Below are 56524 nucleotides of genomic sequence, written 5' to 3' on the forward strand. Positions count from 1 at the left end.
GCGGCCATAAGCCAGGTTGTTTGGCGCAGCGCCGCCGGTCAGCAGACCATTCTGGCCATTGGTACGATCCTGAGAGCTGTAAGCTGCAACGATGCCAACGCCGATTGGCGAGGTGTAGCTGGTAGAAACACCGTAACCGTCACCGTTAGAGCGGGTCTGGTCGGTACGGTCGTTTTTACCCTGGTACTGAGCAGCGAAGTCCCAGCCGTCAACCAGGCCGAAGAAGTTGGTATTACGGTAAGTGGCAACGCCACCGGTACGGCTGGTCATAGTATCAGACTGACCGAAGTCGCCGCCGAATTCTGGCAGCATATCGGTCCATGCCAGCGCATCATAAGCAATACCATAGTTACGACCGTAGTCGATTGAACCGGCATCGCCAAATTTCAGACCAGCAAAGCCCAGACGGGTTTTATTGCCTTTCTGAGCGTCGTCGCCTTCAGAGTTATTTGCCTGAACGTTATATTCCCACTGGCCGTAACCGGTCAGCTGGTCGTTAATCTGGGTTTCACCTTTGAAACCAAAGCGCACATAGGATTTGTCGCCGTCGCCTGCGTAACCATCGTCATCTGAGAAGTAGTGCAGACCAACAGCCTTACCATAGAGGTCCAGCTTGTTGCCGTCTTTATTATAAATTTCTGCTGCATTGGCTGCACCAGCTGCTAACAGTGCTGGGATTACCAGTGCCAGAATGTTGCGCTTCATCATTATTTATTACCCTCATTGGAGTTATTTGGACACCTGCCACTGCCGTCAACAATTCTTTACAGAACCCTGAAGAGAGTTTGGTGTCTTCCTGTGTCTGCACGCATCTTTCCATTGGTAGCGCCGTTAATCTACTCCGAAAATGCTACTAATCTCTTATTCTGGTTACAAGAGGAAAATATGTATTACAAAATGTAAATATTACGGAACTTTGTGAAGTACCTCATAATTTACAAAAATAAAAAAAGGCCAGCGAGGCTGACCTTTATTATCTATATGAATTTCTTATATTTAATCAATATAATCAGAAGCTGGCGTTGCGTGGCGTCCTTGGGAAGGCGATAACATCCCGCACATTCTGTACACCGGTCACGTAAGCAATTAACCTTTCAAATCCTAAGCCAAAGCCGGAATGCGGCACGGTGCCGTAGCGACGAAGATCGCGATACCACCAGTAATCTTCTTTATTCAGACCCATCTCAGCCAGGCGGGCATCCAGCACATCCAGGCGCTCTTCACGCTGCGATCCGCCAATAATTTCGCCAATACCCGGCGCGAGCACGTCCATCGCGGCAACGGTTTTCCCATCATCGTTCAGACGCATATAGAATGCTTTGATATCTTTTGGGTAATTTTTCACCACAACCGGCGCCTTGAAGTGCTTCTCCGCCAGGTAACGCTCATGTTCTGAAGAGAGATCGATACCCCAGGAAACGGCATTCTCAAACTTCTCGCCGCAGGAAGTCAGGATCTCAATGGCATCGGTATAGTCAACCTGCGCAAAATCCGTGGTGACAAATCGTTCAAGGCGCGAGACGGCATCTTTGTCAACCCGTTCGGCGAAGAAGGCCATATCGTCAGCGCGCTCTTCCAGCACTGCTTTAAAAACATACTTCAGCATCGCTTCTGCCAGTGCGGCGTTATCTTCCAGATCGGCGAAGGCGACTTCCGGCTCCAGCATCCAGAATTCTGCCAGATGACGGCTGGTGTGGGAGTTTTCTGCACGGAAAGTGGGGCCAAAGGTATAGATTTTGGAAATGGCGCTGGCGTAAGTTTCACCGTTCAGCTGACCGGAAACGGTAAGGAATGCCTCTTTACCAAAAAAGTCTTCATCAAAATTGATTTTACCTTCCGGCGTCCGCGGCAGGTTTTCCAGATCCAGCGTTGAGACACGGAACATCTCGCCCGCGCCTTCAGTATCAGACGCGGTAATCAGCGGCGTGGAAACCCAGAAGAAACCCTGTTCGTCAAAGAAACGGTGCAATGCCTGAGCCAGCGTATGACGAACGCGGGCCACCGCACCGATCAGGTTAGTGCGTGGACGCAGGTGGGCCACTTCACGCAGGTATTCGATGCTGTGGCGCTTAGCCGCCATCGGATAGGTATCAGGATCGTCAACCCAGCCAACCACCTCTACGGCAGTGGCCTGAATTTCGAAGCTCTGGCCTTCACCCGGCGATTCGACAACCTTACCAGTGATGATCACCGAACAGCCGGTGGTCAGGCGCAGCACTTCATCCTGATAATTATTCAGAGAATTATTGACGACAGCCTGGACGGGATTAAAGCAGGAGCCGTCATACACGGCGATGAAAGAAATACCGGCTTTTGAATCTCTTCGGGTACGAACCCAACCGCGTACGGTAACTTCACTGTCAACCGCGACGCGGCCGTGCAGTACATCCGCTACAGGCACAACGCTCATAAAAGTCTCTCACTATTAATCAGAATGGGAAATGTCACCCCGGATTCGGGGTAGTGCTATGTTACTTGCCGACAGGCGAGACACAAGAAGAATTCATTGTTTTGCGGGAGATTTATTCGGGATTTGCAGGAAAGAAAAAGAGAAGAGGGAAGAGGACTCTTCTCTTTTTTAGTGAACTAACTGGCTTTTTTAACCAGCGGCAGATCGAAGGCTTTACGCAGCGCGCGCACAAAGGCTTTGTCCTGGCAGATGGTTTTGCCCGGGCTGTCGGAAAGTTTTGCTACCGGCTTGCCGTTACATTCCACCAGCTTAATGACAATATTCAGCGGTTTAACCTCGGGAATATCACAGGTCAGGCGAGTGCCAATACCAAAAATCACATTGGCCCGTTGACCAAAGTGCCGGTAAAGATCCAAGGCTTTATCCAAATTCAGATTGTCAGAAAATACCAGCGTTTTGGTTTGCGGATCGATGCCCAGCGCCTGGTAATGGGCAATGGCTTTTTCACCCCATTCAACCGGATCGCCGGAGTCATGCCGCAGTCCCTGGTAGCTGCTGGCAAAATGCTGGCCAAAATCGCGCAGGAAAGCATCCATGGTAATGCAGTCGGTCAGCGCAATGCCCAGACTGTCGGGATACTCCTCCAGCCAGGCCTGCAGGGCTGCCCGCTGGCTGTTTGCCAGCACCGGACTGATCTGCTGGTGGGCCTGGAACCATTCATGAGCCTGAGTACCGACAGGCGTGATGTTCAGACGACGGGCAACATCATAATTACTCGATCCGACAAGCCAGGGGAAATCCTGCTTAAGCGTGGTCACGATGGCGTTCTGAACGTCCCGTGAAAAGCGCCGGCGGGTACCGAAGTCCATCAGCTTGAAGCGCGACATATCGAGGCCCAAGGTCAGAGTACGAAAGCTTTCCAGCTTGCTTTGCAGCCGCTCAACGGCCATTTCAGCCGTCACCTGAGGTGAACGATGCCGGTGAACCACTTCGCTGATCAACGCAAGCAGCGGCACTTCCCACATAATGACTTCACGCCAGGGGCCACTGATGCGGATATCGAGTTTGCCCTGATGATTACGGACTTCAACCTGGGCAGGATCGTAACGAAACGCCCGCAGGAAAGAGAGATAATCCGCCTTAAAGAACGGCAGGGTGCCAAGATAGTCCGCTTCGCTGTCCGTCAGCGCCAGCGACTGCATCATGGCGATCTGTTCTGTAATCTCATCGGCATAGATGCCCAGAAGGTCGTCGCCCCGGCAGCGAAACTCGGCTACGACATTGACTTTCTGGTAGCGATGAAACACCGCCTGTTGCATATGGAGCTTGTAGGCGTCGGTGTCCAGCATCGTGGTCAGTATCGGGGTAGCATGTCGTGTCATGGTGCGTTTCAGCATCCTCTGGCGAAGAGCGTTATCCCTGGTTAGATAAAAGAAAAAGACGCAGGAGTATAACTTGAATAAAGAGTGATTGTACTTGATCTCAGCATATATCAGCGAGCCAGGTCGAGGACAATCTGTGCGCTTGTTAATGCAATGTAGCTTTTTAGCCTTTTCCCGGCCCGCTGCACGATTCGACGTGGCAACATCACGCTAACAGGAATAGACTTGAAACGGTTAACTAATTACTGACGTGAGAAGGACTTATGACGCAACTGCCACAAGCCAAAAATCGCCACGATTACCGTGCTCCGGATTACACCATTACCGATATCGATCTGATGTTTAATCTGGATGCCAGCACCACGCAGGTGACCGCCGTCAGCCGCGTTAAACGTCTGGCCCAGGCAGATGCCGCACTGCATCTGGACGGCGGCGATCTGACGCTTATTTCTCTGGACGTCGACGACCAGCCCTGGCAGCACTACCGGCTGGAAAAAGATCGGCTGATTATCGAGCAGTTGCCTGAGACCTTCACGCTTAAGATCGTCAACGAAATTCATCCGGATAAAAACACCGCGCTGGAAGGACTGTATAAGTCCGGGGAAGCGCTGTGTACTCAGTGTGAAGCGGAAGGCTTCCGTCATATCACCTGGTATCTCGATCGGCCTGATGTTCTGGCGCGCTTCACAACCACGCTTATCGCCGAACAGACGCGTTATCCCTATTTGCTTTCCAACGGCAATCGCGTAGACGGTGGTCAGATGGAAGATGGCCGCCACTGGATGAAATGGGAAGATCCCTTCCCAAAACCCTGCTACCTCTTTGCGCTGGTCGCTGGTGATTTTGATGTGCTGCGCGACAGTTTTACCACCCGCTCCGGCCGCGACGTGGCGCTGGAAATTTTTGTTGACCGCGGCAACCTCGATCGTGCTGACTGGGCAATGACCTCGTTGAAAAACAGCATGAAGTGGGATGAAGAGCGGTTTGGTCTGGAATATGACCTTGATATCTTTATGATTGTGGCCGTCGACTTCTTCAACATGGGCGCGATGGAAAATAAAGGCCTGAACGTTTTCAATTCCAAATACGTTTTAGCCCGCGCAGAAACCGCGACCGATAAAGACTATCTCGGCATTGAAGCCGTGATTGGCCATGAATACTTTCATAACTGGACCGGTAACCGCGTCACCTGCCGGGACTGGTTCCAGCTGAGCCTGAAAGAGGGGCTGACCGTCTTCCGCGATCAGGAGTTCAGCTCCGATCTCGGCTCCCGTGCGGTGAACCGCATTGATAATGTCCGCGTTATGCGCGGCGCGCAGTTTGCGGAAGATGCCAGCCCGATGGCGCACCCTATCCGTCCTGAACAGGTCATTGAGATGAACAACTTCTACACCCTGACGGTGTATGAGAAAGGTTCCGAAGTGATCCGCATGCTGCATACGCTGCTGGGTGAAGAGAATTTTCAGAAGGGCATGCAGCTTTACTTTGAACGTCATGACGGTAGCGCGGCAACCTGCGATGATTTCGTTCAGGCGATGGAAGATGCTTCGAATGTTGATCTTTCACAGTTCCGCCGCTGGTACAGCCAGTCAGGCACGCCGGTGCTCTCTGTTCGTGATGACTATAATCCTGAACTTGAACAGTACACGCTTCATGTCACGCAGATGACGCCGCCAACGGCCGACCAGAAAGAGAAGCTCCCGCTGCATATCCCGCTGGATATTGAGCTTTATGATGGGGAAGGTAAGGTCATTCCTTTACAGCATAACGGACATCCCGTACACAATGTGCTGAACGTGACGGAAGAATTCCAGAGCTTCGTTTTCGATAACGTTTACTTCCAGCCAGTTCCTTCTCTGTTGCGTGAATTCTCTGCGCCGGTAAAGCTGGATTACAACTGGAGTGATGCGCAGCTGACCTTTCTGATGCGTCACGCGCGTAACGATTTCTCCCGCTGGGATGCGGCGCAAAGCCTGCTTGCGACCTACATCAAGCTGAATATTGCCCGTTATCAGCAGGGACAACCGCTTTCTGTGCCGCTGCATGTCGCCGATGCTTTCCGCGCCGTTCTGTTGGAAGAAAATAGCGATCCGGCGCTGATGGCGCTGATCCTCTCTCTGCCAGGCGAAAACGAAATTGCTGAACTGTTTGAGATTATCGATCCCCAGGCCATTACTGAGGTGCGGCAGGCGCTGATCGGTTTGCTGGCAACCGAGCTGGCTGACGAATGGCTGGCGGTTTACCACGCGAACCAGTGCAGCGAGTACCGTATTGAACATGCGGATATTGGCAAACGCGCACTGAAAAATGTCTGCCTGGGCTATCTGGCGTTTGGTGATGTGACGCTGGCCGACAAGCTGGTTAAAGCGCAGTTTGCTAAAGCGGATAATATGACGGATTCACTGGCGGCTATGTCCGCAGCAGTGGCAGCGCAACTGCCGTGCAGTGAAATGCTGTTAGCGGAATTTGATGAACGCTGGCATCAGGATGGCCTGGTGATGGACAAATGGTTTGCGCTTCAGGCCACCAGTCCGGCGGCTGATGTGTTAAGCCGGATCCGCGGGCTGATGAATCATCGCTCATTTACCCTCGGTAACCCTAACCGCGTTCGCTCGCTGATTGGTGCTTTCGCCTCCGCTAACCCGTCCGCATTCCATGCGGAAGATGGCAGCGGTTATCGCTTCCTCGTGGAGATCCTGACCGATCTTAATACCCGTAACCCGCAGGTGGCAGCAAGGCTGATTGAACCGTTAATCCGTCTGAAACGTTACGATTCAGGCCGTCAGGCGCTGATGCGTGATGCGCTGGAACAGCTGAAAGGTCTTGATAATCTCTCGGGCGATCTTTACGAAAAAATCACTAAGGCGTTGAATGCCTGATGGGAAAGCCGCAGTAGCTTAACGACACACCAAACCGGAAGTGGGCGCACCAGCCCACTTTTTTTATGCCTGATAGTAATAGCCATCGCGTTTTAAGGGATAGCGCAATTTCTGCATTCAGCAGCGCTTTCTTTCAGTAAAGCCCGCCGTAATGCGCAGGGGAAAAAGGGTTTCTCTTAGGCTCGCCTGCTCTTCAGGAAACCCGGGAAAGAAGGATCGAAGTCAATGAAGCGGTATAATTGGCGTCATTCCTTTTACTTTTCCGCAAAAGGACTTTACCTTTCTGTCCAGGTTATTTCCGATCCCTTCAGGCATTCAGGAGCCTTCATGTACTACCCCCTTGTCCGAAAGGCGCTTTTCCAGCTCGATGCGGAGCGCGCACATGAGCTGACGCTACAGCAACTTCATCGTATTTCCGGCACGCCGCTTATGCATTTACTTCGTCAGAGGCTGCCGTTCAGGCCGGTTAACTGCATGGGGCTGACTTTTAAAAATCCGCTCGGTCTGGCGGCAGGGCTGGATAAAAATGGGGAATGTATTGATGCATTTGGCGCAATGGGCTTTGGATCTGTCGAGATTGGTACCGTAACGCCGCGTCCCCAGCCGGGTAATGATAAACCCAGGATGTTCCGCGTACTGGAAGCTGAAGGCATAATTAACCGAATGGGTTTTAATAACCTTGGCGTGGATAATTTGGTGGAAAACGTCAAGCGCGCCCATTTTGACGGCATATTGGGCATTAATATTGGCAAAAATAAAGATACGCCGGTTGAGCAGGGCAAAGAAGATTATTTAACCTGCATGGATAAAATTTATGCTTATGCGGGTTATATTGCGGTTAATATTTCATCGCCTAATACGCCAGGCCTGCGCTCATTACAATATGGCGAAGCGCTTGACGATCTTCTTACGGCAATAAAGCATAAACAACAGGCGCTCGAAAAACGCCATCATAAATATGTTCCGGTGGCGGTAAAAATTGCACCTGACCTTTCTGAAGAAGAGCTGGTACAGGTCGCCGACAGCCTGGTCCGTCATAAAATCGATGGGGTAATTGCCACCAATACCACGTTGGATCGCTCACTGATCTCTGGCCTTAGGCATGCCGGAGAAGAGGGGGGATTAAGCGGACGCCCACTACAGTTACGCAGTACAGAAATCGTGCGGCGGCTTGCTGATGAACTTCAGGGCAGGCTACCTATCGTCGGCGTGGGCGGCATCGATTCGCTCGTTGCAGCGCGGGAGAAAATCGCGGCGGGTGCATCCCTGTTACAAATATATTCCGGTTTTATTTTTAAAGGTCCGCCGCTGATAAAAGAAATTGTGACCCACCTCTAAGTCAGCCGGGACATAAATATGCCAGGGGCTTTATTTTCGCCTCTGGCTAGTTTATATTTTGTCCTGTTTAGCGACTATTCTGAACAGTTTTATTTACCGGGAAACGCCGCACATTTTTGCCTGAATGGTGGAAAAGTGAGCGCAACGTCTTTCAGATAACGGGACAGATCATGAGGATTAAACCTGACGACAGCTGGCGCTGGCTTTATGACGCCGAATATGACCGCATGATGCTGGATCTGGCTGACGGGATGCTGTTTCGTTCGCGCTTCTCACGCAAAATGCTGACGCCGGACGCTTTCGCTGTGACGGACTTTTGTGTGGATGACGCCGCACTCTTTTTCACTTTTGAAGAGAGTTGCCGCCGTTGCGAACTGAATGCGGATCAGCGGGCTGAGCTGGTGCTGAATGCACTGGTCGCAAGCCGTTTTCTTAAGCCGCTGATGCCGAAAAGCTGGCATTTCGAAACGCATGCGCCAGGCCATCCTCCTGTGGAAGGCGAGCTGGTCAGCGTTACGCTGTGTGAAACGGGTGAAACAGCCTGCCTGCTGGTGGTGGAAAAGGGCGAAAACGCCGCGCTTTGCCTGCTGGCGCAACCGCATCTTTGCCTCGCCGGACGCAGCATGGTATTGGGCGATGCCATCAAAATTATGCACGATCGTCTTCAGCCCTTCGCCGGAGAAGCACGTTTTTCTTACGCGGCGGCTGTCTGATCGCTATTTTGTTGTCAGAACGATATCGCCAGCCGGGATACAGCTACAGCTGAGGATCGTACCGTCACCGCTTACCGCCCCCTTTTTCATGGGCTGCACGTCCCCGGATATCAGCGTTACCTTACAGCTCCCGCAAATGCCTGCGCGGCAGGAGTAGGGGATTTTGTATCCCTGCATCTCCAGCTGCTCAAGCAGCACCTGCTGATTATTACCGTTGAAGGCTTCTCCCTGCCAGGTAATTAACACGCTTTGCTGAGCGTCGTGCCGCACATCAAGCGTTTCGGTAACGGCACCTGGGCCGTAGCGGCGGGGGCTTTTGGTTTCGAGGACTTCGAGTTCATCACCGACGCGAAGAATTCCGCTGCTTCTGGCAATCAAATTCAGACCAAAATCGATATCACCGCTGCCATCGGTTGCGGTGCGGAATTTTTGTAGAGTCGCTAAAGGTTCGCCGGAGGGATGTTTGCGGCCATACTGCGGGCTGACGGTGGTCAGTACGCAGCGGCTACAGGGTTTCGGTACATCAAAGACAATATCGCCGATACGTACGCTGGACCAGCCATCCTCTGCCCAGGCCGCTGCGCCGTCGATCACCAGGTTTGGGCGAAACTGTTCGAGTTTTGTGCCTGCCGGACAACGCTGCCGTAAATCCTGAAGTGAAGCTTCATTGATAAGTAAAAAGGGATAACCGTCAGCAAACCCTAGCGGTACCTCATCGAAGCGTTTCACGCGCCGGGTCATTTCAGGCCCTACCCAGCGCAGCTGAACCGATCGGGGAAAAAAGCCGCTCAGCCATTCGTTAACCGGCGCCGGTGCGATCTGCGAGGTAAAAACATTCCCCCAGACTTCCGTTGGCGAGGCCTCCTGGTGGAAGTCAGCGAAGCGAATAGTGGCGCTGCTACCGTCCGGTGCGGCAAGAAACAGACCCTCTGGGATCAGTGCCGGCGTAAACAGCACCATTTCAGGGTACTGGCGTGCGGTAATAAACGTCCCTTCTGTGTCGGTAAGCATAAAAACGCGATCGAAGGCGAGCCCGCTTTCGAGCACCTGCGCATGCGAGACCTGCGTTCCGCGCATCGATTTCACCGGGTGAATAAACAGACGAGACAGGCCGATCATGAGGCTCTCCAGCAGAAAAGGGTCAGTAACGAAAAAAAGCGCGGTTGTGGCGATCGAAAAGAAGCTAACTTTATGACATAGGCCCGCGATTAGCTATAATGCGCAGCAATTTTCTGAAGACGATAAGTGACGCTATGAATTCTCTGTTTGCCAGTACGGCGCGTGGGCTCGAAGAGCTGTTGAAAAATGAACTGGAAGCGATGGGCGCGCAAGAGTGCCACATTGTCCAGGGCGGCGTGCATTATCAGGGCGACGATCGTCTGATGTACCAGAGCCTGATGTGGAGCCGGCTGGCTTCCCGCATCCTCCTGCCGCTGACCGAATGCGGCGTCTACAGCGACCTGGATCTCTACCTCGGCGTGCAGGCTATTGACTGGCCGGCGATGTTTGGCAGCGATAAAACCTTCGCCGTTCATTTCAGCGGCCTGAATGAGGTTATTCGCAACAGCCAGTATGGCGCGCTGAAGGTGAAAGATGCCATTGTCGACAGCTTTACACGCAAAAACCTGCCACGTCCGGACGTGGATCGCGAGCAGCCGGATATTTGTGTGAATGTCTGGCTGAATAAAGAGACCGCCAGTATCGCGCTCGATCTGAGTGGAGAAGGGCTGCACCAGCGTGGCTACCGTCAGCAGACGGGGCAGGCGCCGCTGAAAGAAAATCTCGCCGCCGCAATCGTGATGCGTTCCGGCTGGGAGGCTGGCACACCGCTGGTCGATCCCATGTGCGGTTCAGGAACGCTGCTGATCGAAGCGGCGATGATCGCCAGCGATCGCGCGCCTGGTTTGCATCGTACCCGCTGGGGGTTCACCGGCTGGAGCAAATTTGACAGCGAACTCTGGAAGGAAGTGACCAGCGAAGCGCAGGTACGTGCGCGCCGTGGTTTGCAGGAGAACAGCGCGCGTTTTTACGGCTACGATAACGATGCACGAGTCATTGAACGCGCTCGCGCGAATACGCGCAATGCGGGACTCAGTGATATCATCAGCTATACCGTTCAGGATGTCCTGAAACTGACTAATCCGCTGCCGGAAGGACCAACTGGCACTGTACTGAGCAACCCGCCTTACGGCGAACGCCTGGAGAGCGAACCGGCGCTCATTGCGCTACATAGCCAGCTTGGCCGCCTGATGAAAAGCCATTTTGGCGGCTGGAACCTTTCATTGTTCAGCGCCTCACCTGAGCTGCTCAGCTGTCTGCAACTGCGCGCCGATCGTCAGTTCAAAGCGAAAAATGGCCCGCTGGATTGCGTACAGAAAAATTATCAGCTGGCCGCTAACGCTGCGGCAAACGTGGGACAGATCGCTGAGGATTACGCCAATCGTCTGCGGAAAAACCTCAAGAAGCTGGAGAAGTGGGCTCGTCAGGAAGGCATTGAATGTTATCGCCTGTACGATGCCGATCTGCCTGATTACAACGTAGCGGTGGATCGCTACGGCGACTGGGTGGTGGTACAGGAGTACGCACCACCGAAAACCATTGAGCCGGCTAAAGCCCGCCAGAGACTCTTTGACGTTATTTCTGCGACGCTGAGCGTGCTGGATCTCCCGGCAAACCGTCTGGTCCTGAAAACGCGTGAGCGCCAGAAGGGCAAAAGTCAGTATCAGAAGCTGGGCGAGAAGGGCGATTTCTTTGAGGTTTCTGAATTCAACGCCCGGCTGTGGGTGAACCTGACGGATTATCTCGATACCGGCCTGTTCCTCGATCACCGTATCGCGCGTAAAATGCTCGGACAGATGAGCCGCGGTAAGGATTTTCTCAATCTGTTTGCCTATACCGGTACAGCGAGCGTTCACGCGGGCCTTGGCGGCGCGCGCAGTACCACCACGGTGGATATGTCACGGACATATCTGGAGTGGGCTGAACGAAACCTGCGTCTGAATGGTCTTACCGGACGCCAGCATCGCCTGATGCAGGCAGACTGCCTGAGCTGGCTGCGTGAGTCCGATGAACAGTTCGATCTGATCTTTATCGATCCGCCGACGTTCTCCAATTCAAAACGTATGGAGGAGAGCTTTGACGTGCAGCGCGATCATCTGTTGCTGATGAAAGATCTCAAGCGGCTACTGCGTAAGGGCGGTACCGTGATGTTCTCCAATAACAAGCGCGGTTTTAAAATGGATCTTGAAGGCCTTTCCGCCCTGAACCTGGTCGCGCAGGAAATTACCGCCAAAACTCAGTCGCAGGACTTTGCCCGTAACCGTCATATTCACAACTGCTGGCTGATTACTCACGCTGGTAAGGAATAAGTTTTTATGTCATTGATCAGTATTCATGGTGCTTACCTCTCATTCAGCGATGCGCCGCTGTTGGATAACACTGAGCTTCATATTGAAGAAAACGAACGCGTCTGTCTGGTAGGCCGTAATGGTGCTGGCAAATCAACGCTGATGAAAATCATCAACCGTGAACAGCCGCTTGATGATGGACGTATTATCTATGAGCAGGATCTGGTGATTGCACGCCTGCAACAGGATCCGCCACGAAACGTGAAGGGATCGGTTTATGACTTTGTCGCTGAAGGCGTAAACGAGCAGGCAGAATACCTGAAGGCTTATCACGCGATCTCGCATCTGGTGATGACAGATCCCAGTGAAAAAAATCTCGACGAGATGGGCCGACTGCAGAGCATTCTCGATCACCAGAACCTCTGGCAGCTGGAAACGCGTATTCAGGACGTGCTCAAGCAGATCGGTCTGGACGGCGATGCGCCGCTCTCTTCGCTCTCCGGCGGCTGGCTGCGTAAAGCCGCGCTGGGGCGTGCGCTGGTCAGTAATCCACGGGTCCTGATGCTGGATGAGCCAACGAACCACCTGGATATTGAAACGATCGACTGGCTGGAAACCTTCCTGAAAACGTTTCAGGGCAGCATTATCTTTATCTCGCATGACCGCTCTTTCATTCGCAATATGGCGACCCGCATCGTCGATCTCGATCGCGGTAAGCTGGTCTCCTGGCCGGGCGATTACGATCTGTTTTTAGTGGGTAAAGAGGAAGCGTTGCGCGTCGAAGAGATGCAGAACGCCGAATTCGATCGCAAACTGGCGCAGGAAGAGGTCTGGATCCGTCAGGGCATCAAAGCCCGCCGCACCCGTAATGAGGGCCGGGTCCGCGCCCTGAAAGCCTTACGGAATGAGCGTTCCGAACGCCGTGAAGTCATGGGCAAAGCCAATATGCAGGTGGGCGAAGCGAGCCGCTCCGGCAAAATCGTTTTCGAACTGGAAAATGTCAGCTATCGCGTCGGCGAAAAACAGCTGGTCAGGGATTTCTCCGCTCAGGTGCAGCGTGGAGACAAAATTGCCCTTATTGGCCCGAACGGCTGTGGCAAAACAACCTTGCTCAAGCTGATGCTCGATCAGCTGAAGGCGGACAGTGGCCGGGTCCACATCGGCACCAAACTGGAAGTGGCCTATTTCGATCAGCATCGCGCCGAACTGGACCCCGATCGTACCGTGATGGATAACCTGGCGGAGGGTAAGCAGGAAGTGCTGGTTAACGGCAAGCCCCGGCATGTACTGGGCTACCTTCAGGACTTCCTGTTCCACCCTAAACGCGCCATGACCCCGGTACGCGCGCTTTCTGGCGGAGAGCGTAACCGTCTGCTGCTGGCACGTCTGTTCCTGAAGCCCAGCAATCTGCTGATCCTCGATGAGCCTACCAACGACCTGGATGTGGAAACGCTGGAGCTGCTGGAGGAGCTGGTCGATGGCTATCAGGGCACGGTGCTGCTGGTCAGCCACGATCGTCAGTTTGTGGACAACACGGTGACCGAATGCTGGATTTTCGAAGGCAACGGAGAGATCGGTACCTTTGTCGGCGGCTATCATGACGCCCAGCGTCAGCGGGCGGCATGGAAGCAGACGCGCGTTACAGCTAAACCGGCCAGCTCGCCGCGTCAGGAGAGCGTTAAAGCCGAACCGGTTAAGCGGACTGCCAGCAAGCTGAGCTATAATTTGCAGCGCGAGCTTGAACAACTGCCGCAGAAGATGGAGCAACTGGAAAGCCAGCTTGGTGCGCTACAGGCAAAAGTGGCTGACGGCGACTTCTTCAGCCAGCCTCATGATGTGACCCAGCCGGTGCTGGATGCCCTTTCTCAGGCGGAGCAGGCGCTGGAAGCGGCCTTTGAGCGTTGGGAATATCTGGAATCGTTGAAAAACGATTAATGAGTCAGAGGTGACCTATGTGTTCGTCGCACCACGCTGAAAAATGGATGCTTTGCCCGCAGTGTGATCTGATGACACAGTTGCCGGAACTGAAGCCGGGCAGCAAAGCCAGCTGCCCGCGCTGTGACACCACGCTTGAGTCGCGCTGGGATGAGCCGCGTAAGCGGCCTACCGGCTATGCACTCGCGTCACTTTTTATGCTGCTTCTGGCGAACCTCTATCCGTTCGTCTCTATGCACGTATCGGGTCTGAGAAGTGAAATCAGCCTCTGGCACATTCCGGAGGTAATGGTTTCCGAAGACTACAGCAGCCTCGCCACGCTGTTCATTCTTTTTGTACAGGCCGTACCCACTTTCTGTATGGTGGCACTTCTGCTGTTGCTGAATAATGCCCCGCTGTCGCACGGCTTGAAACGTGGCCTGGCCCGTCTGCTTTTTCAGGCCAAAAACTGGGGAATGGCTGAGATTTTTTTGGCCGGCGTGCTGGTCAGCTTCGTAAAATTAATGGCCTACGGCGACATCGGCACGGGCACCAGTTTTATCCCATGGTGTCTGTTCTGCCTTCTGCACCTGCGTGCTTTACAGTGCGTTGACCGACGCTGGCTTTGGCAGCATATTGCTCCAACGCCACAGCTGCCGGTCACGCCTGTGCCAGGCGTCAGCGGGCTGAAACAGGGGTTACGCTCCTGTCGCTGCTGTACGGCGATACTTGCGGCCGATCAATTCATCTGTCCCCGTTGTGGCACAGGTGGACATGCCCGGCGGCGCAACAGCCTGCAGTGGACAATGGCGCTGCTGGTGACCTCTCTTATTCTTTATATTCCTGCGAATCTGATGCCAATAATGGTGACGGAGTCGCTGGGAGACAAGATGCAGTCAACGATTATGTCCGGCGTTATTCTGCTCTGGAGCGATGGCTCTTACCCGGTTGCGCTGATCATATTTATCGCCAGTATCATGGTGCCCTCGCTCAAAATGCTGGCGATTGGCTGGCTTTGCTGGGATGCAAACGGTGGCGGTCGTCACGACAGTGAAAAAATGCATAAAATTTATGAGGTGGTTGAATTTGTGGGCCGCTGGTCAATGATCGATGTTTTTGTCATCGCCGTGCTCTCTGCGCTGGTGCGCATGGGCCAACTGATGAGTATTTATCCCGCAGCAGGCGCATTGCTGTTTGCGATAGTGGTCATTCTTACCATGTTCGCTGCCATGACATTCGACCCCCGTCTGATATGGGATCGTGAATCCGAAAAAAGTTTTAAGGAGCCAAGCATTGAAGGAAAATAATCACGATGTGGCCAGGGTTGATAACATCAGGCGCTGGTCAACGGTCTGGATCATCCCTGTCGTTACCGTACTTATCGGCGCATGGATCCTGTTTTATCATTTCAGCCATCAGGGACCCCAGGTAACACTTATCACCACAAATGCGGAAGGCATTGAAGGCGGTAAAACGGCGATTAAAAGTCGCAGCGTGGATGTCGGCATTGTCGAAAGTGCGGTGCTGACTGACGATCTGCATCACGTTGAGATCACCGCGCGACTGAATTCCGGCATGGAAAAATTGCTTAAAGGCGACAGCGCTTTTTGGGTGGTGAAACCTGCTATTGGTCGCGAAGGGGTGACTGGGCTGGGAACGCTCTTATCCGGCCCCTATATTGAACTTCAGCCCGGAACGAAAGGTGAAGAGAAGGAGCAGTATGATCTGCTGGATTCGCCGCCGCTGGCGCCACCGGACGCAAAAGGGATCCGCATTACCCTTGATAGTGACAAAGCAGGCCAGCTCAACCCGGGGGACCCTGTACTGTTTCGCGGTTATCAGGTTGGGTCCGTGGAGACCAGTAACTTTGACGCCGACAAGCGAATGATGACCTATCAGCTGTTTGTCCGGGCGCCCTACGATCGACTGGTGACAACCAACGTACGATTCTGGAAAGACAGCGGTATTGCCGTTGATATGTCTGCTTCAGGTATGCGCGTGGAGATGGGCTCGCTGACCACGCTGTTTAGCGGTGGCGTCAGCTTTGACGTGCCGGACGGCTGGGAACTGGGTCAGGTTGCGAAGAATAAATCGGAATATAAACTGTTTGACGATCAGCGCAGCATTCAGGATTCGCTTTATACGGTACATAAAGACTTCCTGATGTTCTTCGACGACTCTATCCGTGGCCTGCAGCCGGGGGCGCCGGTTGAATTCCGCGGCATCCGCCTGGGCACCGTAGCGGAAGTGCCGTTCAAGGCCAGAGACATTACTCAGCGTCTTAATACTGACTACCGTATTCCCGTCCTGATCCGTATTGAGCCGGACCGCTTCCAGAGTATGCTTGGAAAGGATTTTGATTTCGAACAGCATCTTAAAGATGGCATTAAAGCGGGGCTGCGAGCGTCACTGAAATCAGCAAACCTGCTGACCGGATCGCTCTATATCGATCTTGATTTCAACAGCAGCGCGAAAGCCTATACCGGACCATCGTCCTATGCAGGCTATGAGCTGATTCCCACCATGAGCGGTGGACTGGCGCAGATCCAGCAGAAGCTGATGGATGCTCTGGACAAAATTAACAATCTGCCGCTGAACCCGATGCTGAATCAGGCGACGGGCACGCTGAAAGAAAGCCAGCGTACCCTGCGGGAACTGCAAAAAACGCTGGATAATATCAATCAGATTACCGGCAGCCAGTCGATGAAAGATCTGCCGCAGGATATGCAGCAAACGCTTCGCGAACTGAATCGCAGCATGAAAGGGTTCCAGCCGGGTTCGCCAGCCTATACCAAACTGGTGGGTGATATGCAGCGCCTTGATCAGGTTATGCGGGAACTTCAGCCGGTCCTGAAGACGCTGAACAGTAAAAGTAACGCGCTGATATTTGAAGCAGAACCCGGTAAGGACCCACAGCCGAAGAGGGCGAAACAATGATGAAATGGATTCCCGTGGCGCTGGCACTAATCGTCAGTGGATGTAGCAGTACGATCGACACACATTATTATCAACTTCCGTCCGCCAGCACTGCAACGACGGCATCCAGCGGCGGTTTTGACGCCAGCCGGCCAGCTGTATGGGTGGAGCATGTGTCGGTGCCTGATTACCTCGCGGGCAATGGCGTGGTTTATCAAAGCAGCGATGTACAGTATGTGATAGCGGCGAATAATCTTTGGGCCAGCCCGCTCGATCAACAGCTTCAGCAGACGCTGGTAGCTAATCTGAGTGAGGCGCTGCCGGGGTGGCTGGTATCCGGCATGCCACTGGGCGACCAACAGCAAAAATTAAATGTCAATGTGACCCAGTTCCATGGCCGGTACGACGGGCAGGTCGTCATCGCGGGGGACTGGGTACTGGAACACGACGGAAAAATCATTAAGCGTCCATTCTCACTGACGCTACCTCAGAATGAAGATGGTTATGGTGCACTGGTGAGAACGCTGGCAAAGGGATGGCAGCAGGAAGCCGGTAATATGGCGCAGATTATCCGCACTAATAATTAATTTTATTTAAGTTTTATTAAGGCCTCTGCCTGCTGCAGGTTTGCAACTGCATGCAGGCAGAGGTTTTTTTTATTCTATAACAGCCGGTTAACAGCGATTTCTTCGGTGATCTGCCCTTAAGAAGCCTCTCATAATGAAGCAGAAATATGACGTTGGCGTGAATTTTGCGCGTTGATTTTTAAATCAGATAGCGCTAAATATGAAGGGTGGCTGCGTATTATGTGACCACTGATTTCTTTCCACCAGATTCCACCTGACCTGAAGAGGGGATTACAGGCATGATGAAGAGACAGAAACGAGATCGGCTCGAAAGGGCACATTCAAGAGGTTATCAAGCCGGAATTACCGGGCGCTCTAAAGAGATGTGTCCCTATCAAATGATAGATGCTAAGTCTCACTGGTTGGGAGGTTGGCGACAAGCCATGGAGGACAGGACGGTTACTACCTAATCTGACTGTTTCATCTGCAGGGGAAACCTCCGCCAGCGCGGAGGTTTTTCTTTTGCGCTTAGAAAGCGGTGGTGTCCTTAAACAGGCCCACTTTCAGATCGGTGGCGGTATAGATAACATGGCCATCGACCAGAACTTCACCATCAGCCACGCCCATGACCAGCTTGCGGTTAATCACGCGCTTGAAATGAATCCGGTAAGAGACTTTTTTCGCGGTTGGCAGAACCTGGCCGGTAAATTTCACTTCACCCACGCCCAGCGCGCGGCCTTTGCCCTCGGCACCTAACCAGCCGAGATAAAAGCCGACCAGCTGCCACATGGCATCCAGTCCCAGACAGCCTGGCATCACCGGATCGCCGATAAAATGACAGTCAAAAAACCACAGATCCGGTTTGATATCCAGTTCGGCTTCGACGAAGCCTTTACCATAGTTACCGCCATCTTCGGTCATTTTGACCACGCGGTCCATCATCAGCATATTACCGGAAGGTAACGGCGGACCTTCTGCGCCGAACAGTTCTCCACGGCCCGAGGCGATGAGGTCTTCTTTAGTATAGGATTCGCGTTTATCTACCATGTTGTTAATAAGCCTTATTTTAGTGAATCACGAAGGTTAGCGAACAGGTGTAAGCTGAACAAGTCCGATCAGCTCTGGTTAAACCAGTTCAGCCAGCGCAGCGGCCACGGACGGTGACGTGCATCCTGCTGAGTGATTTGCGCAATGCGCTCCTGTATTAACTTTAGCAAACAAGGACCGGTTTCCCGATCCCACTCCGCCCCGGTTAAGAGAGGCAAAGCTTCTTCGACGCTGCTAACCGCCCATATGTGGAACTTTCCTTCACGCACGGCGTCCACCACTTCCTGCTGAAGTGACAGATGGCGTACGTTGGCTGCCGGCATAATGATGCCCTGACTGCCGTTCAGACTGCGTTGCTGACAAATATGGAAAAAGCCTTCAATTTTTTCATTCAGGCCGCCGACTGGCTGGACCCGTCCAAACTGATCGACCGAGCCCGTTACAGCAATCTGCTGCGTCAGCGGCTGGCCGGAGAGTGCGCTAATCAGCGCACAAAGCTCGGCTAAAGAGGCACTGTCGCCATCCACTTCTGAATAGGATTGCTCAAAAACTATTGAGGCTGAGAAAGGCAGCTGCTGATCGAGCTCGAGTTCGGAGATGAGCCAGGCCTGCATAATCATCATGCCTTTTGCATGGATATTGCCACCCAGTTCAGCTTTGCGTTCGACATCAGTGAACTCACCATCACCGATATGCACCACGCAACTGATGCGCGATGGTTCTCCAAACGCACGAGGGTGACCGGGAAACTCAATAACGGAAAGCGCGTTTATCTGACCAACCATTTCGCCTTCCGTTTCGATCAGGATCTGATCAAGCAGAATTTCATCGCGTATGCGTTCAGCCAGAAAGCCTTCACGCCATTCCCGGGTTTCCAGAGCCGTTGCCAGGCTATCGCCGTTCAGAACGCCGTTGCCATGAAGTGCCGCATCCTGAAGCTGGCGTGCAAGCCAGGCAGGGCAGAGGGGTAAAGTATCCTGATCGCCCGTATAGCGAACCGCTTCCCGGATTAATACTGGCCAGAAATCCGCTTCGATCGGGCCGGTATTTTCGCTGGCAGCAACCGTCATTACCCACTGCATCCAGAGCCCCAGCGTATCCGGTTCGGTAATCTGAATATTCTCTTCATATTCCGAATAGAGTGCCAGCGAGGCCAGTTCCGGCTCCATCTCCTGAAAATCAGCCAGGATATCGCGCTCACCCGTCAGTACCAGACGAAAATGCACAGGCAATGATGGGATGGTAACGGGCAACGGCCGCGTTTCATCAGGTGAATGCCACTCGAAACGTTGAGTGATCAGAATTTGCTTCAGGCGAAGCCAGAGCAGCGGTTGTGCCAGCAATGCGCGCAGGGAGAGGATTAGCGTACCGCCATTAGCCTTATGGACAAGGCCTGGTTCCAGTACAAGTTTCTCATTCCACACCCGTACACAGCCAAACAGCTGTTCATTTTCAATCCAGTCTGCCCGGTGAATGCCGCCCGTGCTGGCAAAATTATCCTGCGCTGAGGTGGCGGCCAGTAATTCAACCGAGTGGTCGCTGACGATATAAGCACCACCGGTTAGCACAGGCTGCTCGCCGGCATTCAGCTCTGCCATGACATCCTGAAGTAAAGCCTGATATTCAGCGTTTTCAGGCGCTTTTACCAGCATCAGCGGCAGTTTAGCCGGTGTTTGCAGCAGGAGAGTCAGACCGTCATACAGACGCGACTGGACAGCAGCAAAACAGCTGGTATCGGCATCAGAAGCCTGTGCGTGCGGGGGTTGTACGCCGTCGGTAACGGGCTGCAGGGCATGCCATTCAAGTCTGTTGTTGGTCAAAGTTATCGTTTTTTTCTGAAATGAATAAAAGCGGCATTATACAATAATTCAGCCTCTTAAGCACCGCAGAGATGTGCTTCACCTGATGTTCTGCCTGGCTTTGCGATATTTGCCCCGTTTTCTCTGCCGCAGGGTGAAAAAAAGCTGTTATTCTTAAGCCGTTATATGGTCAGCATGAGATTCCGATGAAATATCAGCAGCTGGAAAACCTTGAAAGCGGTTGGAAATGGAAATATCTGGTGAAAAAACACCGGGAGGGCGAGCCGATCACCTGCTATCTGGAATACAGCGCGGCGCAGGCAGCCGTCAGTGAACTGCTCGCAATGGAAAACAATCCGGCAGAGGTGCTCTCCTGGATCGGTAAACACATTAATCCTGCGCTGGAAAACAGGATGAAGCAAACGATCCGGGCCCGGCGCAAAAGACATTTCAACGCTGAACATCAACATACGCGAAAAAAATCAATCGACCTGGAGTATCTTGTCTGGCAGAGGCTGGCCGGATTGGCGCAGAGGCGCAACTGTACGCTGTCTGAAACGGTCGTTCAGCTGATTGAAGATGCCGAGCGTAAAGAAAAATATGCCAGCCAGATGTCATCGTTGCGGGAAGATTTGCAGGCGATATTAGGCAAGCAGGAAACAGAATAACGCGCATTTATGGACGTCGGTAGCTTTGTTCCACGATATGGTGCGCCATAGCATTATCCAGAAAAAGAGAAACCCCGCCGTAGCGGGGTTTTTTCATCAAAGGTAACTTAAGCCTGTGGCTGAGTTACAACGTCTTTGATGCCTTTAACTTCGATTTCTACGCGACGGTCCGGTGCCAGACATTCGATCAGGGCGTTACGGCCTTTCACGCTGTCACAGGTGTTGCCGGTAACAGGTTCAGATTCACCCATACCACGTGCAGAGATCTTGTTAGCAGGGATGCCTTTAGAAACGAGGTAGTCTACAACAGACTGAGCGCGTTTTTCAGACAGCTTCTGGTTGTACTGCTCAGAACCGATACGGTCGGTGTAACCCAGAACAACAACGGAACCATCTTTAGGATCCATTGAGCTCAGCTGGGAGTACAGCTGGTCCAGAGCCTGCTGACCTTCTGACTTCAGGGAAGCCTTGTTGAAGGTGAACAGTACGTCAGATTTCAGCGTGAAACGCTTGGTTTCAACAACTGGCGCTGGCGCTGGTGCTGGTGCTGGTGCTGGCGCCATGTCGTCCTGACCGAAGCGGTAAGAAACACCCAGGCTCAGCATGCCGTTATCTGGACGAGTACCAACGGTGTTTGCATCACCGATGTTGTTAACCCACTGGTAATCCAGACGGGTTGCCCAGTTTTTGGTCAGCGCATACTCAACACCAACGGCGGCCAGCGGAGAAACGCCGGTATCGTGATCGCTGATGCGGTTGCCAGTAGCAGTAACCTGCTGAGTAGAGTCTGCACGCCATACCATGCCACCCAGACGTGTGTACACGTCCAGATCGTCCATGACAGGGTAGCTCAGTTTAGCCGCCAGCTGAACGCCCTGCGCTTTGAATGCGCCGTTTACAGCGTCGCCTTTGTTAGGCATACGACCCAGCCAGTCATAACCCAGCTCAAAGCCCAGGTACTGGTTAGCCTGATAACCAACGAATGCACCAGCGCCAAGCTGACTTTCGTGAGTTGGGCCGTCGTTGTTGGTGTAGTTATTACCGTAGTAACCTGTGTCATGGTACTGAGACCAGCCCAGTTTAGCACCGGTATACCAGGTGTCATCTTTAGGGGCGGCCTGCGCTACGGTAGCGAAGCCAGCCAGTGCCACTGCAATTGCGATAGCTGTCTTTTTCATTTTTGCGCCTCGTTATCATCCAAATAGGCAATGAGCTTTCATTAGCTCTTTGATTTAATCCTTCGCCGGGTTATGAAGCTCACTGGGACTCATCCAAAAAACGGTGAATATTGAGCACCCTGGCGACGTAAAGTCTACAACGTACCAGCAAACTTACAAGTATGATGTGAGGCAAGAGGATAAAAAAACAGCCGTTCATACACACAATTTAATATTTTAAAACGAGATAAAACTGTCAATGGAAGTTAAAAAACATCGCTAACTCATTGTCACAGCGCGTCATAGCAGAATCAGAGAGTTATCACAGTTCCGAAAGAAAACCCTTCTGAGAAAATTCCCATTTTTACTTAATGATACAAACTAGAATGAATTTTTAGCTCATAGGAGGGTCTGGAAGGGGCCAAATTGACCTGGTCGGGTCGCATAATCAGACCCAACGCCTGGCCCGAGGAAGCCGCTTTTTCCAGCCGGCGACGATCGTCATCTGAAATTTCCTCAGGTAACCAGCCTAATACGACACTGTAATTACCTGTCTGCAGGGCTTTTATCATCGCTTCGACACAGGTAATAGCGCCTGGCTGATGTATTTGCATCACTTTATCCAGCGGGAGACCGGATGCTATCAACCAGCTGCGGCTGAGCTTCTGCTGAGGAGTAAGCCATAGCTGCCAGCGCGACTGCATCCCTAACTGTTGCAGCAGCGGTAAAAGCAGCATTTGCGTTAAACCGGGCTGATCTTCGCTATAAATGAGTTCGCTGATAAGCCCGGCCGCGGGCGCACACTGAGGCGTGGTACCGCGAGTGGCCTGACGGAAGCGGCGATGAACAGAAGAAGATTTCAGTGAAGGAGTATGCATTATGACGTTGCTCGCTGCGTTACTGTATGGATGTACAGTATAGTGAGGTCGGCTAAAGATCAACCTTATTTTCCTGAAAACGCTTCGCAAAAATAGAATGCAAACGACCGCAACGTCATTTATTCATTGAATGCGTAACGGTTAATGCCTATTTTCGCTGCAACCACTAAACGGAAGTAGGCGGTGTCCAGGCCTAAAAGGGAGAAAAAAATGCGTGACTCAAAGCTGAAAATCGAACGTGCGAAGCAGTACCTCAACGCGTTGGGGGAGATCAACAGCCGGAGCCAGTTTGGCGGGTATAGCTTGTCTGTAGAAAAAGTGGTTTTTGCGCTGGTGGCCGATGGCGAGCTTTATTTGCGGGCCTGTGAGCAGGTAAAGCCCTATTTTATCCAGCGTCAGATGGACACGCTTCATTTTAACAAACGAGGTATTGCGGTGGAGATGGATTACTACCGTGTAGACGACAGTTTATGGCAGGAGCCGGAACAGCTGGTAGCGCTTTCCCGACTCTGTCTGGCGGGTGCCCGCCACCAGCGAAATTTGCATCAGAGTAACCGACGGTTGAAGGATCTGCCGAATCTCTCTATACGCCTGGAACTTCAGCTCAGGCGAGCCGGTATTGAAACCGTAGATAAGCTGAAGGCACAGGGCGCGAGAGCGTGCTGGCTCCGGCTACGTGAAAGTAATAAAAACCTTGGTATTAACGTTCTTTTCGCGCTCGAAGGGGCTATTCTTGGCCGCCATCAGCAGGCGTTACCTGAAAGCGTAAAGGATGAGCTACGCCGCTGGTATCATACAGCGACGCTGAAACGTCCTCAACATACGGACTAGCCGGCGAAGTTATCGGCAGAAATTTGTTTTTTCAACTGGGCAAGTTCCGGAAGCAGGCCTACCAGTAAGCCGACCTGTTGGAGCACCAGTGGCTCTTTTGTTGTCGGGTCGGCTTCTGCCGTCTCAATACGCTCAGCTATATTTGCCAGCCTCTGTGCCGCTTTTTGTTCGCTTACGCGATCAGCATGAAGAAGATCGTCTACATAGCAGACCGCATCATCCATCAGTTGCAGCATATCGGGTCGGGAGAACTTTTCACGATGCGCGCCAAGCGCTGAAATGTAACTGAGGAAGGAGTGATTGAGACAGAGAAGCCGGAACGCCTTCTCACGCAGCGCCGCACTCGCATTTTTTTCCGCCGAAATGTTGGAGACCACTGACGCGAGCTCAGCATCGCTGTTGTGTGCATCACGTCTCGCGATCCGGTAGTCGAGCCGGTTATCTTTGCCCTGATGATACTGCACGAGGATCGCATCCAGGTATCGGCAGTTCGCATTAAGCGTGCGTTTTGCCACGGCGGACAGCCGACGAAAGCGCCAGTCTGGCCAGATAAACGCAACGGCAAGCCAGGCAATACCGCATCCCAGCAGCGTATCTATAACGCGAGGCACGGCCACCTCAAAACCTTCGCCCAGCAAATTGAAGCAGAAAAGCACCAGCAGGGTAATAAACATCGTGGCGTGTGCATACTGAGACTGGCGGAAAGCGAAAAACAACACGCCGGTGACCACGATCAGGATCAACTGACCTTCAACGGAAGGAACAAGCCAGAGTAGCGGCAGGCCAAGGATGATTCCAGCCACCGTTCCTGCTATACGCAATGCCAGTCGACGTTTGGTTGCATTGTAATTGGGCTGACAAACAAAAAGACTGGTGAGCAATATCCAGTAGCCATGATTAAGGCCAGTGATCTGGATAAACGCATAACCGGTACAGAGCAGTAAAGACATACGTACCGCGTGACGAAACAGGGGGGATTCAGGCGTTAAATGTCTGCTGATGCGTAACCGGACATCAGCCCAGCCGGTCAGACCTTCACTGGATAGCGTGTGATTGCGTGCGTCATCGCTAGTTGCCAGGCCTTGCTCCGACTCTATTGTCGCCAGTTGGGCATCAATAGCTTTAAGGTTGTTGAGTAAATAGTGCATCGCTTTCAGATCGTTACTTTCAGGCTGTGACAGGCTGAGTCGTTCAAGTGCTGCGTTGAGATGCTGGAAAGCGCGCTCAAACCGCGCATCATGTTGATAATCTTCCCGCACAACAATGCATTTTGCGAGTTGCCGACAGGCGCGGGCCTGTAAAGTGAGCAGGCGCTGGAAGCGAAACAGGACGTCACTGTCGCGATATTCCTGGCGGAGCATGTGGTAGCGCGCATGGGAGGAGCTGGCGCGCTCATGGATATCCTGAGCCACAAAATAGTAGTGAAGCGTACGTCGGGTTCCCCGCTGGCCCCGGTCGCCTTTCAGGCGAGACTGGATGGATATTTTCGCCTGATTAAGCGTGGCGACGAGCTGACTGTTCGTCATGGCCACATCAATCAGCGAGGCATTATCATCATCCTCCATATCAGGATCGAACAGACCCGCCTTTGCATCCAGATAGGCGGCGAGTCCTTCAAAGCAGCGGGCAATATTGACCTGAAGTGGCCGGACGGGGAAAAGAATATGCCCCGCCAGCGTCAGCATGTTGTACCAGATGGCGCCCGCCAGCAGCAGGGCGGGTTGCAGGTACCATTGCTGAAAAAGCCCCAGTCCCAGCAGCGTATAGATGGCGATGAGTAGCGCACCGAATGCGATGGTCGCATAACGCTGGCCCAGCGCGCCCAGCAAAATAAATCCCCATGTGGAAAGCGCCAGCCCAAGCGTAAACAGCCAGGGCAGCGGTGAAAGCAGCTCGACGGAAACCGAAGCGATGCAGAAGCAGATCAGCGTGATCAGAAGATTACGCAATCGTCCGCTGAGCCGATCGTCAAGATCGGCGAGCGCGGCGGCGACCACGCCAAGCGTTAACGGAATGGTCCAGGTGATCTGGTTGAGCCACCAGGGAAGACCAGCCGTACCCGCCAGCGCAATGAAAATACGCAGGTTATAGAGGAGGGCGCTGTTATAAGCGTAGCGCCGGAGATCGGGCGTAAGCATTTTCAACATACGGCTACTCAGTTGAAGCGGCTGCGGGCGTTGGCTTCCCGGGCGGCCTGGGCCACTTCGACAGAAACGACACGACGTCCGACCGGCCAGAGTGCGATGGCGGCAATTTTGAAGTTCGCGATGCCCACCGGGATACCAATTAGCGTAATACATTGAGCAATGCCGGTCATGATGTGCATCAGGCAAAGCCACCAGCCAAAGAAGATCAGCCAGAACAGATTCAGCAGTGTGCCACCGGAATTCATAATAGCGCTCTTTTTGTCCGGATAGAGCATATCAACGTGTACGGCTTCGTTACCGTAAGGCAGCAGCGACAGGCGGGTAATCTCCCAACAGGAGCGCGTGAGTGGAAGCGTAAAAATAAAAATGATGCTGAGCAGCGTGGCAATTAACCAGCTGAAGGTGGTCAGAAATCCACCCAAAACAAAATTCAGAATGTTCAAAACAGTACGCATTAATGGAAATCCTTCAGCCAGGCGGGAAGTATCAGTCAATGGGTTGATTGTACCGTGTTTTAACTCTGGAGCGGTACACCCCAGCCAGGTAAACTACAGCCTGCAGAAGACAACAGCAGCCAGGGCAGGATCATGGAACTGAAATCAACGTCGCTGGGTAAGCACCTGGCACAACATCCCTACAACCGGGTGCGGTTACTTACCGCAGGCGTTGAGGTTAGTGGTGAAAAGCATGAATATCTTATTCCGTTTAATCAACTTTTAGCTATCCGGTGCAAGCGGGGGCTGGTCTGGGGGGAGCTTGAATTTGCGCTTCCGGATGAAAAAGTCGTCCGGTTGCACGGCACCGAATGGCAGGAAACGCAGCGTTTTTATCATTATCTCTCTCAGGCCTGGCAGCGCTGGAGTGAAGAGATGAGCATTGTGGCAGCCGGAGTGCTTGATGATCAGGTCGCCACGCTTAGCGCAGCCGGAGCTCAGGATCGATGGCTCAAACGGAGTGATGTGGCCGGCTGGCGCACCACGCTTCAGAACGCATTCGCCTCCCTTCCTCTTCCTCCTGAAAGATTAAATGAATTTGATAATTGCCGGAAGGCTTATCAGACCTGCCTTCGCTGGCTGGATAACAGCGATGAACAACGTGAGCAGCATAATGCGCGCTGGACAGAGCGCATGCTGATAGAGTACGCCGATTTCTTCAGGGGCATTGAAACCTCACCCTTAAATCCTTCTCAGGCCAGAGCCGTGGTAAACGGCGAAAATGCCCTTTTGGTGCTGGCCGGAGCGGGCAGTGGCAAAACCTCGGTACTGGTGGCCAGAGCTGGATGGCTGATGCTGCGCAAGCAGGCTGCAGCTGAGCAAATCCTGCTGCTGGCGTTTGGCCGTCAGGCTGCGGAAGAGATGAACGATCGCCTGCGTGAGCGGCTCAACAGTGAATCCATTCAGGCCAGCACTTTCCATGCGCTGGCGTTAAAAATTATTCAGCAGGGGAGTAATAAATCCCCGGCGATAAGCAAGCTTGAATCCGACACGGCGCTACGCCATCAGCTGCTTATTGATGCCTGGCGAGCGCAGTGCGACGGCAAGAAAACGCAGGCTAACGGCTGGCGACAGTGGCTTCAGGATGAGCTGGCATGGACGCTCGAAGAGGAGCGTTACTGGCAGGATGACCGGCTGGCAAAAAAACTGGCCGGGCGTCTGGAGCGGTGGCTTGGGCTGATGCGTATGCATGGCGGAACGCAGGCGGAGATGATCGCCTCTGCCCCGGAAAGCTGCCGCGACCTTTTTGCCAGACGCGTTAAGCTGATGGCACCGCTGATGAAGGTATGGAAAGCGGCGCTGAAAGAAGAAGGGGCAGTGGATTTCTCCGGCCTTATTCATCAGGCGGTGAATATCCTTGATAAAGGGCGTTTTATCAGCCCATGGAAACATATCCTGGTGGATGAATTTCAGGATATATCTCCCCAGAGGGCAGCACTTCTTGCCGCGCTCAGAAGGCAGAATAAACAAACCGCACTTTTTGCCGTCGGGGACGACTGGCAGGCCATCTACCGCTTCAGCGGGGCGGAAATGACGCTGACCACCGCTTTTCATCACCACTTTGGCGAAGGCGACCGTGCGGTGCTGGATACCACTTACCGCTTTAATGAACGAATCGGCGAAATCGCCAGTCAGTTCATTCAGCGTAATCCACATCAGTTGAAGAAGCCGCTGAACAGCCTGAGCAAAGGCAGTAAAAAAGCGATTTCTCTCCTGCCTGAGGCGCAGCTGGAGGCGTTGCTGAATAAAATTAGCGGGTATGCCACGCCGGAAGAACGGATATTGATTCTGGGACGCTATCATTACCTTCGTCCCGAGCTGCTCAATAAGGCCAAAACGCGCTGGCCAAAGCTCACTATTGATTTCATGACCATTCATGCCAGCAAAGGCCAGCAGGCTGACTATGTCATATTGCTTGGCCTGCAGGCAGGCAAAGAGGGCTTCCCGGCAGCAGCAAGAGAGTCGGTGATGGAAGAGGCGCTACTGCCTCAGCCGGAAGATTTTCCGGATGCGGAAGAGCGCAGGCTGGCTTACGTTGCGCTTACCCGCGCCAGGCAGCAAGTCTGGTTACTGTTCGACAAAGACAATCCCTCGTCTTTTGTCGGAGAGTTCAGGCAGATGGGCGTTCCAGTGTTGCGTAAGCCTTAACGAGCGCGTGCGCTGCGCGCGTAAGTTACTTAAGGCGCTCCTGCAGATAGCGCTGATAGTCAGGGATCATAATCTCAACCTGCTGTGAGAACAGTGGAGAATGGATAATAAAGTCAGCGGTTGAACGGTTGGTGGCCACCGGGATATTCCATACTGTCGCCAGGCGCAGCAGCGCTTTGACATCGGGATCGTGAGGCACCGCGTTAAGCGGATCCCAGAAGAAGAACAGCACATCAATTCTGGCTTCTGAAATCATGGCACCAACCTGCTGATCGCCGCCCATGGGGCCACTCAGCATCGCGGTAACCGGCAGCCCGGTAGCGCGCTGGATAAGATTTCCGGTTGTGCCGGTGGCGTAAAGCGTGTGCTCTTTCAAAATCGCTTTATGCGTATCGACCCATTGCATCATCGATGTTTTGCAGTGATCGTGTGCAACCAGCGCAATATGTTTTTTTTCCTGAATCTTGCGGGTAGTTTGATCCATTACGGCTTCCTGAGTTAACGTCAAAAAGAAGTTGCGCTGCGCGCTGCATACCCGCTGGTTTCAACTGATGCGCAGCGCCTGCATAAGCGTGCCGAAACGCTGGCGGGTGGCGGCGTCGACCTGCTGATACCAGAGCTGAAGTATCCGGCCTGTAGGATGGCGATCGCTAGCGAGGTTGGGCGCGCTTTCATTGACCGGTGAGCGGCTGGTTTGAGGTTGGGCAAAACGCGGTACGGAAGCGATGCTGCCTTTCAGATTATAAATGGCCATCGCCTGTTCATAATCTTCGCTACGGGTATTTACCAGACGATCTTGCTGGCTCTCCACCTCGGCGCCTTTTTCATCGACGAGCTGGAAGTGCGGCTTTTTATTAAAAGCGTTGCCCTGATGTAACGTTGTAAATGAAGGATACTGGATGGTGATTGATTTCGCCTCCGCTCTGAATGTGACGATCAGAGGAGCGGAAGCCCAGGCCGTAGCCGCTTGTCCGCTTTTGTGTAATTTTTTTTCGACGCGAAACAGAAGTTGGTGCTGCCCACGCTCAAGTTCCAGTCCCTCTGCGCCCTTCAGTAACGAGCCGGAAATTTTCCGGCCATCCAGGACCAGCAGGTCAATGTCTGGGGCGAGTTTTAGTGTGGTGGCCTGGGCGGTCGCCGCCGCCAGCAACGCAATCAATCCTGTGATAACCAGACGCAGCTTCATTATTTCTCCAGATGCGCAGGAACGCGAAAAAATCCTAATGTATCAAAGTCTTTCAGTATGGCAGCTTATTAACATTTTAACATACTTATTCGTGCTATACCTCCTCCGGGAGAATTCTTTTTACCGGCATTTTCGCCAGACACGAAACTCAGGCATAAACTCTTAAAAAACGATTTACGAGGAAACGATGATGCAAGATAAAACGATCGCTGATGTTCTGACCTCGACGCGCCATATCGCGCTGGTGGGGGCCAGCGATAAGCCGGCGCGGGCCAGCTATGGCGTAATGGCTTATCTGCTGGCGCAGGGATATAAAGTGACGCCGGTCAGCCCAAAACTGGCAGGCCAGACGCTGCTGGGGCAGCCTGTCTATGGCAAACTGGAAGAGATCCCGGAGCCTGTTGATATGGTTGATGTATTCCGTAATGCTGAAGCGGCTTATGGCGTTGCTCAGGAAGCGATAGCGATTGGCGCAAAAGCGATCTGGTTTCAAATCGGTGTGGTGAATGAACAGGCAGCTGTGCTTGCAGGAGAGGCGGGATTGCAGGTGGTGATGGATCGCTGTCCGAAAATGGAGATCCCCCGGCTGGGGCTGGAAAAACGATAATAAAAAACCCCGCCATGCGGGGTTTGATTAATTCCTGAGGCGGGGTGCCTGTAGCTGTTCGCGAATGGAGGCGGCCAGTTCGTCCAGCGAGGGTTGCTCGGGATGTTCACCCTGCAATTCCCATGAAAGCTGAGCTTCGGCAATATAGGTATGCACCGCTTCGCCTTCTTCATTCATCATCACGACATGGTACCAGGGCGCCTCGCGCAGCGAGTCGCTTTCAGCCACATCATCGATCCGCGGATCGTCCAGCGAATATTCCGGATCAACATCCACAACCACACCTAAAAAACCGAGCAGCTTATGCCGTACCTGCTGGCCAAGCCCAAATTTGCTGGCAATCATCGTGACCTCCTGAGAAACATGCCCTGCAACCAAGATGGGGGCAGGGACGTCGTTTTCAAGTCACAGTACGCGGCAGGCAAACCCTTTCAGGTACATCCCTTCCGGATAGCTGGCGATCACAGGATGATCGGCCGCCTGCCGGAACTGCTCTATAAATTGTACATCACGCTGGGCATCCAGCGCGGCGTCGGCGATGATTTTCTGAAATAAGTCAGTTGGCATCAGGCCTGAACAGGAGAAAGTCAGAAGCATCCCGCCGGGATTGAGCAGCTGCATAGCCAGCATATTGATATCTTTATAACCGCGGCAGGCGCCGTTCAGCTGACTTTTATTCTCAACAAATTTTGGCGGATCCATCACAATCAGATCGAATTTCTCACCGTTTTCACGGTAGCGGCGTAACAGCTTGAAAACGTCGTCACGCAGGAATTCCGCTTTAGCGAGATCCAGACCGTTAAGTTCAATGTTCTGTCGGGCAACATCCAGCGCAGCCTGCGAAGTGTCGACGCTGATAACCTCTTTACAGCCGCCGAGCAGCGCGGAAACGGCGAACCCACCGGTGTAAGAGAAGCAGTTAAGCACGCGACGACCTTTAGCATAGCGGCGGGTCGCGAGGCGGCTGTCGCGCTGGTCCAGATAATAGCCCGTCTTATGTCCGGTCTGAATATCAACCAGCAGTTTCATACCATGTTCAGTAATCGGCAGCAGTTCCGGTGGCATTTCACCCAGCACAACCCCCTGCGCCAGTGGCAGGCCCTCTTTTTTGCGTACGGAAACGTCAGAACGATCGTAAATGGCACAGGTCGGGTAGCAGCTTTGCAGCGCGGAAATCAGCGTCGCCCGCTGATACTCGGCGCCTGCTGAGAGCAGTTGCAGAACGAGAAAATCACCGAAACGGTCAATAGTGACCCCTGGCAATCCATCGGATTCACCCGCGATGAGACGATAACTGTCCAGATCGTCGCGCTCAGCCAGCCAGTTACGCAACTGCTGTGCGGCCTGCAGGCGACGAATAAAGAAATCGGTATCAATGGACTCATCCTGCTGCCAGCTCCATACGCGGGCGCGGATCTGCGATGAGGGGGACCAGGCCGCCCGGGCAAGCCAGTTGCCGTTACTGTCACACACGTCCAGGGTTTCGCCCGGCTGGGCTTTACCTTCCATCCGGGCGACAGCGCCGGAAAACACCCATGGATGACGACGGAGAAGCGATTTCTCACGTCCTTTGGCAAGAATCAAACGAACACTCATATTTGCTATGCTTACAGTCAGGAAAACAGGCGTTATTGTCCGGTGCTGGCCGGAAAAATGCAATCTTGTATCAGCAGGAGGAAAAATGGCAATGATTTGTACGCGTGCCTGGGTACACGGGCGGGTTCAGGGAGTGGGCTTCCGCTACAGTACGCAGCAGGAAGCGCAAACGCTGGGGCTGAAAGGTTATGCAAAAAATCTGGACGATGGCAGCGTGGAGGTGCTGGCCTGTGGAGAAGAAAGTCAGGTTGAGCAACTGCTGGCATGGCTCAGAGCTGGCGGGCCACGTAGCGCGCAGGTTGATAAGGTGCTGGCCGAACCGCACACGCCTCATGAGATGCCCGAAAGGTTCACGACAGCCTGATGGCTACAGACATTTCACCGGTTTCGGCAGGCCCGCGATTTTGGTCGCTTGTTTGGCGGGACCGTCCGGGAAAAGGCGGAACAGATAGCGGCTGTTGCCTTTCTCTTCGCCATACTTTTTTGCCATGGCTTTAACCAGCATGCGCACCGCTGGCGACGTATTGAATTCAAGGTAAAAGGCCCGGACAAAATGCACCACTTCCCAGTGGGCGTCGCTCAGTTCAATACCTTCTTCCGCCGCGAGCAAAGGGGCCATCGCCTCCTGCCAGTCACTACTGGATTTCAGATAGCCCTGCGCATCGCGTTCAATTTCTTTACCGTTGAATAGCACCGTCTTGCCTCTGTCTTGCCTTAAAGCGCGCAGTTTATCAAAGATTGACGCCACAAAAAAATAAAGCCCCGCAAGCGGGGCTTTAAAATAGCGCGTCAGATTAGTTGCTGCGTGACATGCCAAGGATGCTCAGCAGGCTGATGAAGATGTTATAGATTGAAACATACAGGCTGACCGTAGCACGGATGTAGTTGGTTTCACCACCGTGAATGATGTTGCTGGTTTCCCACAGAATGGCACCGGAGGAGAACAATACAAACATCACGCTAATCGCCAGATGCAACGCCGGGATCTGCAGGAAAATGTTAGCCACGACTGCCACCAGCAGGACAACGAAGCCGGCCATCATCATGCCGCCCAGGAAAGACATATCCTTGCGGGTAGTCAGCACATAGGCTGAACAGCAGAAGAACACCAGCGCGGTACCGCCAAGCGCCAGACCTATTACGTCACCCATTCCGGCGGAAAGCAGCGAGTTCAGGATCGGGCCGAGCGAATAACCCAAAAAGCCGGTAAAGGCAAAGGCGGCCAGAATACCTGCCGGGCTGTTGGCAAGGCGATAGGTCAGAAACATCAAGCCATAAAAACCGACCAGCATGATAATCAGACCCGGTGCCGGCAAGGCAAAAACGGTACTGAGCGTGGCAGTCAGCGCGGAAAAAGCCAGCGTTAACCCCAACAGGAAATAGGTATTACGCAGCACCTTGTGGGTGGCGATTAACGAGCTTTCGCGGGTGGTATAAGCGATGCGATCCATAAAAATGCCTCTCAGGGTCACCAAATTAGCTGTGAGAATAGGGAAGGGAACGAAGCGGGGAAAGGCGTTTTACCCTTCTTTACGCGTTAAGCCGCTGTTTGAATGAGCAAGCTGGCGAAATTTGCGCCGGTTAACTGCGTGATGGCTATTTTTAAGGCAACTGATTCAAAAGCCACTTTACTTCGTCCGGGAGGATGATTATAGTGCGCCTCATTGCGGAGGGGTGGCCGAGTGGCTGAAGGCACCGGTCTTGAAAACCGGCGACGGGAAACCGTTCGAGAGTTCGAATCTCTCCTCCTCCGCCATCGAATTTAACGGGTCAGCGAAAGCTGGCCCGTTTTCGTTTCTTTCCCTCCAACGCATTTCCCCGCTGACACCGCATTCACGAAAAAATCCTCATAAAAGCGCATAATTTCAACAAAATAGATAAATTAATGCTTGGCAAGCGTCGCGCCTTCTCCTATACTGTGCGCCATCAGTTGTTCAGCTTGCTTTGAAAAAACAGCGGTGTGATTGATACGTGCGGAGGGGTGGCCGAGTGGCTGAAGGCACCGGTCTTGAAAACCGGCGACGGGAAACCGTTCGAGAGTTCGAATCTCTCCTCCTCCGCCATCAAATTTAACGGGTCGGCAATTGCCGGCCCGTTTTGCTTTCTGCCACGCCTGCGCTACTGCACGATATAACCCACAAACTCTTCAGAAACATCTCTTTACTTATCAAACTCATGATGCCTCTCTCTCGCAAAAGCGGTAGTCTGCTATAGTCTTTTCATACCTTGCTGCGCCTGCCTCTCTCGGGATGTATCGCTGCGCAGCTATGCGTGTTACTGAGCATCACCCTTCAGTGGCTGGATGGTATCTCCTTGAATCAATGGAATAAACATATGATCAGAAAATTTAGTCTCTGCGCGTTAGCGGTTTGCTCTGTGCTGCCTGGCGTTTCTGCCTGGGCGGCAGATGACAACTACCAGCTTGAGCAGGTATTAATGATGAGCCGCCACAATCTGCGTGCACCGCTGGCCGATAACGGTAGCGTACTGGGACAGGCGACCAGTAAGACGTGGCCCGCGTGGGATGTGCCGGGAGGCCATTTGACCACGAAAGGCGGCGTGCTCGAAGTGTATATGGGACACTACACTCGCGAATGGCTGGCCCAGCAGGGTTTGATCAAAGCGGGTGAATGTCCTTCCAGTGACGCTATCTACGCCTATGCCAACAGCCTCCAGCGTACGGTAGCCACGGCGCAGTACTTTATTACAGGCGCTTTCCCGGGCTGCGACATTCCTGTTTCACATCAGGATGAGATGGGCACCATGGATCCGGTCTTTAACCCCATCATTACCGACGAGAGTGAAGCCTTTAATCAGCAAGCGCTGACCGCGATGAACAGCGCCAGTGAAAAGCTGAGCCTTAAGCCGGCGTTCCAGCGGCTGGAAAAGATTATCGATTATAAAAATTCGCCCGCCTGTAAGGAAAATAAACAGTGCGATCTTTCCAGCGGCAATCTGAATAAGTTCAGCGCGGAAAAGGGTAAAGAGCCAGGCGTTTCTGGCCCGCTGAAGGTGGGCAACTCGCTGGTCGATGCCTTTACGCTGCAATATTATGAAGGGCTGCCGATGGAGCAGGTCGCCTGGGGACAGATTAAAACCCCGGAACAGTGGAAGATGCTGTCAGCCATTAAAAATGGCTATCAGGATACGCTCTTTACGTCGCCTGAAGTCGCGCGTGACGTTGCCGCGCCGCTGGTTGATTATATCCGCAGCCTGCTGGTGGATGAAGATAAAGCCAGCGCGCCTAAGGTCACGCTGATGGTCGGTCATGATTCTAATATCGCTTCTCTGCTGACGGCGCTCGATTTTAAAGATTACGAGCTGCCTGAACAGAATGAACGTACGCCTATTGGCGGAATGATTCAGTTCCAGCGCTGGCACGATAAGAAAAACGATCGTGAACTGGTGAAAGTGGAATATGTTTATCAGAGCAGCACGCAACTGCGTGAAGCAACGCCGCTTTCCCTGAAAACCCCGCCCAAACGCGTCACGCTGACGATGAATGGCTGCCAGACCGATGCTAACGGCTTCTGCCCCTGGGATCAGTTCACCCAGGTGCTGAATAAAGCGATCCAGGGAACGCCTCTCGCAGCGAAAGTTGCACAGCCAGCCGCACCGGTACCCGCTGCAGAAGAGAAAGTCTCTACGGCAGAACAGGCGGCGATGAATAAGGCTAAAGCCGATCAGGCGGCGGCAGATAAAGCCGCTCAGGCGAAGGCCTCAGCCGAAAAAGCGGCGGCAGATAAAGCGGCTGCTGAACAGGCTGCCAGAGAGAAAGCGGCGGCGGATAAAGCAGTGAAAGAACAGGCGCTGGCGGAAAAAAAGGCGACCGGAGAGTCAGCTAAAGCGGCAGAGGAAAAGAGGGGAACTGAAGCGCCCAAAGCAGCAGACGACGCGCAGAAAGAGAATGCGACAACGACGACGCCTGCAAAGGCTGAGGAACCTGCAGCGCCCTGACAGAGGACCGGGTATTCAGAGAGTCACAGAAAAAGGCCGGATATTCCGGCCTTTTTTGTATCAGAACCTCCACTGAGCAGCGGTGGCAATGAAGCTCTGTTGACGCTTTACTCGCCGCTAACCACAACCAGTTTCTGGTTGACGAACTCTTTGATGCCAAGATCGGAGAGTTCACGGCCATAACCCGAGCGTTTCACGCCGCCAAAGGGCAGTTCCGCAGAAGTATCGCTGGCAGAGTTGATATAGACCATACCGGTTTCAATGCGCGACGCCATTTTTTTACCCCGTTCAATATTGCGGGTAAAAATAGCACCGCCCAGGCCGTAATGAGAGTCGTTCGCCAGGCTGACCGCTTCATCATCATCTTTCACCACGTAGATCTGTGCCACGGGACCAAAAAACTCCTCAAACCAGGCCGGATTATCGCGGGTAATATTGGTCAGGATGGTCGGCTCAAAGAAACAGCCTTCGCCATCAATCGCCTTACCGCCAAGGTGGAGCTTCGCGCCTTTAGCAACGGCGCTGTCAACCTGCTTCACCAGCGTATCGCGGGCGCTGGCTGATGACAGTGGGCCGAGCGTGGTGCTTTCATCCAGCGGATCGCCCGTTTTGATTTCACGGAAGGCCTGGGTAAATTTTTCCAGAAACGCATCTGCAACGCTCTCGTGTAGAATAAAACGCTTGGCCGCCGTACAGACCTGCCCACAGTTGCTGAGGCGGGCACCCACACCAGCTTTCACTGCCTTCTCGAGATCGCAATCATCAAGCACGACGAATACATCATTACCCCCCAGCTCAAGGGTGGTTTTCTTCAGGTATTTCCCCGCCTGCTGAGCAACTGCACTACCGGCACGTTCAGAACCGGTCAACGCTGCGCCCTGGACGCGATCGTCAGCAATAAGTGAGGCAATCTGATCGCTGCTCACAAAAAGGTTCGTCCAGGCACCTTCCGGCGCGCCTGCTTCACGTACCAGTTCTTCGAAGAGCGTCGCACAGTGCGGCACGTTCGCAGCATGTTTCGCCAGCACAGGATTACCCGCTGCCAGATTGGGCGCAAGAACACGCATCAGCTGATAGTAGGGGAAGTTCCAGGGTTCCACGGCAACCAGTACGCCGATAGGGTGGTTTTCGACCCAGGCCTCACCCAGTTCGCTTGGGTAAGGGGTTGGTGCGAGAAAGCGCTCGGCATTCTCAGCATAGTAACGGGCGATTTGGGCACAAAGTTGTACTTCGCCACGGCTCTGGTTAATCAGTTTACCCATCTCAATGCTGGCTGTCTTAGCGAGCTCTTCGACGCGGCTGTCGATAAGGTCGGCCATCTTCTTCAGCACCTGCAGGCGGGGCTGAATGGGCCCTTTTGACCAGTCGGAATGATAGAGGTCGTCCGCGGTTGCAAGCGCTTTTTCGACGTCGGCCTCACTGTGATCCTGCCAGTTTTTGATGAGTTTATTATTTGCCGGATTAATTGTCTGATAAGACATACTGCACTCCTTTTGGGACAACGGCCTGACTGTCAGGCTTAAAACACATAGACTTAAGCGTAGTAGACGTCATGCCGGTTTCACAACGTGACTACCGATGCGATAACTCCTAATCCGTAACAGGGGCATAAAAAAAGGGCAGGTTTCCCCGCCCTGAGGCTGCTGCGTTTACTAAACGTTTTTACGCTCGACAACCTTGTTATCCCAGGTCAAAACGTCCTTATCGGTTTTATCGAAGGCACGAAACAGCACCTCATCATTTCCCTGCTGAGCCCAGATTTCTTCAGCAAGTTTCTCATCGTAGTTGGCTACTTCGAAAATGGCTTCAGCGATTTCAGGTGAGGTGGCGCGAATGCTGGCCCACTCGCCGACGTGATGGTTTTTAGCTTGTTGCGTTGTCATAGTGTTCTCCTGTAAACAAGGTTATCCGTTAAGCTTTACAGCCAGGCCTGCGACGTGCTCGCCCTGAAAGCGGGCGATTTCCAGTTCAGCTTCGCTGGGTTGACGGGAACCGTCGCCGCCAGCAAGTGTGGTGGCACCATAAGGTGTTCCGCCGCGAACTTCAGAAATATCAAAGAGTGCTTTGGCGCCATAGCCTATTGGCACAATAATCATGCCGTGGTGAGCCAGGGTGGTCCAGGTTGAGGTGATCGTCTGTTCCTGTCCGCCGCCGGTGCCGGTTGAGGCGAAAACGCTGGCTAATTTGCCGTAAAGTGCACCCGACGCCCACAGCCCGCCAGTCCGGTCAAGAAACGTCCGCATCTGTCCGGACATGTTGCCAAAGCGCGTTGGCGTACCAAACAAAATCGCATCATAGTGTGGCAGTTCGTCAGGCGTAGCCTGTTCGGCAGGTTGATTGGTCTTGCCGCCAACCTGAGCGAAGCGTTCGGGATCCATTGTCTCCGGCACGCGTTTAATCGTCACTTCAGCGCCATCAACGCGACGCGCACCTTCGGCAACCGCATTTGCCATCGTCTCTATATGTCCATACATGGAATAGTAGAGCACTAAAATTTTCGCCATTCCTTCACTCCATGAGTCCGTTATCTCGATCAAACAGTCAGCCTGGCTATTCATATTAGTGAAAGCCGCCGGGCCAGTACTTAAGGGTTTTTCGTAGGTTGAGATGGCACCTTCGGTGGCATCTTGTCACCCGATTCGGGCGCTTTATGCGGGTCGTCTTTAGCGCCAGAGCGCTTTTCTGCGTCAGTCATCAGTTGCTCCTGCTTAGGTCGTCAGTTTTCGCCGGAAAGGTAATTATAGAAGAGAGGGAATAGCTTGCAGCAGACAAGGCTGGATTTTCTGTTTATCTGACCTCTTTTGGTTATAGGTTTCTGAATAATAGTTTAGAAAAAATAATGTTATCCTTCAGCCGCTTCACCGCACTTTTTCAGCGGCATTAAGAAAAAATTAGCAGTTGCTGCGGCGTAAACTATGCTTAATTACGTAGCTGCCCGTGAATAGCAGCTGCGCTTAACCCTCACCATTTTGGTGTAAAAATGCCCGAAAGCAGTATGGTGGCTTAACTATTTGGAGGTTGAAAATGGCAGAGCATCGTGGTGGATCTGGAAATTTCGCTGAAGATCGTAAAAGAGCATCAGAAGCTGGCCGAAAGGGCGGTAAAGTCAGCGGGGGGAATTTTAAGAATGACCCTCAACGGGCTTCCGAGGCAGGAGAAAAAGGTGGGCGTAACAGTCGTGGAAGCCGCGAGCAAACCTGATTACTCGTATCGCTGCGGCAAATCTGTGCTCACGCCGCCGGGGAAGACCCGGCGGTAACCTATTCTTAGTTGACCTGCATGTTAACCCTCTGCACACTAGCGCAAATTTTTCCGATCCGGCTTTCTCATGTCTGCTTTTACCCGTTATAAACTCACCTTCACCCGTCAGGAGCTCGTCCTCGTTTTTATCACCATGATCTGGGGTGGAACGTTTCTGGCGGTTCATCATGCCATGACCGTTAGCGGACCCTTCTTTTTTGTTGGAACTCGCTTTGCAACCGCAGCGCTACTTCTGGCTCTTTTTTCATGGCGCTCTCTGCGTGGCCTGACCCGGAGAGAACTAAAGGCAGGCGCGCTGATTGGGCTGGCTATCGGTTGCGGCTATGGCCTGCAAACCTGGGGGATGCAGACTATCAGCAGCAGTAAATCGGCATTTATCACCGCGCTGTATGTGCCGCTGGTGCCGCTTTTACAGTGGATATTTCTTGGCCGCTTACCGGGAGTAATGGCCTGGATCGGCATCCTGCTCGCATTTAGCGGTCTGATGCTACTGGCGGGACCGGAAAGTGGATCGCTGGCCTTTAACGCCGGCGAACTGGCCACGCTGCTCAGCACGCTGGCTATTGCGGCGGAAATTATCCTCATCAGCGCCTGTGCGGGAAAGGTGGACGTTAAAAGAGTGACCGTTGTGCAACTGGCTGTCGCGTCGATCTTCGCTTTCGCCCTGATGGGGCCTAACGGCGAGTCGGTGCCCGCATTCTCACCTTATCTGCTGGTAAGCGCTGTTGGACTGGGCATCGCCAGCGCCATTATTCAGGTGACCATGAACTGGGCGCAGCGCAGCGTCTCTCCCACAAGGGCGACGGTCATCTATGCGGGAGAGCCGGTCTGGGCTGGGATTGTGGGCCGGATTGCCGGTGAGCGTCTGCCCGCCGTGGCGCTTTTGGGCGGTGCGTTGATCGTGGCGGGAGTTGTCGTCAGTGAGTTAAAGCTCAGGCGCAAAAACAGGGCAAAGAGAGATCCTTCGCCCCAGAAGGGTGAAGTTAACTAGCTGTCCTGACGTATCACGCTCTGGCTACCCAGGACAGTTGCGCGACGGCTGAGGATGGCATTGAGCATAATGGCGCCAAAGGTCGCCGTCCCGATGCCGCCCAGGGTAAAACTGCCGACGGTCAGCGCAAAATCCCCCGCGCCAAGTACCAGCGTCACCGCCACCATGATCAGATTGCCGTTCTGTCCCAGATCGACATGGTTCTGGAGCCAGATCCGGGCGCCTGCAACCGCAATAAGCCCGAAAACAACGATCGAGGCACCGCCAATCACCGGCGCAGGGATCGTCTGGATCAATGCGCCGAATTTAGGCGAAAAGCCGAGCAGGATCGCGATAATCGCCGCCGCCACAAATACGAGCGTGGAGTAGACTCTGGTTACTGCCATCACCCCAATATTCTCCGCATAGGTAGTGACCCCACTGCCGCCAACGCCGCCAGACAGCATCGTCGCCAGGCCGTCTCCCACGAACGCCCGCCCCATATAAGGATCGAGGTTTTTTCCTGTCATTCCCGCAACTGCCTTCAGATGCCCCAGGTTTTCCGCCACCAGGATCACCGCTACCGGTGCGATGATAAACATCGCATGGCTGGAGAATGTCGGATGGGTCAGGGTGGGAAGACCAAACCACGGCACGGCGGTGATCGGGCTGAAATCAACAGGTTTGCCCAGTCCGAGTCCATTCGTCAGCAGCGCATAAATCGCCCAGGCCGCAATCAGCCCAACCAGGATCAGCAGGCGTTGCACCATCCCTCGTGTAAATACCGCCACCACACCGATACAAAGTACGGTCATTACGGCTATCCAGCTATCGAACATGGAGGCGGAAACGCTGCGTACGGCGACAGGAGCAAGGTTCAGACCAATCGCCATCACCACGGCACCAGTTACGACGGGCGGCATCAGCTTTTCAATCCAGCGCGTCCCTGCTTTCATCACAATAAAACCAATCAGGGTATAAACCAGGCCACAGGCGATAATGCCACCCAGCGCAACGCTCAGTGCCGGATTAACTCCCTGTCCTGAGTAGCCGGTCACTGCAATCACCACGCCGACGAAGGCGGCGCTGGAACCGAGATAGCTGGGTACGCGTCCTCCCGTAATCACAAAGAAGAGCAGGGTGCCGATGCCGGACATCAAAATGGAAAGGTTAGGATCGAGGCCCATCAGCAGGGGCATCAGCACCGTGGCGCCAAACATGGCGACCGCATGCTGAAGACCCATTATCAGCGTCTGACCCAGCGGTAGCATTTCATCTGGCGCAACTAAACCTTGTGCTGAGGCCGTCTGTTTACGCCAGTGGGGAAACCAGGAAGTTGCCATCGTCTTCTCCAGAGAAGTGAATAAAGCAGTAACCGCCGGGGCGGCGCATCAGGCTTCCTGCCGCCTTAAATGATGATATCCGCGATCGAAATAGATCAGGCCATGCGTCTCCTGATTGCATAAAAGCGCCTGCGCTTCACACACCAAAATGTCATGGGTGCCCACACTCATTACCTGCGTAACAAGGCAGTCAAAAGAGGCAACCGCACCAGTCAGAATAGGGGAGCCGGTCACCAGCGTTGACCACTCCGCAGCGATAAAGCGTTCTTCCATCGCTGTTTTTCCGCCAAACAGCGCCGAGAGGGTTTCATGTCCGGCCGCCAGGGTATTTACGCAAAGGCGGCGGTTTGTATTGAAAGTGTCCCACACCGAGGCCGAGCGATTCAGGCAAACCAGCAGCGCAGGCGGCGTATCGGTCACGCTACACACCGCAGAAGCGGTGAAACCGGCTCGCCCCGCAGGGCCGTCGGTGGTGATGATATTGACCGCTGCGCCAAGACGGGCCATCGCGTTGCGGTAATCCTGTTTTTCCACGGTATTTAAAGCGGCAGGCGTTAATGTTGCCAGTGACATAATCTTCCCCTTATTCAAACGTACAGGCGATATCGAAATCGAGCCGTGGCAGACGGGCGTAAACTTTGGTTGGGTCGCCATAACCGATGTTAATCAACATATTGCTTTTCCAGCCGCTGGCCCCGAAAAAAGCGGCATCAACCGCCTCACGATCGAAACCGGACATCGGGCCAGTATCCAGCCCCAGCGCACGGCAGGCGGCAATCAGGTAAGCAGCCTGAAGAGAGCTGTTACGAAAAGTGGTCTCTTCGGCCAGTGCCGGACTGCTGGTAAACCACACTTTTGCGTCCGCATGGGGAAATAACATGGGAAGCTGTTCATAAAAGGCCGGATCCCAGGCGACGATAGCCGTAACGGGCGCGGAGAGGGTTTTTTCCAGGTTGCCGCTGGAAAGTGTGGGCTTCAGCTTCGCCTTGCCTGCTTCACTGCTGACAAAAGCAAAGCGGGCAGGACTGCAATTGGCTGAGGTTGGCCCCATTTTCAGCAGATCGTAAATCTGCTGGATCTGTTCCCGGCTGACGGGGCGATCCTGCCAGCCGTTGAACGTGCGTGCAGCAGTAAAAAGAGTTTCCAGCGCGGTTTCATTCAGGGCTTCTGCCATGTCAGCTCCAGTTCAGTGGTTTCAGTCACACTGGGTTGGCTGGCAAGCCAATCCAGTAACAGGTCGTTAAAAGTGGCGCTGTCGCTGACGCTCATCGCATGGCCGCCCCAGGTCATCTCCTGTAAAGTGGCAACAGGTAGTGACGCATATAGCTTGTGCGAACAGGGCCAGGGGATCAGCAGATCGTCGCGTGAACAGATCAGCAGTACCGGCTGTACAATCGCCTGCGCTTTATCGGTAAAGTCACAGGCCATCAGGGCATGCAGACGGCGCAGCAGGTTCTCCGTTCCCTGAAAATGCGCGGCGTGCAGCGCATCTTCAGCCTCGATTTGGGCCTGATTTTCAGACAGCCACTCAGCAGGGTAGAGGAACAGCGGCTGCGCCCGCACATAGCTCTCAACGCCGCAATTCAGCAATAGTTCCTGACGAAGGGTAAAGCAGCGCCGCGTATGGGCATCAAGCCGAAGCCAGCCGTTAACGACCACCAGACCAGTGACACGTTCGGGGTAGTCCAGCGCCAGCTGCATGGCAATCATTCCCCCCACCGCATGGCCGATCACGAGATAGCGGTCGATCCCTTTTCCGGCCAGCGCCACGGCGAGTTCTGCGGCCATATCGCTCACGCTGTAGCCTTCAGGCAGCGTGTCAGTACTGCGGCCTGTTCCACGCTGATCGTAAGTTACTATGCGATAGCGTGCGCCTAGCGCATTCATCTGCGGCAGCCAGAAACTGCCCAGACCTCCCAACCCTGCTGACAGGACCAGCGTTACTGCATCCGGATGGGCGGTACCAGAAAGCGTCAAATGCATCAGACTCTCCGTTACTGAGCGATATGGGCCACGCTGGCGATTTCGACCAGCGCATCAGGCTTCACCAGTCCGCACTGGATGCAGAAACGGGCCGGTTTTTCACCGGGAAAGAAATCCGCATAGACGGCGTTCACTGCTGCATAATTGCGCCAGTCGGTGATAAAAATAGAGTTGAACGTCACATCGTTCAGGGTTCCTCCTGCCGTTTCGATCACAAGCTTGATGGTTTCCAGCACGTGCCGCGTCTGGGCGGCTGCATCGCCAACATGCACCACATTGTTATGCTCATCGAAAGGGAGCGTTCCTGAGACGTAAACCACGCCGTCGGCCAGCGTTCCCGGTACAAACGGCGCAATAGGTATGCTGCTTCCCGGTGGCGTAATAATCGTTTTAGGCATATTTTTCTCCGGGAGTTCAGACCGTATGCGCGAGCGGCGCCGGATGGGTTTGTAAGGCTGAGCAAAACGCTGTGACGTCAGAAACCCAGCCAAAAAACGTTTCAATATTGAAGAGGGCTGCCTGCTGGGCAAAAGCCGGACCGGCCTGATGTGTGGCATCCTCAAGCACAACGCCAAAATACTCCAGGAAAAAGCCATCCCGCAGCGTGGACTCCACGCAGACATTGGTGGCGATGCCGGTAAAGACCAGATGCCTGATCCCCCGGCTGCGCAGCATGCTGTCGAGCGGGGTATGGTAAAAGCCGCTGTAGCGGGGCTTGGGCAGGACAATATCGTCTGGATGCGGCTGTAGCTCATCCACCAGCGCATAATCCCAGCCGCCTTTGGCCAGGAGTTTTCCATCCAGCTCAGGCCTGACGCGCATGGTTTTTAAGGCATTTGATTTATGCCAGTTCGGCGAGCCAGGACCACCCGCTTCCAGGTAACGCTCGTCCCAGCCATTCTGAAACCAGATAATCTGAATGCCTGCCCCACGGGCAGCCTTGACGGCCTGCCTGATGTTTTCAATCACCGGGCGTGTCGCAGAGACATCAAACCCGGCTAAGTCCAGATAGCCGCCTGCGGTGGCATAAGCATTCTGCATATCGACCACGATTAGCGCTGTCTGCGCCGGGGGAAACGTAATGGCTTCCGGACGGGCAGCAAGCGTGATGCTATTTTTAGTGGAAGCGGTCGTACAAACCACACTAGTTGGGCTGCTCATCACGCCACCTCTTTCGTGATATCAAGGATGCCGCTACGGCTTTTCATCAACGGCTGGATGCGTTCACCAAAATCTTCAATTCCCTGCAGGAAATCATCAAAGGTGAGCAGCACGCCTTCCGCGCCCTCGACGGTGGCGACTTCGTCCAGCATACGGGCGACGCTGGCCCAGGAGCCGACCAGCGTGCCCATATTGATATTGACCGCAGAAGTAGGATCGGCCATCTGCCGCACGTTGGTATCGCTGCCTGAGCGTTTGTCCTGCTGGCTTTGGGTGGTCAGCCAGGCAAGCGCCTCTTCATCCGCACCTTCTTTATACAGTTCCCAGCGGGCGCGTGCCGCTTCGTCTGTTTCACCGGCAATAATCATAAACAGCACGTAAGAACCCACGTCACGTCCGGCCTCATCTGCAGCGGCTTTCATCCGGGAGGCGGTAGGGGCGAAAGCAGAAGGCGTATTTACGCCCTTGCCGAAGCAAAAGTTGTAGTCGGCGTGTCTGGCGGAGAACGCCATTCCGGCATCGCTCTGCCCGGCACAGATGACCTTCATCGCTCTTTGCGGCTGAGGACTGACGCGACAGTCGTTCATGGTGAAGAACTCGCCTTTAAGATCGGATTTCCCTGTGCCCCAGAGATCGCGCAGCACGGAGACATATTCCGTCAGATAGTCATAGCGGCGGGAAAAGTACTCATCGCCCGGCCAGATGCCCATCTGGTCATATTCCGGCTTCTGCCAGCCGGTCACGAGATTAACGCCGAAGCGGCCACCGGAGATGGAGTCGATAGTGGAAGCCATGCGCGCCACGATGGCGGGCGGCAGCGTCAGGGTCGCCGCCGTTGCATAGATCTCGATGCGGGAAGTCACGGCAGCCAGGCCCGCCATCAGGGTGAAAGATTCCAGATTATGATCCCAGAACTCAGTTTTACCGCCGAAGCCGCGCAGCTTGATCATCGAGAGCGCGAAATCGAAGTGGTAGTGTTCCGCCTTAAGGACGATTTCTTTATTCAGCTCAAAGGTTGGTTTGTACTGAGGCGCAGTAGTGGAAATTAACCAGCCGTTATTGCCGATAGGAATAAATACACCGATTTTCATAGGGATACCTCTGTATAAGCGTCAATATCGTTATACGCGCTGCGGTGCATCCTGCGGCTTCCTGAAAGCGGCGCTCAGAAGGGTAATTGCAATGGGCGTGCCAGTTTATTAATTGCTAGCAGAGTCAACGAGTTAAGGTTTTTATTCCGGTTTGTTACTGAGCGGCTGGTCTGAAATGGACCATTTGGTAAAAAATATGCACAAAAATCAGGCAGGCTTGTGCCGTTAGCGTGCAGGCATTAATCGGGACGGCGCAAAGCGGTTTTGCTATTCTTTCCGCCACCCTTAAGGATCATGGAGTCACGGTGAGTTCATCCGATCAGTTATCAACTAAGGCCCCAACGCGTCGTGCTCAGGCCGTTGCTGCTAAGCGCAGGGCCATTCTCTCGGCGGCGCTATCGCTCTTCTCCCACTACGGTATCCATGGCACCCGCCTCGACCAGGTGGCCGAAAAGGCAGACGTTTCCAAAACCAATCTTCTCTATTACTTCCCCTCCAAAGAGCTCCTTTATATTGCGGTACTGAAGGAGATACTGGATGTCTGGCTGGCGCCGCTGCGCGCGCTGCGTAACGACCAGCAGCCACTGGAGGCGATCCGGGACTACATCCGGCTCAAGCTTGAAGTGTCACGCGACCATCCTCAGGCCTCCCGGTTATTCTGTATGGAGATGCTGCAGGGCGCACCGCTGCTGAAAGGGGAACTGGAAGGCGATCTGAAAGGGCTGGTGGATGATAAAGCGTCGGTGATTGAAGGCTGGATCACGCAGGGCAAACTAGCCGCCGTGCAGCCGCATCATCTGATTTTTATGCTCTGGGCCACAACGCAGCATTATGCTGATTTCGCCATGCAGGTTGAGGCGGTGACGGGGAAGACGTTAAGCGACGAACGTTTTTTTAATCAGACGGTGGAGAATGTGCAGCGGATGATAATAGAAGGGATCCGCGTCAGGTGAATGGCGGGCCGCAAGGCCCGCACCCGGTTCAGGCTTTTTTACGCTGGCGCAGCCACCAGCCAATGCCCAGCATAATAAACCACAGCGGCGTCACCATTAACGCCTGACGGGTATCCTCCTGCAGCGTCAGCAGCACCAGCACAAAGGCGAAGAACACCATGCATACCCAGCACATCAGTTTGCCCAGCGGCATTTTGTAGTGCGATTCAGCATGCAGCTCAGGGTTTCTTTTTCGGTAGGCGAGATAAGAGCAGAGAATGATCGTCCAGACAAACATAAACAAAATGGCTGAAACCGTGGTCACCAGCGTGAACACCTTCATTACATTCGGGATCAGATAGATCAGCGCAACGCCACCGAGCAGGCAGAGGCAGGAAAAGAACAGGCCTGTGGTCGGGACGGCGCGCCGTGACAGCTGACCGAAGCGACGGTGGGCGACGCCCTGCTGCGACAGGCCATACAGCATACGGCTGGTGGAAAAAATACCGCTGTTAGCGGAAGAGGCCGCCGACGTCAGCACGACGAAGTTAACGATGCTGGCCGCTGCAGGCAGGCCAATCAGCACAAACATTTCAACAAAGGGGCTGCGATCGGCCACCACATGATTCCAGGGCGTAACCGCCATAATGACCAGCAGTGAGAGCACGTAAAACATGATAATGCGCAGCGGGATGGCATTGATGGCCCTCGGCAGCACGGTTTTCGGATCGTGCGTCTCTGCCGCCGCAGTGCCGACCAGTTCAATCCCGACAAAAGCGAATACCGCAATCTGGAAGCCGGCGAAAAAGCCGCTCAGCCCTTTTGGAAACATGCCGCCATGATCCCAGATATTGGAAAGTGATGCTGTACCGCCGCCCGGAGAAGGGTAGTGCATGGCAACCAGCACAATACCGGTCACAATCAGTGCGACGATAGCGACAATTTTAATGATGGCAAACCAGAACTCCATTTCCCCGAACAGTTTCACCGTGGCGATATTCAGCGACAGGAAAACGGCGATACAGAGCAGCGCACTCATCCAGATAGAGAAATTCGGGAACCAGAGCTGGAAGTAGGAGCTGATCGCCACCACATCAGCGATGCCGGTCACCACCCAGCAGAACCAGTAGGTCCAGCCGGTAAAATAGCCCGCCCAGGGGCCAAGCAGATCGGCCGCGAAGTCGCTGAAAGATTTGTATTCAAGGTTTGACAGCAGCAGCTCACCCATGGCGCGCATCACAAAAAACAGCATAAAACCGATGATCATATAGACAAAAATGATCGACGGCCCGGCCAGGCTTATCGTTTTGCCCGAGCCCATAAACAGGCCGGTACCGATAGCACCGCCGATGGCGATCAGCTGAATATGACGATTATGCAGGTTTCGCCGCAGCTCACCCGGCGCTTCCTCCGCGAGAGGCGTAGCTTTTGAATGGTCGACCATTGTGTGGTTCCTGTCCTTAAGTGATGTTATTTAAGCTCTGAAGGCTTTTGAATTGACGCCGAAATCTTAGCGTAAAAGGCCGGGCGAAACAGGTAAAGTTCGGTATAACGGGTTTGATTGCACAAAAACGAGGCTACACTTTTTAACGTCAGACGACTTTGGCATCAGACAGGCACTGCCGGGAGGGAAAAGCGGATGAAAGGATTACTTGCCGTAGCCATAGTGCTTCTGCTGATATTAGCGCTGGTCCCGGTGCTGGAAAAATATCTGCCCTCACCCTGGAATCCATTTACACCGCTTAATGTCACCGATTCACCTACATTCGTGACCCGCTATAAGCTCAAACGCCTGGCTGACGATGCACCGGGTTGTCTGGCGGTATTACAAAAGGCGCAGCAGCAAGGCTACATAAAATTCACCCAGCCACAGCCCGTTACCGGGAACTGTCCACTTTCTGCGCCTGTTCGCGTTTCAAGCTTTGGTGATGTCCGCCTTAGCTCAAGCTTTCTGGCGAGTTGCCCGCTGGCGTTAAGCAGCACGATGTTTGTCGTCCAGGCAGCAAAACCACTCGCTGCGGCTGAGCTAGGTTCGCCGCTGGTTCGTATCGATCATTTTGGCAGCTATGCCTGTAGAAACATCTACCACCGCGCCAAAGGACGACTCAGCGAGCATGCCACCGCCGACGCGCTGGATATTGCTGGCTTCAGGCTGCAAAACGGCGAACGCATTTCGGTGTTGAAAGCCTGGCCGGGTCAGGAAGCGAAATCCCACTGGCTTAAACAGGTTTTCCAGCAGAGCTGTCACTTTTACGGCAATTCACTGGGGCCGGATTATAACGCGGCCCATGCCAATCATTTCCACCTGGGGATGCGGGGTTTTGGCGTATGCCGGTAGTGGCGCGCAAGGCATATTCTTCACCCTCTAAGTGGCTGGGCAGCGCTTTACCCTGGCTGAAACGCAAGCCGCAAACGCATCAGGGATGGCGAGGTCGTAAGCTATCGTCACCAGCAGGGCGCTTACCCCCCGGCTTTTACCATGTCAGCAAAGCCACATTTTCCATAGCCTGGGTTAATTACGTTTCTTTTATTGCAGTATGAACATTTTACGTTGAGCTTTTAAAGAGCAACTGCGACACGCCTGTTTAACGGTTCCGCTGTTGTCTCCTATCCTGCCTTAGAACCTGAAGCATCGTTTTCACCCTATGTCGATAAGATCTCATAAATTAATATTATCAATTCACCCGGCTATTTTTTAAGCGAAAGCATCACCTCTTCTTTGAGCGTACTAAAACAAAATTTCCGATCAAGTTAATGGCGTAATTACTCTCCAGGCGGGGACTCACTTCTGGCTCTCAAACTGAATATTCAGGTCAACATGATCGCATCACGTAACTTTATCTTTCAACAGAAAGGCAAATAGTTAAAAGAACCTGTTTTATATCAATTAAATCAAGGGTGTGTTAATATTTTTGATTGAAAGTTAATGATGTAGCCGGTGAGTTTCATTTAGTTTAGTGAAAAATATCAGGAAAGTTTATCGCTATTATTGCAGTCAAATTTATTGAATATTTTCAGGAAAAATCCTATTCTACTCCGCAAGATGCTACGGGGAATTCCTGTCTGGTCATGGTAGTCCGGCCTGTTACAGTGTCCGGTTGCTAATGTATAGTTGCCTGTCGCCCGCAATTTTCACTGTTCTGTCAACACTATTGGCTGGATGCTATTAAGGTGACCGGCCATGAAGCGTGTTACATCATTAAATTAGCGGAACGTATTGTCTGTCTGGCCCCTTATCGGGAACAGTATTAATAACGAAAAATTCCCCTGATCCGGCGAGGCGTAAATGGCATCTGACAACTACTTTTGCTGGCGTAATGAGATGGAGTCGGCGTTGCTCCCTCTCACCGAGCCGGCTCAGGTGATGGCGGTCGTTGAGCAGCAGACAGCGAAGTTAGGCTTCGATTTTTATGCATTCTATATCCGTCATCCCGTGCCTTTTACCCGGCCAAAGGTGTTTATTAAGACGAATTATCCCAGCAAGTGGTTGAAAACCTACGAGAAAGAACAATATGAAAAGATAGACCCGGTCATCACCTATTGTCAGACGCCGGGGAAACAATTGCTCTGGAATGATGAAATTGCCCGGGAAGGGAGTAGAGTGTTTGACGCAGCCAAAGAGTTTGGCATCTGCTCAGGCTTTTCATGTTCGGGTATGGCGAAAAACAGAGCCATTGGCATACTTTCCATGGCGTCGGGAAAGCCGTTTGAAAATATCGAGTTAAAGCAGGAAACCCAGCTCAAAATGCAGCATCTTGTGGTGCTGTTGTTAGAGGCCTTACAGCGGGTCAGGGATATTTCAATGACCGTGGTGGATATGGAACTCAGTCCGCGTGAGCGCGAAATTTTGCAGTGGACCGCCGAGGGGAAAACCTCCGCTGAAACCGCACTGATTTTGTCTATTTCAGAGAACACGGTTAATTTTCACCAGAAAAACATGCAAAAAAGGTTTAACGCTCCAAACAGAACTCAACTTGCTGCTTATGCTGCTGCAATAGGGCTGCTCTGAGCAAGGCGCAACTACCATATTTAGTAGTTTCGTATTGATAACCGGTTGTCTACCCTGCGCCCAGGGTGGATAACCCCGATTGGGCCGTGAGGAGCGGCGTTCACGAGGGAATGCGAAGGGGTTCAATGATGAAGATAATCCAGACCAGGCTGAAGGATATGCCATCCTCTTTACTGGCAGAATTAGGTAGCTATCGCTACAGCGTGTTCGCGCGCGGTGAGGGCTGGTCTATCCCCTCCAGACTGAGTACACCGGGACAGGAATATGACCGGTTTGACCGTTCCGACGTCATCTGGCTGATCGCCTGGACGGCGCAGCAGGGCATTTGCGGCTGTGCAAGATTGATGCAGTGGCAGGAGCCTGTCACCACCGCTGAGCCCCAGCCTCGTCAGCAAAAAGATCAGGCACTCTCCCCAATTTGGGAAATGTCGCGTTTTTCCGCCAAACTGGACGTCGATCCTGAACTGCCGTTAGCCATTCTCTGGCACAGCGTACAGTTAGCCGAACTCTCAGGCATCGACTATCTCTACAGCGCTGCAACGCCGATGCTTGAGCAAATGTTTGAACATCATCAGGTGCTTTACGAGCCGCTGTCTGCCGGGGTTATTCAGTCTGAAGATAATCTGTTTGCTGTCAGAATCCCCGTCAGGCAGCCTCATCTGGCGGATAAATTTCGCGGCGCGCGTCGCTTCAGTCCCGAAGAAGTCCTTCCCACCCTTGGCGTCTCCGTAAGCTGGAATAGCCGGGGCCGTTAGCCCTGCCATCTGGCCCACAGCGTAATCAGCAGCCAGGCAGCGAGGCACCAGCAGGCCACGCCGCTGGCCAGTGCCCAGGAAAGGCGCATCATACCGACAAAATACCACAGCGAAAGTAGATAAATAAAATAGGGAACGATCGCCCACATGCCGAAGATAATGGTGGTTCTGAGCGCGTCAACCCCGCGCTCGCTGGCAACAATATAGTGGGCGATAAGGGCAAACGTCGGGAAAAGAGGCAGCAAGCCAGCGATATAATAATTGCGGGTTTTGGATAAAATCCCTATCAGCACAACCACCAGCGCACCCAGCGCTGCTTTGATTAATAAGCCCATTGTTCTCTTCAGCCTGAAAAAAAAGTTACCTTGTTCCAGTAAAGAGAGAAAATCAATGGGCGCTGCAGGATAAAGCCGGTTTACTGACGATAGGCCTGTTTGATCTGGCTGATGGTATCGCTGAATACTTCGGCCTGACGTTCATCGGTCAACTGGGCGATATACTTTTCCATATTGATGATCACTTTACCCGCATCTGCCTGACCCATACCCTTAAGCATAAACGTCACCAGCGCCTTCATACAGGCCATCTCTTCGGCCAGCGTTTTTGTCTCTTGACTGGTTGAAAAATCAGTATCGCTCATGATGACTCCTGTTTACTTAATCAACGTTGCTGACCCCTGTAGAGCCAGAAAAATACCTAAACTGATGACAAGTATACCACACAAGCCTTACCAAAAAGCGACGCATACGAGGCTGAAAATAATAGATTCCCCCGGCAACTGTCCATTTTTTCTGTTCATTCGCTGCCGGAAAAGAGGTAAGATCGCAGGCCAGGAATATGTCCTGAAGGCCCCTGGTAACCCCCATTTGGAGAGACCTGTTTGATAAGCGTTCTTCTTGTTGATGACCATGAACTCGTCCGCGCAGGAATTCGCCGCATACTGGAAGATATTAAAGGTTTTCAGGTGGTGGGTGAGGCAAGCTGCGGCGAAGAGGCGGTGAAGTGGTGCCGTACCAACAGCGTTGATGTCGTGTTGATGGATATGAATATGCCGGGCATTGGCGGTCTGGAAGCCACACGTAAAATCGTACGTTACTCGCCTGACATCAAAATCATCATGCTAACCATTCATACCGAGAACCCGCTACCGGCCAGGGTTATGCAGGCGGGGGCAGCAGGTTATCTCAGCAAAGGCGCCGCCCCGCAGGAAGTGGTTAACGCCATCCGTTCGGTCAATGCCGGTCAGCGCTATATTGCGTCCGATATCGCTCAGCAAATGGCGCTCAGCCAGATTGAACCGCAAAAAACAGAATCTCCCTTCGAGAGTTTGTCGGAACGGGAATTACAGATTATGCTGATGATTACCCGGGGTCAGAAAGTGTCAGAAATTTCTGAAAGACTAAATCTGAGTCCGAAAACCGTCAACAGCTACCGTTATCGCATGTTCAGCAAGCTCAATATTAGCGGCGACGTTGAGCTGACCCATCTGGCCATCCGACATGGCTTGTTTAATCCGGAGTCAATAATCAGCAGTGAATGATGTTTTTGATGCAAAATCCTTTCTTAACACGGTCACCAGCCAGCCAGGCGTTTATCGCATGTATGATGCTGGCGAGACGGTTATTTACGTTGGTAAAGCGAAGGATCTGAAAAAACGCCTGTCGAGCTACTTTCGCGGTAACCTTTCCAGCCGCAAAACGGAAGCGCTGGTCGACAGTATCCGGCATATTGATGTAACGGTAACCCACACCGAAACCGAAGCGCTGCTGCTCGAACACAACTACATCAAGCTTTATCAGCCGCGATATAACGTGCTGCTGCGCGATGACAAATCCTATCCCTATATCTTTCTGAGCGGTGACGAGCATCCGCGCCTCGCCAGCCACCGTGGCGCCAAACAGGCCAAAGGAGAGTATTTCGGCCCTTTCCCGAATGGGTACGCGGTACGGGAAACGCTCTCGCTGTTGCAAAAAATCTTTCCTATACGCCAGTGTGAAAACAGCGTCTACCGCAACCGCTCCAGGCCCTGTCTGCAGTATCAGATTGGCCGCTGTCTTGGCCCTTGCGTGGCGGGACTGGTCTCGGAAGAGGAATATGCTCAGCAGGTTGCGTGGGTAAGGCTGTTCCTGGCCGGTAAAGACGATCAGGTACTGAACCAGCTGGTAGAGCGGATGGAGGCGGCCAGCCGCGAGCTGAAATTTGAGGAAGCAGGGCGCTTACGCGATCAGATCCAGGCCGTTCGCCGCGTCACGGAAAGACAGTTCGTCTCCAATAACGGTGAAGATATTGATGTCATAGGCGTGGCCTTTGATGCCGGTATGGCCTGCCTGCACGTACTGTTTATCCGACAGGGAAAAGTCCTCGGCAGCCGCAGTTATTTTCCTAAAGTCCCCGGCGGTACCGATCTGGCGGAAGTCGTGCAGACTTTCGTTGGACAGTTTTATCTTCAGGGGAGTCAGGCGCGGACGTTACCTTCAGATATTCTGCTGGACTTCACCCTGCCTGAAAAAGATCTGCTGGCCGACTCACTGACCGGACTGGCAGGAAGAAAAGTCACGATCCAGAACAAACCGCGCGGCGATCGCGCCCGCTACCTTAAGCTGGCCCGCACTAACGCCAGTACGGCGCTGGTCAGCCGCCTGTCGCAGCAGTCAACGATCCATCAGCGGCTTAAAGCGCTGGCTGAGATGCTTAAGCTACCGGAAATCCGCCGTATGGAGTGCTTTGATATCAGCCATACGATGGGCGAGCAGACTATCGCTTCCTGCGTGGTGTTCGACAGCAACGGTCCTTTACGCTCAGAATACCGTCGCTACAACATTACCGGGATTACGCCTGGGGATGACTATGCCGCCATGAATCAGGTGCTGCGTCGTCGCTACGGTAAAGCGCTGGAGGAGAGCAAGATTCCGGACCTGATCCTCATTGATGGCGGTAAAGGTCAGCTGAGCCAGGCGAAACAGGTATTTGCTGAACTGGATGTTAGCTGGGATAAATCCCGGCCGATCCTGCTCGGGATCGCCAAAGGAACAGATCGCAAGGCGGGGCTGGAAACGCTCTTTTTCGAGCCGGAAGGCGAAGGCTTCTCGCTGCCGCCGGATTCACCTGCGCTGCATGTTATTCAGCATATCCGTGATGATTCTCATAACCATGCCATTACGGGACACCGTAATAAGCGCGCCAAGGTCAAAAATACCAGCGCGCTGGAGAGTATTGAAGGCATCGGACCGAAACGACGCCAGCAGCTGCTCAAATATATGGGTGGCCTTCAGCCTTTAATGAATGCCTCGGTGGATGAGATTGCGAAGGTCCCTGGCATTTCTCATGCGCTGGCAGAGAAAATCTTTTATTCGCTGAAACACTAAGCATTGCAACGCCTGGGGCAATGTAGGAACATAGAGACAAATTCCACTCAGGCCAGACAGTTAGCGTATCTATGCATTTTAATATTCCGACGTTGCTTACCCTGTTTCGAGTCTTTCTGATCCCGTTCTTTGTGCTGGCGTTCTATCTGCCATTTCACTGGGCGCCCCTGGCCTGCGCACTGATTTTTATCGTCGCTGCTGTGACTGACTGGTTCGACGGCTATCTGGCGCGGCGCTGGAAGCAGACCACCCGCTTTGGCGCCTTTCTTGATCCGGTAGCCGATAAGGTTATGGTCGCGATGGCGCTGGTGCTGGTGGCGGAACATTTTCACTCCTGGTGGATTACCTTACCGGCCGCCACGATGATCGCCCGTGAAATAATTATTTCTGCGCTTCGGGAGTGGATGGCCGAAATAGGTAAGCGGAGTAGCGTGGCGGTCTCCTGGATTGGCAAAGTAAAAACAACCGCCCAGATGATGGCGCTCTTTGCTCTGCTATGGCGTTATGACAGCATGGTTGTTGGCATTGGCGTGGTGGCGCTGTATGTGGCGGCGGTGCTGACCTTCTGGTCAATGTTCCAGTATCTCAGCGCCTCACGCGCCGATTTGTTCGAACGGTGATCGATGCGATTTAAAAAGCAGCAAACGAGCGGGCGGCGAGGATAATTTTATTGACTCATTGCTTCATGTCAGTAGAATGCAACGCATCGAAAGGCAGCCGGTCTGCCAGAAGATAAAGTAAATCAGCAGGTTCTGCTGAAGGCGGGAATAGCTCAGTTGGTAGAGCACGACCTTGCCAAGGTCGGGGTCGCGAGTTCGAGTCTCGTTTCCCGCTCCAGATTTTAGTTATCAGGTAAGCCTGATAGCAGAGCAGTATTAAGGCGCGTTGGCAGAGTGGCCATGCAGCGGATTGCAAATCCGTGAACCTCGGTTCGACTCCGGGACGCGCCTCCACTTTACACCCTGCCCGGGTGGTGAAATCGGTAGACACAAGGGATTTAAAATCCCTCGGCTTATGGCTGTGCGGGTTCAAGTCCCGCCCCGGGCACCACGCTTTGACTACCGATTAAAACAAATAAAAACAAGCACATTGTGCAATGTCGTCGAACCGCCCAGGGGCGGTTTTTTTGTGCCTGAATTTTGTCATTCAACGTCGCCAGTATCGGGTTTTCCGCCTCGCTGGCAAAAAAACTGACTGCAGAATCCAAAAAGCGCTGGGGTGTGCTGGGCTATGCGTTGCCGCCGCCTGGCTTTTCAGGCAAAACCGCCCGTTCAGCATGACGCTTGAGCATTAAGGCCACCGGGAAAAGATAAAAACCGTTCAGCTTTCGGTAGGCAACGGCCGCTTTTATGGCGGCGGTATGGCGATTGAGCGTGCCGCCCGGCCAGATGATCTACAGCTTGATGTATACAGTCTTAAACTGGATCACGGGTGGGAGATGGTGGCCTGCGTAAAGGGACGCAAGGTAGCTGGAAGAAGGTGAGGGCGTTTCCTGCCACAGAACTGCAAGTGACAACCCGCCGGTCGCACAGTATCAACGCAGACAGTGAAATCATAGGTCAGACGCCGGCGCATATTTCGATACGCCGGCGGCAGTGACCGTTTATGCGCCCTGATCTTTTCTGACGCGGTCAGTAATGAAAGCCAGATGTTCCTGCATGCTGGACGATATTT

At 53.3% G+C, this 56524-nt stretch carries 53 protein-coding genes, 5 tRNA genes and 1 pseudogene (1 of these 59 only partly in view); 30 read left to right on the plus strand and 29 right to left on the minus strand.

Annotation, left to right across the window (positions count from 1 at the left end; translation table 11 throughout):
- The 3 genes from ompF to pncB all read right to left on the minus strand — a co-directional run.
- A protein-coding gene (gene ompF / locus EA20_RS0115165; RefSeq protein ID WP_024967636.1) for a porin OmpF crosses the window boundary here: on the minus strand, positions 1 to 708 show its 5' portion. It extends 423 nt beyond the left edge of the window; only the first 708 of its 1131 coding nucleotides appear in the window; it begins with the start codon at positions 706 to 708; its stop codon lies off the left edge, out of view.
- Between the two features lie 301 nt (positions 709 to 1009).
- Complete coding sequence (asnS, locus tag EA20_RS0115170; RefSeq protein ID WP_024967637.1) at positions 1010 to 2410, minus strand: asparagine--tRNA ligase; 1401 nt, start codon at positions 2408 to 2410, stop codon at positions 1010 to 1012.
- Positions 2411 to 2586: 176 nt separating this feature from the next.
- Positions 2587 to 3807: a nicotinate phosphoribosyltransferase gene (gene pncB / locus EA20_RS0115175; RefSeq protein ID WP_024967638.1), complete on the minus strand. Its 1221-nt coding sequence runs from the start codon at positions 3805 to 3807 to the stop codon at positions 2587 to 2589.
- Between the two features lie 248 nt (positions 3808 to 4055).
- Between pncB and pepN the strand changes: the two genes are divergently transcribed.
- The 3 genes from pepN (at position 4056) to EA20_RS0115190 (ending at position 8722) form a co-directional block, all read left to right on the plus strand.
- Positions 4056 to 6671, plus strand: a complete 2616-nt coding sequence (gene pepN, locus EA20_RS0115180) for an aminopeptidase N (RefSeq protein WP_024967639.1) — start codon at positions 4056 to 4058, stop codon at positions 6669 to 6671.
- A gap of 327 nt (positions 6672 to 6998) precedes the next feature.
- The gene (gene pyrD, locus EA20_RS0115185) at positions 6999 to 8009 is read left to right on the plus strand and encodes a quinone-dependent dihydroorotate dehydrogenase (RefSeq protein ID WP_024967640.1); all 1011 of its coding nucleotides are present in this window, start codon (positions 6999 to 7001) and stop codon (positions 8007 to 8009) included.
- Between the two features lie 170 nt (positions 8010 to 8179).
- Positions 8180 to 8722, plus strand: a complete 543-nt coding sequence (locus tag EA20_RS0115190; protein ID WP_024967641.1) for a cell division protein ZapC — start codon at positions 8180 to 8182, stop codon at positions 8720 to 8722.
- Between the two features lie 3 nt (positions 8723 to 8725).
- Here the strand turns inward: EA20_RS0115190 and EA20_RS0115195 are convergent, their stop codons facing one another.
- Positions 8726 to 9841, minus strand: a complete 1116-nt coding sequence (locus EA20_RS0115195) for a YcbX family protein (protein WP_024967642.1) — start codon at positions 9839 to 9841, stop codon at positions 8726 to 8728.
- Positions 9842 to 9975: 134 nt separating this feature from the next.
- Here EA20_RS0115195 and rlmKL point away from each other — a divergent pair, with 134 nt between their 5' ends.
- The 6 genes from rlmKL to rmf all read left to right on the plus strand — a co-directional run bounded on the left by rlmKL (position 9976) and on the right by rmf (position 17935).
- Positions 9976 to 12090 (plus strand): bifunctional 23S rRNA (guanine(2069)-N(7))-methyltransferase RlmK/23S rRNA (guanine(2445)-N(2))-methyltransferase RlmL, encoded by a 2115-nt coding sequence (gene rlmKL / locus EA20_RS0115200; RefSeq protein ID WP_024967643.1) that lies wholly within the window; start codon positions 9976 to 9978, stop codon positions 12088 to 12090.
- Positions 12091 to 12096: 6 nt separating this feature from the next.
- A complete protein-coding gene (locus EA20_RS0115205) occupies positions 12097 to 14004 on the plus strand; it encodes an ABC transporter ATP-binding protein (RefSeq protein ID WP_024967644.1) in 1908 nt (635 codons plus the stop codon).
- Between the two features lie 17 nt (positions 14005 to 14021).
- Positions 14022 to 15290, plus strand: coding sequence for a membrane integrity-associated transporter subunit PqiA (gene pqiA / locus EA20_RS0115210; protein WP_024967645.1), 1269 nt, complete (start codon positions 14022 to 14024; stop codon positions 15288 to 15290).
- The gene (gene pqiB / locus EA20_RS0115215; protein WP_024967646.1) at positions 15277 to 16920 is read left to right on the plus strand and encodes an intermembrane transport protein PqiB; all 1644 of its coding nucleotides are present in this window, start codon (positions 15277 to 15279) and stop codon (positions 16918 to 16920) included. Before pqiA ends, pqiB begins: the two co-directional genes overlap by 14 nt.
- A complete protein-coding gene (pqiC, locus tag EA20_RS0115220) occupies positions 16917 to 17486 on the plus strand; it encodes a membrane integrity-associated transporter subunit PqiC (RefSeq protein ID WP_024967647.1) in 570 nt (189 codons plus the stop codon). The genes pqiB and pqiC overlap by 4 nt, the downstream gene beginning before the upstream one ends.
- Before the next feature lie 281 nt (positions 17487 to 17767).
- Entirely contained in the window at positions 17768 to 17935 is a 168-nt protein-coding gene (rmf, locus tag EA20_RS20375) for a ribosome modulation factor (protein WP_071995449.1), read from the plus strand.
- Between the two features lie 58 nt (positions 17936 to 17993).
- Here the strand turns inward: rmf and fabA are convergent, their stop codons facing one another.
- Both fabA and EA20_RS19800 read right to left on the minus strand, forming a co-directional pair.
- A complete protein-coding gene (gene fabA / locus EA20_RS0115225; protein ID WP_024967648.1) occupies positions 17994 to 18512 on the minus strand; it encodes a bifunctional 3-hydroxydecanoyl-ACP dehydratase/trans-2-decenoyl-ACP isomerase in 519 nt (172 codons plus the stop codon).
- Positions 18513 to 18580: 68 nt separating this feature from the next.
- On the minus strand, positions 18581 to 20332 hold the full coding sequence (locus EA20_RS19800; protein WP_038381698.1) for a Lon protease family protein: 1752 nt from the start codon (positions 20330 to 20332) through the stop codon (positions 18581 to 18583).
- A gap of 185 nt (positions 20333 to 20517) precedes the next feature.
- Here EA20_RS19800 and matP point away from each other — a divergent pair, with 185 nt between their 5' ends.
- The gene (gene matP / locus EA20_RS0115235) at positions 20518 to 20979 is read left to right on the plus strand and encodes a macrodomain Ter protein MatP (protein WP_024967649.1); all 462 of its coding nucleotides are present in this window, start codon (positions 20518 to 20520) and stop codon (positions 20977 to 20979) included.
- Positions 20980 to 21086: 107 nt separating this feature from the next.
- Here the strand turns inward: matP and ompA are convergent, their stop codons facing one another.
- Complete coding sequence (ompA, locus tag EA20_RS0115240) at positions 21087 to 22157, minus strand: porin OmpA (protein ID WP_024967650.1); 1071 nt, start codon at positions 22155 to 22157, stop codon at positions 21087 to 21089.
- Positions 22158 to 22504: 347 nt separating this feature from the next.
- On the minus strand, positions 22505 to 23014 hold the full coding sequence (sulA, locus tag EA20_RS0115245) for an SOS-induced cell division inhibitor SulA (RefSeq protein WP_024967651.1): 510 nt from the start codon (positions 23012 to 23014) through the stop codon (positions 22505 to 22507).
- A gap of 210 nt (positions 23015 to 23224) precedes the next feature.
- Between sulA and EA20_RS0115250 the strand changes: the two genes are divergently transcribed.
- Positions 23225 to 23845: a TfoX/Sxy family DNA transformation protein gene (locus EA20_RS0115250; RefSeq protein WP_024967652.1), complete on the plus strand. Its 621-nt coding sequence runs from the start codon at positions 23225 to 23227 to the stop codon at positions 23843 to 23845.
- Here EA20_RS0115250 and yccS read toward each other — a convergent pair.
- Both yccS and EA20_RS0115260 read right to left on the minus strand, forming a co-directional pair.
- Positions 23842 to 25992: a YccS family putative transporter gene (yccS, locus tag EA20_RS0115255; protein WP_369699795.1), complete on the minus strand. Its 2151-nt coding sequence runs from the start codon at positions 25990 to 25992 to the stop codon at positions 23842 to 23844. The genes EA20_RS0115250 and yccS overlap by 4 nt on opposite strands.
- An 8-nt stretch (positions 25993 to 26000) precedes the next feature.
- Positions 26001 to 26447, minus strand: a complete 447-nt coding sequence (locus tag EA20_RS0115260) for a YccF domain-containing protein (protein ID WP_024967654.1) — start codon at positions 26445 to 26447, stop codon at positions 26001 to 26003.
- 132 nt (positions 26448 to 26579) lie between these two features.
- On the opposite strand from EA20_RS0115260, the gene helD reads away from it, so the two are divergent.
- A complete protein-coding gene (gene helD, locus EA20_RS0115265) occupies positions 26580 to 28634 on the plus strand; it encodes a DNA helicase IV (RefSeq protein ID WP_024967655.1) in 2055 nt (684 codons plus the stop codon).
- A 25-nt stretch (positions 28635 to 28659) separates the two neighbouring features.
- On the opposite strand, the gene EA20_RS0115270 is transcribed toward helD, so the two are convergent.
- Both EA20_RS0115270 and EA20_RS0115275 read right to left on the minus strand, forming a co-directional pair.
- Positions 28660 to 29118, minus strand: coding sequence for a methylglyoxal synthase (locus tag EA20_RS0115270; RefSeq protein WP_024967656.1), 459 nt, complete (start codon positions 29116 to 29118; stop codon positions 28660 to 28662).
- Positions 29119 to 29178: 60 nt separating this feature from the next.
- Positions 29179 to 29820 (minus strand): DUF2057 family protein, encoded by a 642-nt coding sequence (locus EA20_RS0115275; RefSeq protein WP_024967657.1) that lies wholly within the window; start codon positions 29818 to 29820, stop codon positions 29179 to 29181.
- 190 nt (positions 29821 to 30010) lie between these two features.
- Between EA20_RS0115275 and EA20_RS0115280 the strand changes: the two genes are divergently transcribed.
- Positions 30011 to 30427, plus strand: a complete 417-nt coding sequence (locus EA20_RS0115280) for a CoA-binding protein (RefSeq protein WP_024967658.1) — start codon at positions 30011 to 30013, stop codon at positions 30425 to 30427.
- A gap of 27 nt (positions 30428 to 30454) precedes the next feature.
- Here EA20_RS0115280 and hspQ read toward each other — a convergent pair whose 3' ends face one another.
- Together hspQ and rlmI are read right to left on the minus strand one after the other, a co-directional pair.
- Positions 30455 to 30772: a heat shock protein HspQ gene (hspQ, locus tag EA20_RS0115285; protein WP_024967659.1), complete on the minus strand. Its 318-nt coding sequence runs from the start codon at positions 30770 to 30772 to the stop codon at positions 30455 to 30457.
- A 60-nt stretch (positions 30773 to 30832) separates the two neighbouring features.
- Positions 30833 to 32023 carry a 23S rRNA (cytosine(1962)-C(5))-methyltransferase RlmI gene (rlmI, locus tag EA20_RS0115290; protein ID WP_024967660.1) on the minus strand — a complete coding sequence of 397 codons (1191 nt, stop codon included), beginning with the start codon at positions 32021 to 32023 and terminating at the stop codon, positions 30833 to 30835.
- Between the two features lie 85 nt (positions 32024 to 32108).
- Here rlmI and yccX point away from each other — a divergent pair, with 85 nt between their 5' ends.
- The gene (yccX, locus tag EA20_RS0115295) at positions 32109 to 32387 is read left to right on the plus strand and encodes an acylphosphatase (RefSeq protein WP_024967661.1); all 279 of its coding nucleotides are present in this window, start codon (positions 32109 to 32111) and stop codon (positions 32385 to 32387) included.
- Between the two features lie 3 nt (positions 32388 to 32390).
- Here yccX and tusE read toward each other — a convergent pair whose 3' ends face one another.
- Together tusE and yccA are read right to left on the minus strand one after the other, a co-directional pair.
- A complete protein-coding gene (tusE, locus tag EA20_RS0115300) occupies positions 32391 to 32717 on the minus strand; it encodes a sulfurtransferase TusE (protein ID WP_024967662.1) in 327 nt (108 codons plus the stop codon).
- 100 nt (positions 32718 to 32817) lie between these two features.
- Positions 32818 to 33474: an FtsH protease modulator YccA gene (gene yccA / locus EA20_RS0115305; protein WP_024967663.1), complete on the minus strand. Its 657-nt coding sequence runs from the start codon at positions 33472 to 33474 to the stop codon at positions 32818 to 32820.
- A 217-nt stretch (positions 33475 to 33691) separates the two neighbouring features.
- On the opposite strand from yccA, the gene EA20_RS0115310 reads away from it, so the two are divergent.
- The 3 genes from EA20_RS0115310 (at position 33692) to agp (ending at position 35980) form a co-directional block, all read left to right on the plus strand.
- A tRNA-Ser gene (locus EA20_RS0115310) sits at positions 33692 to 33779 on the plus strand.
- Between the two features lie 219 nt (positions 33780 to 33998).
- Positions 33999 to 34086, plus strand: a tRNA-Ser gene (locus tag EA20_RS0115320).
- A 271-nt stretch (positions 34087 to 34357) separates the two neighbouring features.
- On the plus strand, positions 34358 to 35980 hold the full coding sequence (agp, locus tag EA20_RS0115325) for a bifunctional glucose-1-phosphatase/inositol phosphatase (RefSeq protein WP_024967664.1): 1623 nt from the start codon (positions 34358 to 34360) through the stop codon (positions 35978 to 35980).
- A gap of 107 nt (positions 35981 to 36087) precedes the next feature.
- On the opposite strand, the gene EA20_RS0115330 is transcribed toward agp, so the two are convergent.
- The 3 genes from EA20_RS0115330 to wrbA form a co-directional block, all read right to left on the minus strand.
- Positions 36088 to 37461 (minus strand): NAD-dependent succinate-semialdehyde dehydrogenase, encoded by a 1374-nt coding sequence (locus EA20_RS0115330; protein WP_024967665.1) that lies wholly within the window; start codon positions 37459 to 37461, stop codon positions 36088 to 36090.
- 171 nt (positions 37462 to 37632) lie between these two features.
- Positions 37633 to 37863, minus strand: coding sequence for a YccJ family protein (locus EA20_RS0115335; protein ID WP_024967666.1), 231 nt, complete (start codon positions 37861 to 37863; stop codon positions 37633 to 37635).
- 21 nt (positions 37864 to 37884) lie between these two features.
- Positions 37885 to 38484: an NAD(P)H:quinone oxidoreductase gene (gene wrbA, locus EA20_RS0115340; RefSeq protein WP_024967667.1), complete on the minus strand. Its 600-nt coding sequence runs from the start codon at positions 38482 to 38484 to the stop codon at positions 37885 to 37887.
- A gap of 520 nt (positions 38485 to 39004) precedes the next feature.
- On the opposite strand from wrbA, the gene EA20_RS0115345 reads away from it, so the two are divergent.
- Both EA20_RS0115345 and EA20_RS0115350 read left to right on the plus strand, forming a co-directional pair.
- Positions 39005 to 39181, plus strand: a complete 177-nt coding sequence (locus EA20_RS0115345) for a general stress protein (RefSeq protein ID WP_071995434.1) — start codon at positions 39005 to 39007, stop codon at positions 39179 to 39181.
- Between the two features lie 127 nt (positions 39182 to 39308).
- Complete coding sequence (locus tag EA20_RS0115350) at positions 39309 to 40232, plus strand: DMT family transporter (protein ID WP_024967669.1); 924 nt, start codon at positions 39309 to 39311, stop codon at positions 40230 to 40232.
- On the opposite strand, the gene rutG is transcribed toward EA20_RS0115350, so the two are convergent.
- From rutG to rutA, 7 genes are read right to left on the minus strand one after another with little or no spacing between them, the layout of a single operon-like run.
- Positions 40229 to 41554 carry a pyrimidine utilization transport protein G gene (gene rutG, locus EA20_RS0115355; RefSeq protein WP_024967670.1) on the minus strand — a complete coding sequence of 442 codons (1326 nt, stop codon included), beginning with the start codon at positions 41552 to 41554 and terminating at the stop codon, positions 40229 to 40231. The genes EA20_RS0115350 and rutG overlap by 4 nt on opposite strands.
- Positions 41555 to 41602: 48 nt before the next feature.
- Positions 41603 to 42127: an NADH-dependent FMN reductase RutF gene (gene rutF, locus EA20_RS0115360; protein ID WP_024967671.1), complete on the minus strand. Its 525-nt coding sequence runs from the start codon at positions 42125 to 42127 to the stop codon at positions 41603 to 41605.
- Positions 42128 to 42137: 10 nt separating this feature from the next.
- On the minus strand, positions 42138 to 42728 hold the full coding sequence (locus EA20_RS0115365) for a malonic semialdehyde reductase (protein WP_024967672.1): 591 nt from the start codon (positions 42726 to 42728) through the stop codon (positions 42138 to 42140).
- Complete coding sequence (gene rutD, locus EA20_RS0115370; protein WP_024967673.1) at positions 42713 to 43537, minus strand: pyrimidine utilization protein D; 825 nt, start codon at positions 43535 to 43537, stop codon at positions 42713 to 42715. The genes EA20_RS0115365 and rutD overlap by 16 nt, the downstream gene beginning before the upstream one ends.
- Before the next feature lie 11 nt (positions 43538 to 43548).
- A complete protein-coding gene (gene rutC, locus EA20_RS0115375; RefSeq protein ID WP_024967674.1) occupies positions 43549 to 43935 on the minus strand; it encodes a pyrimidine utilization protein C in 387 nt (128 codons plus the stop codon).
- Between the two features lie 16 nt (positions 43936 to 43951).
- Complete coding sequence (gene rutB / locus EA20_RS0115380) at positions 43952 to 44698, minus strand: pyrimidine utilization protein B (RefSeq protein ID WP_051516380.1); 747 nt, start codon at positions 44696 to 44698, stop codon at positions 43952 to 43954.
- Complete coding sequence (gene rutA / locus EA20_RS0115385) at positions 44698 to 45789, minus strand: pyrimidine utilization protein A (RefSeq protein WP_024967676.1); 1092 nt, start codon at positions 45787 to 45789, stop codon at positions 44698 to 44700. The genes rutB and rutA overlap by 1 nt, the downstream gene beginning before the upstream one ends.
- 305 nt (positions 45790 to 46094) lie before the next feature.
- Here rutA and rutR point away from each other — a divergent pair, with 305 nt between their 5' ends.
- The gene (gene rutR / locus EA20_RS0115390) at positions 46095 to 46742 is read left to right on the plus strand and encodes an HTH-type transcriptional regulator RutR (RefSeq protein ID WP_038381723.1); all 648 of its coding nucleotides are present in this window, start codon (positions 46095 to 46097) and stop codon (positions 46740 to 46742) included.
- Between the two features lie 28 nt (positions 46743 to 46770).
- Here rutR and cycA read toward each other — a convergent pair whose 3' ends face one another.
- On the minus strand, positions 46771 to 48165 hold the full coding sequence (cycA, locus tag EA20_RS0115395) for a D-serine/D-alanine/glycine transporter (RefSeq protein ID WP_024967678.1): 1395 nt from the start codon (positions 48163 to 48165) through the stop codon (positions 46771 to 46773).
- A 195-nt stretch (positions 48166 to 48360) separates the two neighbouring features.
- Here cycA and EA20_RS0115400 point away from each other — a divergent pair, with 195 nt between their 5' ends.
- The 3 genes from EA20_RS0115400 (at position 48361) to EA20_RS0115410 (ending at position 51485) form a co-directional block, all read left to right on the plus strand.
- Complete coding sequence (locus EA20_RS0115400; protein ID WP_024967679.1) at positions 48361 to 49059, plus strand: extensin family protein; 699 nt, start codon at positions 48361 to 48363, stop codon at positions 49057 to 49059.
- Positions 49060 to 50007: 948 nt separating this feature from the next.
- Positions 50008 to 50730 (plus strand): transcriptional regulator SdiA, encoded by a 723-nt coding sequence (gene sdiA, locus EA20_RS0115405; RefSeq protein ID WP_024967680.1) that lies wholly within the window; start codon positions 50008 to 50010, stop codon positions 50728 to 50730.
- Between the two features lie 128 nt (positions 50731 to 50858).
- Entirely contained in the window at positions 50859 to 51485 is a 627-nt protein-coding gene (locus EA20_RS0115410; protein ID WP_024967681.1) for an acyl-homoserine-lactone synthase, read from the plus strand.
- Here the strand turns inward: EA20_RS0115410 and EA20_RS0115415 are convergent.
- Entirely contained in the window at positions 51482 to 51820 is a 339-nt protein-coding gene (locus tag EA20_RS0115415; RefSeq protein WP_024967682.1) for a GlpM family protein, read from the minus strand. The two genes, EA20_RS0115410 and EA20_RS0115415, sit on opposite strands and share 4 nt — an antisense overlap.
- Before the next feature lie 80 nt (positions 51821 to 51900).
- Positions 51901 to 52125 carry a DUF2594 family protein gene (locus EA20_RS0115420; protein WP_024967683.1) on the minus strand — a complete coding sequence of 75 codons (225 nt, stop codon included), beginning with the start codon at positions 52123 to 52125 and terminating at the stop codon, positions 51901 to 51903.
- Positions 52126 to 52365: 240 nt separating this feature from the next.
- On the opposite strand from EA20_RS0115420, the gene uvrY reads away from it, so the two are divergent.
- From uvrY to EA20_RS21125, 7 genes and pseudogenes are all read left to right on the plus strand, one after another.
- Positions 52366 to 53025, plus strand: coding sequence for a UvrY/SirA/GacA family response regulator transcription factor (gene uvrY / locus EA20_RS0115425; protein ID WP_024967684.1), 660 nt, complete (start codon positions 52366 to 52368; stop codon positions 53023 to 53025).
- Entirely contained in the window at positions 53018 to 54850 is a 1833-nt protein-coding gene (gene uvrC / locus EA20_RS0115430) for an excinuclease ABC subunit UvrC (protein ID WP_024967685.1), read from the plus strand. The genes uvrY and uvrC overlap by 8 nt, the downstream gene beginning before the upstream one ends.
- Before the next feature lie 71 nt (positions 54851 to 54921).
- On the plus strand, positions 54922 to 55470 hold the full coding sequence (gene pgsA, locus EA20_RS0115435) for a CDP-diacylglycerol--glycerol-3-phosphate 3-phosphatidyltransferase (RefSeq protein WP_024967686.1): 549 nt from the start codon (positions 54922 to 54924) through the stop codon (positions 55468 to 55470).
- Between the two features lie 141 nt (positions 55471 to 55611).
- Positions 55612 to 55687, plus strand: a tRNA-Gly gene (locus EA20_RS0115440).
- A 42-nt stretch (positions 55688 to 55729) separates the two neighbouring features.
- Positions 55730 to 55803 (plus strand) — tRNA-Cys (locus tag EA20_RS0115445).
- An 11-nt stretch (positions 55804 to 55814) separates the two neighbouring features.
- Positions 55815 to 55900, plus strand: a tRNA-Leu gene (locus tag EA20_RS0115450).
- Positions 55901 to 55989: 89 nt separating this feature from the next.
- Positions 55990 to 56449: pseudogene (locus EA20_RS21125) on the plus strand (lipid kinase); the annotation flags it as partial.
- Positions 56450 to 56524: the final 75 nt, after the last annotated feature.

The organism is Pantoea sp. IMH (genome assembly GCF_000599885.1).
GTDB lineage: Bacteria > Pseudomonadota > Gammaproteobacteria > Enterobacterales > Enterobacteriaceae > Erwinia.

Bases quoted from the DNA above. Each gene is read 5' to 3' on its own strand.
- asnS (WP_024967637.1), bottom strand. From the start codon at position 2,410: ATGAGCGTTGTGCCTGTAGCGGATGTACTGCACGGCCGCGTCGCGGTT.
- pncB (WP_024967638.1), bottom strand. From the start codon at position 3,807: ATGCTGAAACGCACCATGACACGACATGCTACCCCGATACTGACCACG.
- pepN (WP_024967639.1), top strand. From the start codon at position 4,056: ATGACGCAACTGCCACAAGCCAAAAATCGCCACGATTACCGTGCTCCG.
- pyrD (WP_024967640.1), top strand. From the start codon at position 6,999: ATGTACTACCCCCTTGTCCGAAAGGCGCTTTTCCAGCTCGATGCGGAG.
- EA20_RS0115190 (WP_024967641.1), top strand. From the start codon at position 8,180: ATGAGGATTAAACCTGACGACAGCTGGCGCTGGCTTTATGACGCCGAA.
- EA20_RS0115195 (WP_024967642.1), bottom strand. From the start codon at position 9,841: ATGATCGGCCTGTCTCGTCTGTTTATTCACCCGGTGAAATCGATGCGC.
- rlmKL (WP_024967643.1), top strand. From the start codon at position 9,976: ATGAATTCTCTGTTTGCCAGTACGGCGCGTGGGCTCGAAGAGCTGTTG.
- EA20_RS0115205 (WP_024967644.1), top strand. From the start codon at position 12,097: ATGTCATTGATCAGTATTCATGGTGCTTACCTCTCATTCAGCGATGCG.
- pqiA (WP_024967645.1), top strand. From the start codon at position 14,022: ATGTGTTCGTCGCACCACGCTGAAAAATGGATGCTTTGCCCGCAGTGT.
- pqiC (WP_024967647.1), top strand. From the start codon at position 16,917: ATGATGAAATGGATTCCCGTGGCGCTGGCACTAATCGTCAGTGGATGT.
- rmf (WP_071995449.1), top strand. From the start codon at position 17,768: ATGAAGAGACAGAAACGAGATCGGCTCGAAAGGGCACATTCAAGAGGT.
- fabA (WP_024967648.1), bottom strand. From the start codon at position 18,512: ATGGTAGATAAACGCGAATCCTATACTAAAGAAGACCTCATCGCCTCG.
- matP (WP_024967649.1), top strand. From the start codon at position 20,518: ATGAAATATCAGCAGCTGGAAAACCTTGAAAGCGGTTGGAAATGGAAA.
- ompA (WP_024967650.1), bottom strand. From the start codon at position 22,157: ATGAAAAAGACAGCTATCGCAATTGCAGTGGCACTGGCTGGCTTCGCT.
- sulA (WP_024967651.1), bottom strand. From the start codon at position 23,014: ATGCATACTCCTTCACTGAAATCTTCTTCTGTTCATCGCCGCTTCCGT.
- EA20_RS0115250 (WP_024967652.1), top strand. From the start codon at position 23,225: ATGCGTGACTCAAAGCTGAAAATCGAACGTGCGAAGCAGTACCTCAAC.
- yccS (WP_369699795.1), bottom strand. From the start codon at position 25,992: ATGTTGAAAATGCTTACGCCCGATCTCCGGCGCTACGCTTATAACAGC.
- EA20_RS0115260 (WP_024967654.1), bottom strand. From the start codon at position 26,447: ATGCGTACTGTTTTGAACATTCTGAATTTTGTTTTGGGTGGATTTCTG.
- helD (WP_024967655.1), top strand. From the start codon at position 26,580: ATGGAACTGAAATCAACGTCGCTGGGTAAGCACCTGGCACAACATCCC.
- EA20_RS0115270 (WP_024967656.1), bottom strand. From the start codon at position 29,118: ATGGATCAAACTACCCGCAAGATTCAGGAAAAAAAACATATTGCGCTG.
- EA20_RS0115275 (WP_024967657.1), bottom strand. From the start codon at position 29,820: ATGAAGCTGCGTCTGGTTATCACAGGATTGATTGCGTTGCTGGCGGCG.
- EA20_RS0115280 (WP_024967658.1), top strand. From the start codon at position 30,011: ATGCAAGATAAAACGATCGCTGATGTTCTGACCTCGACGCGCCATATC.
- hspQ (WP_024967659.1), bottom strand. From the start codon at position 30,772: ATGATTGCCAGCAAATTTGGGCTTGGCCAGCAGGTACGGCATAAGCTG.
- rlmI (WP_024967660.1), bottom strand. From the start codon at position 32,023: ATGAGTGTTCGTTTGATTCTTGCCAAAGGACGTGAGAAATCGCTTCTC.
- yccX (WP_024967661.1), top strand. From the start codon at position 32,109: ATGGCAATGATTTGTACGCGTGCCTGGGTACACGGGCGGGTTCAGGGA.
- yccA (WP_024967663.1), bottom strand. From the start codon at position 33,474: ATGGATCGCATCGCTTATACCACCCGCGAAAGCTCGTTAATCGCCACC.
- agp (WP_024967664.1), top strand. From the start codon at position 34,358: ATGATCAGAAAATTTAGTCTCTGCGCGTTAGCGGTTTGCTCTGTGCTG.
- EA20_RS0115330 (WP_024967665.1), bottom strand. From the start codon at position 37,461: ATGTCTTATCAGACAATTAATCCGGCAAATAATAAACTCATCAAAAAC.
- EA20_RS0115335 (WP_024967666.1), bottom strand. From the start codon at position 37,863: ATGACAACGCAACAAGCTAAAAACCATCACGTCGGCGAGTGGGCCAGC.
- wrbA (WP_024967667.1), bottom strand. From the start codon at position 38,484: ATGGCGAAAATTTTAGTGCTCTACTATTCCATGTATGGACATATAGAG.
- EA20_RS0115345 (WP_071995434.1), top strand. From the start codon at position 39,005: ATGGCAGAGCATCGTGGTGGATCTGGAAATTTCGCTGAAGATCGTAAA.
- EA20_RS0115350 (WP_024967669.1), top strand. From the start codon at position 39,309: ATGTCTGCTTTTACCCGTTATAAACTCACCTTCACCCGTCAGGAGCTC.
- rutG (WP_024967670.1), bottom strand. From the start codon at position 41,554: ATGGCAACTTCCTGGTTTCCCCACTGGCGTAAACAGACGGCCTCAGCA.
- rutF (WP_024967671.1), bottom strand. From the start codon at position 42,127: ATGTCACTGGCAACATTAACGCCTGCCGCTTTAAATACCGTGGAAAAA.
- EA20_RS0115365 (WP_024967672.1), bottom strand. From the start codon at position 42,728: ATGGCAGAAGCCCTGAATGAAACCGCGCTGGAAACTCTTTTTACTGCT.
- rutD (WP_024967673.1), bottom strand. From the start codon at position 43,537: ATGCATTTGACGCTTTCTGGTACCGCCCATCCGGATGCAGTAACGCTG.
- rutC (WP_024967674.1), bottom strand. From the start codon at position 43,935: ATGCCTAAAACGATTATTACGCCACCGGGAAGCAGCATACCTATTGCG.
- rutB (WP_051516380.1), bottom strand. From the start codon at position 44,698: ATGAGCAGCCCAACTAGTGTGGTTTGTACGACCGCTTCCACTAAAAAT.
- rutA (WP_024967676.1), bottom strand. From the start codon at position 45,789: ATGAAAATCGGTGTATTTATTCCTATCGGCAATAACGGCTGGTTAATT.
- cycA (WP_024967678.1), bottom strand. From the start codon at position 48,165: ATGGTCGACCATTCAAAAGCTACGCCTCTCGCGGAGGAAGCGCCGGGT.
- EA20_RS0115400 (WP_024967679.1), top strand. From the start codon at position 48,361: ATGAAAGGATTACTTGCCGTAGCCATAGTGCTTCTGCTGATATTAGCG.
- sdiA (WP_024967680.1), top strand. From the start codon at position 50,008: ATGGCATCTGACAACTACTTTTGCTGGCGTAATGAGATGGAGTCGGCG.
- EA20_RS0115410 (WP_024967681.1), top strand. From the start codon at position 50,859: ATGAAGATAATCCAGACCAGGCTGAAGGATATGCCATCCTCTTTACTG.
- EA20_RS0115415 (WP_024967682.1), bottom strand. From the start codon at position 51,820: ATGGGCTTATTAATCAAAGCAGCGCTGGGTGCGCTGGTGGTTGTGCTG.
- EA20_RS0115420 (WP_024967683.1), bottom strand. From the start codon at position 52,125: ATGAGCGATACTGATTTTTCAACCAGTCAAGAGACAAAAACGCTGGCC.
- pgsA (WP_024967686.1), top strand. From the start codon at position 54,922: ATGCATTTTAATATTCCGACGTTGCTTACCCTGTTTCGAGTCTTTCTG.